Consider the following 57,671-nt stretch of genomic DNA (forward strand, 5'->3'; position numbering starts at 1 on the left):
TGCAGTAATGTCGAGAAACACAAGCTCGTCGGCACCAGCCTGGTCATATAGCCTCGCTATTTCGACCGGATCTCCGGCATCCCTTAAATTAAGAAAGTTTGTGCCTTTCACTACCCTTCCGCCATCAACATCCAAACATGGGATTATGCGCTTTGTAAGCATCTATTTCCTGTAACCCATTGTGTCGTCTATTGTGCAGTAAAACCACACCAATAGACGGTTGGGGTATTTGTATTCCGCCTTTTCAAGCTGCTCCGTCCCCAACAGGCGGTATTTGAAGCAGCCCGCTTCAAAGTCGTGCGAAATTTCTGAGCATCTTAAGCCCCTCTGCCCCGCTTTTCTCAGGATGAAACTGAAGTCCGTATATGTTGTCCTTGTTGACCGCCACCGTTATATCCATTCCATAAAAGGTAGTCCCTATAACGTGCTCGGAAACCCTTGGCTCAACATAGTAGGAGTGAACAAAATAGACGAAGCACGGGTCATCCAACCCTTCAAATATCGGGTTGGCTCTGTATCTCAGCTCATTCCAGCCCATGTGCGGTATCTTTATGTTAAGTTCCTCAGGAAGCCTTTTTACCTCCCCCGGTAACAACGCCAATCCCTTGAAGGCCCCTCCTTCATAGCTCCTCTCAAATAGCAGCTGGAGGCCCAGGCAAATACCCAAGAACGGCCTGCCGTCCTGCACAACCCTGTATATGCTGTCTATCAATCCAGCCTTCTCCAAATTTCGAATGGCATCGCCAAATGCTCCAACCCCCGGCAGCACCACATGGCTGGCATTTAAGATCACCTGTGGGTCCTGCGTGATCACCGCCTGGTAGCCCAAATATTCAAATGCTTTTTGAACGCTCCGCAAGTTACCCATGCCGTAATCTACAATGGCAATCATTATATTTCCTCCATAAAATTATCAAGCTGCCTTAACAATAAGTTCAAGCTGTATCACAATGTAATGCTTAGCATAACATTTAACACCATTTTATCTTACAATATTATGGCCCCACACACAAGAGCAAAATTGCTTCGTTTTACATGAAGTACTCAATGCCGGCCTCAAATATCTTCTGGTCTTTCTCACCCGGTATATTTTTGGCAACGTTTGTACCTATTCTCTCGGAATGCCCCATCTTGCCCAGCACGCGACCATCAGGGCTGGTTATACCTTCTATAGCCATGAGCGAACCGTTTGGATTAAAGCGTATATCATAGGTGGGCTTCCCCTCAAAATCCACATACTGAGTAGCCACCTGCCCGTTTCTAAACAGCTCGGCTACCTGCTGGAGCGAGGCAATAAACCTGCCCTCGCCGTGGGACACAGCAACGGCATGGATATCGCCGGGCTTAACTTTGGAAAACCATGGCGAAAGATTCGATACCACCTTAGTATAGACCATACGGGAGACATGGCGACCTATGGTGTTGAAGGTAAGAGTGGGACTGTGCTCGGTCATATCCCTTATCTCTCCATAGGGCACCAAACCCAGCTTTATGAGCGCCTGGAAACCATTGCATATGCCTAAAATAAGTCCGTCCCTTTCCTTCAAAAGCCTCATCACCGCTTCTTTTATATACAGGTTTCTAAATGTAGTGGCTATGAACTTGCCCGAACCGTCGGGCTCATCCCCTCCGCTGAATCCACCCGGTATGGCTATGATCTGCGAATTGTCTATACGTTTTACCATCTCCTCTATTGATTCTTCAATGTCCTGTGGAGTCAAATTCCTTATCACGAAGACGTCCACCACCCCGCCTGCCTTTTCAAACGCCCTGGCGGTGTCGTATTCGCAGTTTGTCCCGGGAAATACCGGTATAAACACCCTGGGCCTTGCGATCCTGACCTTAGGCTTCTGGCGTATGCCCCGCGTAAACAGCCCCATATCGGTATTATCTTTGGGCTCGGCCTCTTCATGAAGCCTGGTGGGGAATACATCCTCCAGCGGTTTTTCCCAGCTCTGCAAAGCCTCATCAAGGCTTATCCTTACGCCATTCACGCCTATCTCGGGTTTCTCATCGGTGTATCCCAGTAGCTTATATTCTATACCACCAAACAGGGCTGCCAGGTCCTCATCTCCACGGACTTCAAGTATGATAGAACCATAATCTGGCCTGAAAAGAACCTTCAAGTCATCAACCTTTTCAAACACAAACCCCAGCATATTGCCGAAGCACATCTTGGTTATGGCCTCGGCAATGCCACCCGCCTTGACGACAGCAGCGGCCAAAACCTTACCGGATTTTATGAGAGAGTAAATCCTCGTGTAATTGGCTTTAAGCTGTTCAAAATCCGGCAGCCCATTGCAGTCCCTCTTAAGCGGCACTAAAACGGCCTTGCTACCCGCCTTTTTAAACTCGGTTGAAATCACGCAGTTTACATCGACGGTATTTACCGCAAATGCCACCAGCGTGGGCGGAACGTCCATGTCCTTGAACGTTCCCGACATGCTGTCCTTGCCGCCAATTGAGGGCAAACCAAGCTTTATTTGAGCATAATAGGCTCCCAGCAAGGCCGCCAGAGGTTTTCCCCATTTCACCGGGTCATCCCCTGGTTTACCAAAATATTCTTGAAGGGTAAACCTTATGCGGCGCCAATCGCCGCCCAGAGCGCACACCTTTGAAACCGCTTCTACAATAGCAAAAACGGCACCGTGAAATGGGCTCCATTTGGCCAATACAGGATTATAGCCAAAGGTCATGATGGTGCCGGTGGTAGTATCCCCTTCAAGCACCGGTATCTTGGCCACCATGCCTTCGGCAGGGCTGAGCTGATATTTCCCGCCAAATGGCAGAAGCACCGTTCCGGCACCTATGGTGCTGTCAAACCTCTCAACAAGCCCCTTCTGGCTGCAAACGTTGAGCCTTTCAAGGTTGTTGAGCCATGCCTTCTTTATATCGACATCGCACATCAATACCTCTTCAGGCAGCTTCTCAAAGAAGTTGCCTTCCTCTTCGGGCGCTGACACCACAGCCCTGTTCTTCCTTTTGACCCCGTTGGTGTTCAAAAACTCCCTGCTTATGTCCACTATGAGCTTCCCGCGCCACCATATCCTGACCCGCGGCTCACTGGTCACACGCGCAACCGGTGTGGCCTCCAGGTTTTCCTGTGCAGCAGCTGAGATAAACTTCTCTACATCCCTAGGCGATACCAGCACCGCCATCCTTTCCTGCGACTCGGATATGGCAAGCTCGGTGCCGTCAAGCCCCTCATACTTTTTGGGTATGGCATCCAAATTTATCTCAAGGCCATCGGCCAGCTCACCTATGGCCACCACCACACCACCGGCGCCAAAGTCGTTGCACTTCTTGATAAGCCGGCTCACCGAAGGATTCCTGAAAAGCCTCTGGATCTTCCTTTCGGTGGGCGGATTCCCCTTCTGGACCTCGGCACCTGACTTTGCCAGCGACTGTTCATCGTGCTCCTTGGACGAACCGGTAGCGCCTCCGCACCCGTCACGGCCAGTTCTTCCGCCCAGGAGTATTACTACATCGCCTGGCTGCGGCTTGCCTCTCACTACATTCTGCCTCGGCGCGGCACCGATTACCGCACCCAGCTCCATCCTCTTTGCCACATATCCCTCATCGTAAACTTCTACCACCTGTCCGGTGGCAAGGCCAACCTGATTCCCGTATGAGCTGAATCCCTGGGCAGCCACCGTGGTTATCTTGCGCTGCGGCAGCTTCCCAGGAAGGGTCTTCTCAATCGGCGTCCTGGGGTCGCCGCTTCCCGTAATCCTCATTGCTTGGTACACATAAGCACGTCCCGACAGAGGATCCCTTATGGCCCCTCCAAGGCAGGTGGCCGCCCCGCCAAAGGGCTCTATCTCGGTAGGATGGTTGTGCGTTTCGTTTTTGAACATCACAAGCCACTGCTCTTTTTTGCCGTTTACATCCACATCAACCACAATGCTGCTGGCGTTTACCTCGTCGGATTCCTCCAAGTCATCCAGCATGCCCTTCTTTTTAAGCTCCTTCATGGCAATTGTGGCTATGTCCATAAGGCAAATATCTCTATCCTGTTCTTTATCCCCATAGACGAACTTTCTAGAATCCAGATAGCTTTCAAGTGCAGCTTTTATCGGACGGGTATACTTACCATCCTCAATCTCAATTTTTTCAAGCTCCGTTAAAAATGTGGTGTGGCGGCAATGGTCGGACCAGTAGGTGTCCAGCATGCGAAGCTCGGTTATAGTGGGGTCACGTTTCTCTATGTTTTTAAAGTAATCCTGACAAAACTCCATGTCCCCCAAAGACATGGCAAATCCCCTGTCTTCTATAAACTCGGCTAGCTTATCTTTACCCCACCCGGTAAATCCTTCTATCGTTTCCACGTCAGCCGGCGGCTCAACCTCAACTTCAAGCGATTCAGGCTTTTCGAAAGAGGCCTCTCTGCACTCAATGAGATTTATGCAGTAGCCCTTTATCCTATCAAACTCCTCTTTTGAAATATCGCCGCTTAAGACGATAACCTTAGCAGTACGGCACATAGGCCTCTCGCCTTTGGTCAAAAGCTGTATGCACTGGCTGGCCGAATCGGCCCTCTGGTCGTACTGCCCCGGCAGGTACTCTATGGCAAAGGCCTTTTCACCATCCCTCAAAGGGAGCTCTTCATCGTATACCACATCCACAGGTGGCTCAGAAAATATAGTATTCCTGCACGCCATGTATTCTTCATCAGAGAGCCCCTGCACATCATAGCGGTTTATGACCCTGACGTACTTTAACCCTTTTATCCCCAGGTTGTACTTTAAATCCCTGTAAAGCGCTTGTGCCTCGATATCAAAACCTCTCTTTTTCTCAACGAATATTCGCCTTACTTTGCTCATGGCTATCTTATCTCCTTGAAAACCAATAATTTATCTTGAAAAACAATAATTTATCCCCTTAATGTAAAAATATTCCATAATATATCAATATCTACAACAGGATGATAGCACCACACATTCTGAACAATACAGTTAAATAATAACATAAAAATTCGGAATTTTAAATACTTTTTTTATAATTTTTCTCATATTGTACGACATAGATGCTGCTTGGTAATTTTCGCAAAGCTTATATTTTTTAGAGCAAAACCCTTGAACTCTTTTTTAAGACCTTTGACCTCCAAAATAGGCGCCATACTATACCTCCTCATAAAGTATTCTCAACATCTCCTGCATTTCCTCGAGGGTCAATTCTATGGTTTTGGCAGCATCCACCGCCTCAGCCAGTTTTTCTTCCACAATTTTCAAGCGCATCTCTTTCAATAGCTCTTTATTTTGAGCCGCCACAAAAGAACCTTTTCCTTGAACCGTTACAATATATCCATCATTTTCTAATTCTTGATACGCCCTTTTCGTAGTGATAACGCTTATTTGCAGTTCCTTTGCCAGGCTTCTTATGGAGGGCAGCATATCCCCTTCTCTCAGTTCCCCTCGCATAATCATATTTTTAATCTGCCTTGCAATTTGCTCATAAATTGGCTCTTGTGAAGAATTTGAAATAACGATATTCATGCCCGGGCAATCACTCCTGTATATTAACATATTAGTGTTTATATACAATATATACACTAAGAACAGTTTTGTCAATACTATATTCCTCAACACTTTTTATACCAAAGTAATCCTAAATTTTGGTAACCGTTATATAATTTTTATTTTCCTTTGCCTTATAGAGGGCCTTATCCGCAGTTACAAAGAATTGCTCTATATCATCAATATCCGCTCTTTCGTCAATTGAGGCTATGCCAATGCTTACGGTTATGCTGCATGTAACCCCTTCACAGCAAAAACAATGCCCCTCTACCGCCTTCCTTATGGCATCCGCAATATTAAAGGCTTCATCTATATTGGTTTCAGGTAGAGCCATCACAAATTCCTCTCCGCCCCAGCGAGCGATAACATCATCTTCTCTTGCGTTATTTCGCAGAATATCGGCAAACTGCCGCAATACAAAATCCCCCACAACATGACCGTATGTATCGTTTACGCTTTTGAAGTCGTCAATATCAATGAGAAGCAGCGAAAAAGGCGGTTTTATCTTGTTGTTTGCTACCCTTTTGTAAAAATACCTTCTGCTGTACAGGCCGGTCAGCACGTCGGTATATGCCTCTTTATACAGATTATAAACCAAAACTCCTAAACACACTTTGCTCACTATCTGAACTGTCATAATGAACATCCATATCAGGCTGTAATTTAAGGCGTACCTTTTGCCCATGAAAAGTACTATAAACCATGACGATAAGTCGGCCGATATTAAAACAACAACCAACTCATTGATTTTTCTCTTCACTAAATCCACCTTTTAAACCCCCATATTCTATATAGTACTTTACAATGTACTGGTCTATCCTCTGGCTTATTTTAAAAATAATTTCCTTACTCATATTCATTTCAATGGCGTTATTCAGTATATTTCTGGCTATTTCGATGCTGGTCTTTGTATCCATGTGACCACCCCGCCAATAACCATCATGCATAATTTTACATTATATATGGGCTAATTGGCAATTATAAAAATATACAACTTGCAAATTCAGATAAGCCGCAGAATTCGGTAAAGTAAGAGTATATAAGCTTGGGAGTGAACAAAATGGCAAACAAAAAAGAAATAGATAACAAAGCAATTGGTCAAAGGATACGTGATGAAAGGAAAAAACTTGGGCTTTCAAGAGAGGAATTTGCAGAAATTATCGGGCTTTCTGACTATTATGTTGGTCAGTTGGAACGAGGCGAAAGGCAAATGAGCCTGCCGGTTTTGGTGAAAATAGCAAACTGTTTACATATTTCTTTGGATTACCTCATTTTCGGTAAAATTTCTAATGCCGAACCTTCTGTTAATGAGCCTTGCGATAATTACACAAGCCAAAGTGATGAAGAGCTAAATGAGCTGCTTGGCAAGTGTTCTTCTAAAGAGCTTGAGCTAATTAAAAAGCTTATAAAGGTGATTCTTCCATATGTTAACATAGAATGATTTGTCCTACACAACAATACTCATGCGTTCGGTGCTTCTATTTTACAAAAGAATATTTTGAAAGTATTTCTTTATTATAATCTGCCCTTGGGTAATGGTTCCCCCTACTAAGCCCACTGCGTACTTTCACTGCCAAGTGGTCATCCGTTATCGGAGGCATTAAAAAGCTAAAAAAACAGGTAGGCGTTTTACCCTACCTGTTTTGGCAATGATACTATAAATTCCGTCCCTTCATTTATCCTGCTATTTGCTCGTATTGTCCCCTTATGTGCCTCAATAATGGCTTTGGCTATCGTAAGCCCGATTCCTGCTCCCCCCGTTAGCCTGTTTCTCGATTTATCAGCACGATAAAAGCGTTCAAAGATATATGGTAAATCCTCTGGCGAGATGCCTTCCCCGGTATCCTTAACGATAATATTAATCACATCGCCGCTATCTTCTACTCTAACCTCAACCCTTCCTCCCTCGGGAGTATATTTCACTGCATTGGATAAAAGATTTATAATTACCTGAGTTATTTTATCCTTATCAGCAAAAACGATCTCTCTCTGCCCATAAAATCTGATATCCAATCGCTTGTTTATAAAGTCCATTTCAAAGTTCTTGATAATATGTCGAATAAGCTCTGAAACATCAAAGCGTGTTTTGTTAAGGATAAGATTTTCACTTTCATATTTTGCCAGCTTTTCAAGGTCGCCTACCAGCCTGCTTATTCTAACAATCTCCTCATGGCAACTTTTAAGCCTATCAATATCAGGTTCCCACACTCCATCAATCATTGCTTCCATATGGCTCTGGAGCGTAGCAAGAGGAGTTCTCAATTCATGTGCTACATCAGCTGTAAGCCTTTTCCTCAGCATCTCCTGCTTTTCTAGCGTTTCAGCTAGATCGTTTATCGTCTTGGTAAGCTGAGAAATCTCCTTTATACTTGACTTCTCGGTAATTCTGTCCTGATAATATCCTTTGGAAATCTTGTGGGCAGCTTCAATGACCCTTGAAATCGGCGTACTCAATCTTTTTGACATAAATGCAGCTATAAACAGCGATAAGAAGAGGGAAATTATTCCTACGCCGACAAACAACCGATTTAAAGTATTAATAAAAGCAAGATCATTGTCATTAAAATAATACGGGCCGTAATATCCGATTTCAACCCTTCCAACTTCACTCAAATTATATGTGACAGGATATTTATCCTCCACATAACCCCCCTCCCAGTTTGGATAGCGGCTGGCCATATTACGAGCCATATGCTCGAGCATCTGCTGGCACAACCCATTGTTATGCGTCATCGCATCCCATATTACTTTCCCGCCAGAATCAACAACCTTTATTATCATACCCTGCTCCAGGGCATTTATACCAATATTCTCTATGACATCTGTATTCCATCTCCCACCCGGCTTATACTGCTGGCTGATCAGAAAAACAATTTCCTTGTTTTTTCGCTCTTGATTTTCTATAACATATTCCTTGAACTGCTTTTCAAGGAACAAGTTAGTGAGCACACTAGTCAAAAATACACAAACTATGACTACTGAAACATAAGATAAAGACAATTTAGTCCTCAAACTGTATTTCATATTATTCACCACCAAACCGATAGCCTGTTCCATAAACTGTTAAAATGTACTTTGGATTTTTGGGGTCCGACTCAATTTTTTGCCTTATATTCTTTATATGAGCATCGATGGTCCTGTCATAACCATCAAAATCATCTCCAAATGCCATAGATATAAGTTCCTCCCTTGTAAAGGTCTTATCGGGATATTTAATCATCGTCATAAGCAGCTTGTATTCACTGGGGGTCAAATTAACAGTGTTTCCATTCTTCTTTACCTCATATTTCAAAGTATCGATCACCAGATCGCCGTTATTAAAGGATATGACGCTGGATAGAGGAACAGGATCATCGCTCACTCTCCTTAATACCGCTTCAACCCTTGCCACCAATTGCCTCAGGCTGAATGGCTTTGTAACATAATCATCGGCACCAATATTCAATCCTCTTAAAATATCCTCTTCATCAACCTTTGCGGTCAGCATGATGATAGGTACCCTTGATTTCCTCCTTATCATTTGGCAAATCTCCTCGCCGGGTATATCAGGGAGCATTAAATCCAAAATGATCAGACACGGATTTACTTTTTCAAATTTATCCAAAGCATCCTTGCCGTTATATGCCACATCGACGGAATACCCCCTGTTTTCCAAATAGGACTTGACAACTTCAACAATCTTGACCTCATCATCCACTACAAGGATCTTTTTCACACTAGCAATCATTTTTTCCTCCTTGCGAGTAAATTCGTTGATGGATATAAAATATTATATCACCTACACGGTGGTTGCCACAAAAGATTCTTATCTCAATCGTTAAACCTTAAACAAAAAAGCTCCTCCTACAGGAGCATTATAGATTTCATCACCAACCGCAACTACAATATCCATTTTTTCATATTCCGCAACAGCCACCAGCACCTCTTGCAGGTCTGTACCTTTCGATTTCTTTCTTTATAGCATCCATATCGATATTATTTATATCATCCACAACCTTAACATAACCATTTAACATCCCCATCCAGCAACTAAAGGTAAAATCGCTCTCGGGGACAAATTGAAGCTCATTTTTCCCCTCTTTCAACGACACTCTTGCGTTGTATGCAGGGAAGATCAGCATATTGTTGCAAGTGTTTAATTGTTCCCCGTTGATTGTCCATATTGTTTGGATTCCCTTTTGAACCACAATAACCGCCGGTGAAAACCCGTAATCATTTACATCCATGCTTACATATTGCACGCCATCTTTAATTTCTCCTATGGCTATTTCATCGGTGGGTATCCTTCCGCCGGCAAATTTAGTGGCTTTTGAACCAGCCGCACAACATCCTCCACCGACTGCCCCTGATGTTGAGCCATCAGAATCCTGTATATCTTTTTTGGATACTTTACTGATATCCGATACTACCTTTATATTGCTTCTAATCATCCCCATCCAGCAGGTATATACTATATTGCCTTCTTCCGTAGGAGTAAACTCGATAATATTATCCCCTGGAACCAGTTCTTTCTGTATATTATATTTGGGAATGATCAAGGGATTATTACATCCATTCAAGTCTTTCTCTTCAACCCGTATTGTCCACCTTACCGGAATGCCTTTCTGGACGACTATGGGCGAATAACTATATGAACCAATTTGAGAAGTGACCACCTGCACATCTCCTTCTATTTTAGCAATATTTCCTGATTCAGATGAAGCAAAGGCAATATTAACTCCAGATAAACTCAACCCCCTGTTTACCATAACCACACCAAGAATTATTACCAGCATAGCGCTTACTTTCATCATCTTGTGTGTAAATCTTCTGCTCAGCAGCGAGCTGATGGCACCAAAGCCAAATATCAATGGTACAGTCCCAAGGCTGAATAGAAACATGGATGCTGCCCCCGCCACAAAACTACCCGTACCTAAAGCATAGATCTGCATTGCCTGAAGTGGACCACATGGCATTAGACCGTTCAGCAATCCTATATAGAATGGACCATATTTGCCCGCACCTTTGTAGATTTTATTACCAAAAATCCTGGGCATTCTGGGATTTAATTTCCTAAGCCATGGAAATACATTCAGCATATTTAACCCCATAATGACCATAAACACACCGGAGAGGATTGCCACAATCCCCTTTGCAGCACCGGAAAAGCTTATAACCGAACCCAGTGCCCCCACGATACCCCCAACAATGGTATAGGATACAACTCTTCCAGAATTATACAACAAACTGGGTTTAAGCCTGGAAAACTTACTCGAATCGCCGTCCTCAGATTTATAGGAAACACACTGGGACAGGTTGATTCCACCGCACATTGCTATACAGTGTAGTGAAGTCAACAAACCCATTACAAAAAGTATTCCGTATCCCATTGACTGGTTGACCTCAGGTACAAAATTAAAGCCAATTGTGTTCTTTATAATAAAATAGAGAGCAAACAGGATAATTCCTATACCCAGAAACTGGTTTACAGTCATTTTATCTTCAGATGCTTTCTTTGCATCGGTTCCTGATACAATCTGTTCTCCTGCTTTATTTTTTACCTGGTAGTGCAGTTTTTCTATAGCCTCAATTATTTTATCCAGGCTTACCACATTTGCATCATAGGTAACATAAACGCTGGAACTGCTGAGGGTAGCCCTAACATCTACTACACCTTCGAGCTTCTTTAAAGCATTCTCTATTCTCATTTCACAGCTTGTACAGGTCATTCCTTCTATTTTTAGAATTTTACGTATCAACCCCTGCTTCATCGTTGCATACCTCCATACACAAAATTATCCAGAAAGCATTTTATACTTTTATTTTGCTTTTTATACAGTTTAATTGTACCACTTAAATATGAAAATTTTATGAAGATCGGCGATTCAATTAAATATTAAGAAGGCTTAAATGGAAGTCGCGGGGTTGCTTTTCACAAGATATTCACATTTACCTGATATAATAAACGATGTGGATAATACCGCCATATTATTGTCTTTGGTATGACCTATGTATATAGTTCAATACAATAGTTTTATGGAAAGGTGGTACCTCATATGCTTAAATGGATTAGAAAATTTCTTCAAAAACTAGCCAAAGAAAACAATGAGGTCTTCCATGGTCAAAGGCTGGACTGCTGTGATTTAAACCGACAAAATAATGCACAAAAGAAGTATAAGAAATAACAAAAACCATTTCAGACAAACTCTACCCAATCAAAAAGACGGCCCTTTCGGGCCGTCTTTTTATCTAATTGAGCACTCGTCTTGCGCCCACATACCGCCTGCTATAGGCAGAAGAGTTCAGGTTGCTTATACATATGGCTTTCTTGGCACTGGATGATGCGTGTATAAACTGTCCACCGCCTATATAAATTCCCACATGACTCGGGTTGGAAAACAGCACTAAATCTCCAGGGGCCAGATTTTGCCTGGACACCGGTACGCCCACGCTGCGCTGCCCGTAAGCCGTTCTGGGAAGGTAGATTCCAAAATGCCGGTAGACATAATAAGTGAATCCCGAACAATCAAAGGCATTGGGGCCTTCTGCACCGTACACATACGGCCTACCCAGATACTGCATGGCAAACGCCACCACATCGCCGCCCCGCGCTGACCCTCGGCCTGACTCCGACGAGGGCACAGCAGGCTGAGGATAAACCGGCGTGACAACCCTTGAACGTACCTTGGTGCCCTTCGCCACTATCCTCTTGACAGGCTCTTTTATGACCTTTTCCTCAAGCACCTCACGCTTGACCTCTTTACCGTTTTCCTTGGTGATCAGTAGATAAACCTCTTTTTGGCCCTTTTCTCCCTCTTTGATAACCTTGGTTTTACCCTTTTCCAGGTTATTATCCATCTGTATCTCGGTTTCAAAAGGAATCTCCTCAATATTCTTCTGCCTTTCCTTCGTTACCACCGTGACCAGTTGCCTTTCAAGCGTAAGCTTGATCTTATCCCCTGGGCGCAGATTATCTATATCCATCCCGGCATTGGCCTGCTCTAAAACCGAAAACGGTATGCCGTGTGCCCTGGCAATTGACCAAAGCGTATCCCCTTCTTTTACCTCATACTCCTTAATCTCTTCGGTACCCTGCTTGAGGATAGAGATAGCCTTATCCTTATCCACAATCTGATTAAATGGGACTATCTCTTCATGATAGGATATGTCTTCTTTAAAGAAAGCTTCCTGCAGCTGGCTATCCCCGCTCTGCTGTATGGCCTGCACATAAGCATTCTTAATCTCTTCAAGGACTTCTTGCGCAACATTCAAGTCCTTGACATAGCATACTTTTTGGCCATTGACAGCCACTGCATAGGCATTGGTCTTAACAACTATGGCCTGCTCTATGGCCTGGGCCAATTCATTTTCAGAACTAATTTTCACATTGCCCGTTTCAGCTTCTTTAAAACGCACGCTGGCATCTACGAATACTCCATCGCCATAGCCTTGAAGAAGCTTTTCTACCACATCGTCGTATATTGCCAATCCCTTGGCTGCAGATTTTACAGCCCCCACCTCTTTTCCGTCCACCATCATTATAAATGAAGGTGTTGGAATATAGCCTGCTACAGCAACCTCATCCCGCCCTACCCATACAAAACCGGTCAAGCAGACCACAACCCAAATGCCCAGCAGCATCACCGATGTAACTTTAAAATTTTTCATAAAAAATCCCTCATCTTTCAATAATACTCGTCCATTAAAAGTTTATCACAAATATTACAAAAATATTACAGAAATTTATATTCTATAAAAAATAAAAAATTCCTGCTTCCAAATGAAAATTTTAAAAAAAATTAAGCCCTTCACCTATCTTCCCTGCACAAAGCAAAAGAAGAAGGTGAAGGGCTTTTAAATTCTGATTGCAATAGCCTGAATAACCCTTACTTGATCATCTTAAACACCCCAGTTATACCAATCCTACAGACTGATTGGTGAGTAGTTCCCCCTTGACTATAATCGGTTCCAATTTGGGATTTTGCGGATGCTCTATATTGTAAATAAGCAATTTTGCTGCTTCCCTTCCTATTTTATCGGTATCCTGGCGAACGGTAGTCAATCTCGGAGAAATAAGGCGGGAATATACGACGCCATCATATCCGGCTATAGAGATATCGTCAGGGATTTTCAAGCCCGCCTCTTGAATGGCTTCTATAGCACCAAAGGCCGATACGTCGTCAGGAAGCAAAATACATGTAGGTCTGTCCTCCAGCTGTAATAGTTTTTCGGTAGCTTTTTTAGTGGTGTAAGGATTTGTATATAAGCTCTCCAGCATGTATTCCTGTCTCACTTCCAACCCCAGTTCCCTTAAAGTGCTTACATATCCTTCTATGCGCTGCTGCGTGACATAAGAATCTGTGCCATGAATAAAAGCAATCTTTCTGTGTCCCATAGAATACACGTAGCGAACTAGTTCGGCCATGTCATTCCTGTTGTCGGACAACACGCACCCGCATCCAGGAAATATATAATCTATGCTAACAACGGGCACATCGCTCTTGGCAAGCTCCTGCACTTCGTGGTCATTGGGATCAACACAGGCAATACAAACCCCCTCAATGCCTCTAAACTTACAGTTCTGTAGCAGGGTTATAGTCTGCTTACCCCATCGCTTGTGGATAAACGTAATGTTATAACCATTTTCCTCCGCTTCACTTTTAAAACTGTTGAGTACATGAGAAAAGTACAAATGAGTAAGCCCATTATTCTGGTCGTCCACAAACAAGATACCCAGAGTAAAAGTACGATTGGTTTTGAGTGCACGGGCATGGGCATTGGGAACATATCCCAGTTCCTTTGCAGTCTTTAACACTAAACGGCGAGTTTCTTCACCAACGTCTTTGTATCCATTCAACGCTTTGCTCACAGTGGATACAGACACGCCGCATTTTATAGATATATCGCGAATACTCACCATACTTAACCCATCCCCATCCCAGCATTATAAAACCATACAACAATTTTTACTGATACACTGCATTCTGCCAGTTTGCTACATATCTGTAGTTTTATCCCATAAAATAAACATAAAAATAAATTGTTCGAAAACGTTTTATAATTTTTATTAGCTATTTAAAGAGTAACATATAATTATTGTATTTGTCAATATATTTTTCAGAACGTTCCTCGAATAGGTGTATCTCAGATACTATGCATTGTCTTACTTTGGTTTTTGTCAAAGTTAAATTGTAAACTCTTGTTATCTTTATACGGGCATGTTAAAATTTAAGCAAATCGTAAAGAGTATTAAACACAGGCAGTAATTATTTCATTAAATTAAAATTTACATGAAATGAAGGCCAACGTATTTGTTGGAATCCACTGGGTAAAGTATGTAAATGTATTAGCCTACTATATAAAGAAATTCTAAAGAAGGGGTTGATTATGGCACTCAGACTGCCTCGACTGATAAGTGACGGCATGGTATTGCAGAGGGACAAAAAGATAAAGATTTGGGGCTGGGCTTTGCCGGATGAAACTGTAACGGTGAATTTTATGGGCAAATCGTATAGTACCGCGGCTGACGCCGAAGGAAAATGGGAGGTACTGCTGCCCAAATTACCAGCAGGTGGGCCCTATTCAATGGAAATAACAGCCTCCCAGCAACGTATTATCATAAAAAACGTATTGATTGGGGATGTTTGGATCTGTTCAGGGCAGTCAAACATGGTTATACCCATGGAGAGGGTAAAAGATGTTTATGAGGATGAGATAGCCAATTGCGATAATCCTTTTATAAGGCAGTTTACAGTTCCAGACAGATACGATTTTAAGGGCCCCAGAGAAGATCTGGATGGTGGCAGCTGGGAGCCGTTAAATGCGGATACCGTCCTGAGATTTTCGGCAGTGGGATATTTCTTTGCAAAAGCGTTGTTTGCAAAGTACGGCGTTCCTATAGGTTTGATAAAAGCCTGCGTTGGCGGAACGCCGATAGAAGCGTGGATGAGCGAGGAGGCTGTAAAACAGTTTCCCGGGAATATGGAAGTAGTTGAACAGCTCAGGGTTGATGGGTATATAGACAGCATAAAGAAAATGGAGGAAGCCAAAGTAAGTGTCTGGTTTGAAAACATAAACAAAAACGATAGGGGGATCCAAAAAGGCCAACTGCCATGGTTCGACCCAGGATATGATGCCTCGGATTGGCAAACGGTGAAACTGCCGGCTTCATGGAAAGAAATGGGACTGGATTCTGTGAAGGGAGCGGTATGGTTCAGAAAGGAAATCGATGTGCCTGCTTTTATGGCTGGCAAACCTGCAAAGCTTTATATGGGTACGATAGTGGACAGCGATTGGACATACATCAACGGCGTTTTAGTAGGTTCCACTTCATATCGTTATCCTCCAAGAAAATACGAGGTTCCCGCAGGTCTTCTCAAAGCAGGTAATAATGTAATTGCCTTAAGGGTTATAAGCAACGACGGTAACGGCGAATTCATAAAGGGCAAGATATACAGGCTTTTCAGCGATGGTCAGGAAATTAACCTGGAAGGAGAATGGCGGTGCAGGGTGGGAGCGGCAGTGAACGAACCGTTGCCGCCTGTAACCTTCTTTCAGTATAAGCCGACAGGTTTGTTTAACGGCATGATCGCGCCGCTTTTAAACTACGGCATCAAAGGCGTTATATGGTACCAGGGCGAATCCAACACCGATAATCCAAAAGGATACAGCAAGAAGTTTTCTGCCATGATAGCGGACTGGAGGAAGAAATGGGGACAGGGCGATTTTCCGTTTCTTTATGTGCAGCTGGCAAACTTTATGGAGGCAAAAGACCAGCCTTCTGAAAGCAAGTGGGCCGAGCTCAGGGAAGAACAGCGAAGGGCGCTGTGCCTTCCCAATACGGGCATGGCCGTTGCCATTGACCTTGGGGAATGGAATGACCTGCATCCGTTAAACAAAAAAGATGTGGGAGAAAGGCTTGCCCTACTTGCCCGAAAGCTGGCATACGGTGAAAAAGACCTTGTGGCTTCAGGCCCACTTTATAAATCAATGAAGGTGGAAGGAAACAAAGTGATAATTGAGTTTTCAAATACAGGCAGCGGATTGATTGCAAAAGGCGGCGGCGAGCTAAAGCACTTTGCAATAGCCGGCAGGGATAAAAAGTTTGTATGGGCAAAGGCGGTCATAGAAAATGACAGGGTCGTAGTTTGGCACGATGATATTCCAAATCCCGTTGCAGTACGGTATGCATGGGCCGATAACCCGGAGGGAGCCAATTTATACAACAAGGAAGGTTTGCCGGCGTCACCCTTTACCACCGAAGAATAAAATACGGTTTAAACTTTCTACCTAAGTTTTGTACTAACAAATGGAGAAAATAAGTAACATAACAAAAAAGGGCTGCGCTTAAATCTTTTGCGACAGCCCTTTATCTTTAATCCACTTGCTGCCTTAATATTTCGACAGGCATGACTTTTGCTATCTTTGCCCTTACTAAAAATCTTAAAAGCAGAAATACAACAAGGAGTATTATAAATGTTGATAGGACGCTATTTATGCTCAAATCAAGGCTCATGGCAAAATCAATGTCCTTTGTCGCTGTATTCATGAGGCTATCCATCGTTAATTTTGAAAGAGGAATCCCTGTTATAAATCCAGCCAAAAATGATATATAGTTAAAACCAAGGACCATTTTAAAGATGCTGTTTTCCTTATAGCCCAGCATTTTCAAAATCCCTATGTTCTTTTTGTTCTCATTGATAGTTAAAGTAGACAGAACATACACAATCAAAAGAGCAAGAATTGCCGCGATAAGCGCCATAACCCCTATAGTTTTCGACAGGTCTTCAGCCGACGCCTTTATTGTAGTGAGAAGCTCGGATTTTGTATAACTTTCGAAAACCGAACTTTCCGGGATGTCGATTTTTTCTTTTGAAAATATTCCAACGTATTCACCGCTGTCATACCCAAAAAGCCTGTTAAAATTTTCAAGCTCCATGTATCCATTATTACCAACAGGAAGATCAGCCACTTTGTATACTTTTAAAGTATATTCTTGGCCTGTAAACTTGTTCTTTATTTTAATCTCATCTCCCTCATTTACCCCAAGCTTATTTGCAAAAGGTTTTGATATAATAAGCTGATCTGAAACAGAAATTTCATTTCCTCTTTCATCATAGAGCTTTATCATATCCGAATTGCTTTTAATGCCGTAAATCATAATGCTTGCTTTTGTGCCTTCAACATCAAAAGCCAACAGGTTGTAAGGCTCTGCAAAGTCTTGCAGGTTAATTTCAGGATGTTCGGACGTAGAATTCAGCATATAAAGGTAGTTGTATCTGAAATTCTCATTATAAGCTTTTTCAATTGCTACGATAATAGAGTCTTTTGCTGTCATTCCATACATCATAAGTATTGTTGAAAAAAGTATACCCACTATTAAAATCAATTCTCTTGCAAAATGTCTCCATCCATACTTTAGCATTATCCTTGTTTTAAATTCAAACCTATCGAAAAACTTTATTGTGGGAAGCTTGCCAAATTTTATTTCATCAATTCCATGAAGCATCTGAACAATTGTCAGCCTGAAAAAGTTTCTAAGAGCAAAGTATCCTGAAAGAAATATGAATATTGCTGGAAGCAGTAATGCAACAAATACATGCTGCCATGGGAAGAAACTTGTCAGCTTTGGCAGAGTAAAGTATGACCTATAAAACTCTGCAAAGGGGTACGCCTCAACATATCCAAGCAAAATACCAATAACCGAACCAAAAAGCCAAATATAGAGTGGAAATCTCATGAAAACTTTAAAAACATCTTTTTGCGTATATCCCATTGAATAGAGTGTGCCGATCTCTGCGTGCATGGTGTTTATTACCCTCCGCATGACAATAAAAAGTATAAACGATGATACAATAATTATAAAAAGGCTGATAGGCAGAGTAATTCTCTTTGCGTTTTCTACCTTCATCTCTGTGTAGATTATCCTTGGATTTTGATCCCTTTCAACAAATTTTAAAAGTCCCCAGTTAGAGTTTATAAAACCCTTGAAATCCTCAATATTATCTACTTTTCCTTTGTAGCTATAATAATGTACATGAGGAGCAGGAAACAGCTTTTGCACATCGCTTTTTAGCATCATAACAACGCCAAAGTGCTCGGGGTCCGGGAGGAAATCCTGGTCGTTTTTGATAATGTAAATATAGTCAGGAAGATATCCAATTCCGCTCACTTTGAACTTTTGACCCGAAATGGTTATCTCGTCATTTGTTTGATACTGATGAGCTTTGAAAAAGCTCGGGTCGAGCAAGACTTCGCCCTCTTCTGGCATCTTTCCTACTCCTATATAGGGCTTGTTTATTTTGTCTGAAATTGAAAATATTCTCAAAGTAATACCATCTTGCTGAGTCTCATAAAAAAGCCTTTCTTCAAGGTCGATTTCAAACTTGTCTTTCAAAAGGCTTTCATCTACCTCTTTAGATGTAATAAAATACCCATCTTCCTGGACATAATCTCTTTTAAACATCTCATAATTTCTACCTATATCCTCCATTGATACAGCAAAGAGGGTATACGTCATTGATGCGATTGCCACAAGCAGTATAATAGAAAAAAATTGCAAAAAATCTCTTTTTATAGTCCTTAAGGGGATTTTTTTAATTACCATCACCAGGTCACCTCCTGGGCAGAGATTTTCTGAGAATTTTCCGAAAATTCAACAAGCCTGCCCGATCTTAATCTCAGTGTCGCATCAGCCATTCTTGAAATAGCAAGGTTGTGGGTAATGATTAAAATAGTTGTGCCAAACTGCCTGTTAACATCTTCCAGAAGCTTTAATACAAGTTTGCTGCTTTCATAGTCGAGTGCGCCTGTTGGTTCATCGCACAGAATCAGCACAGGGTTTTTAACAACAGCCCTTGCAATTGCTACTCTTTGCTGCTGGCCGCCAGATAGTTCAAATGGAAATTTGTCTCTTTCAGAATATACGTCCATCATCTTCAATACCATGTCAACATCCAAAGGATTTTTGCTCAAAGCCGCACTTGCCAGCACATTCTCGTATACCGTAAGCCCATTTATGAGATTATAAAACTGAAATACAAATCCAACATAATCCCGTCGGTAGTCAGCAAGTCTTCTTTGATCCATTGCTGTTATCTCTTTGTTATCCACAAAAATTTTACCCTCCTCTGCCCTATCAAGCCCTCCAAGAATGTTAAAGAGGGTTGTTTTGCCCGAACCTGAGGGACCGATCACAGTGTAGATTTTTCCTCTTTCAAGCTCAAAGCTGACCTCATTTAATGCCCTGGTTTCATTCTTGCCCAACCTATAGATTTTTGAAACCTTTTCGGCTTTTACAAACATGGATTTTCATCTCCCTTATTTAATCTTCATTATTCATATAATATATTATGACTAATCAGTCATATGACTGTCAAGTCATATCTTAATGCTCATCTTTTGCCAATTCCTTCTTTTAAAAGTTTTACAAACTGAGAAAGGGCATCCCTAAAATAACTTATATCAAGATCGAGAGTCGTTGATGATTTGCTCAGAGCCTGTTCGATTATAAACTTCTTCATATAAAAGCTCGCGCCTTCCAAAAATATTCCAATCAATAAGGGTTGTATATCGTCTCTTATATAACCTTTTTCTTGATTGTATTTAATGATTTCTAGCAGAAAATCTCTTGATTGTTTTAAAAATTTTTCGTTTATCTCACCTTTAAAAGGTGAGTCATGTGAAAAAAACGCCCTTTCAAGAAGCATGTATTCATTCCTCAATTCCTTCATTGCAAGCCATACGCCTTCGAGTGAGTTTTCGTAATAATCTAATATGTTGGTATGCGCCACGTCCAGCTTTTTAAGCAATTTCAAAAACCTATCATAGGCAACCTCCAGAGCATAAAAGTACATCTCCTTTTTGTTCTCAAAGTACTGGTACATGCTCCCCTTTGCGGCATTGCTTTCTCTGGCAATCTCAGACACATCAACATTATAATAGGGTTTTTGTGAAAAATGCTTTATAAGCGCCTCTGTGATACGCTGTCTTTTTTCATCTGGAAGATTGAAAAATGTCTGCTTTGGCATCGATATCACCTCAAGATTATTATGACTTATTGGTCATGAGATGTAAAGATCATACTTTTTATCAAAAAGTGTTGCATTTAACCGAGTCTCCGCATGTAAAAAATAGGCAATTTAATTACATATATTACCAAAAGGATTTTTGAATTTTTTGTCGAATATATATCCCCTGTAGAAAGATGCAGGGGTGATTGTGAATGGATATAAATGATGTTAAGAATATTGTGGCATACAATGCCTCCAGCATACCAGTATTGTTTGAGATGTGCCGTATTGCAAAAATAGCAGAAACTGTCAATGATATGGTAGAATGGAAAGTCGATAATTCCAAGGTTTCGCCAGGATTCTTAATAGAAGTATTGATAGTAACCATAATGCATAGGAGACAGCCTTTATGGAAAATTGAAGAATACTGGAGGAAACAAAAACTTGAATTCATGTTAGAGGGTAGCGGTATCACAGTAGAACAATTAAACGACGATGCATTTGCTCGTGCTTTAGACAAACTGCATACAGTAAACATGAAAGAGCTTGTCAGTCGTATATGTCTTAACATGTTAAAGGCTCATAATTTGACTATAGAGAGCCTATATTTGGATACAACATCTATTTCTGTAGAAGGGTTGTATGAAGGGGATGAGGAAGACGACTTTATAATCTGCTATGGTTACAGCAAAGATAATAGGCCTGACCTTAAGCAATTCAAGATAGGGGCAGCAGTACAGCAGAGTGGACTTCCTGTAATGGGTCAGCTTTTATCTGGCAACAAATCAGACCGTGAATGGAACCCAGAGGCGATAAAGGAGATGAAGGTATTTTTTGAGGGGCAACAATATAGAGATATTATATTTGTGGGGGATTCAGCGACTGTATCTTCATATGAATCGCTAAGGCAGTTAGAGGGAATAAAGTTTATATCACGTTTACCAGAGAATTTTTCATGTGTTTCGGAGTGGAAAGAGAAGGCATGGCAGGGAGTAAATTGGGAAGAAGTAGGAACATTAAGTGAGTCTTCACGTAAAGATGCAGCAGAATACAGGATTTATGAATTTGTGGAAACTATAGATGGGAAGCCATATCGATTTGTATTAGTACATACAAATTCGTTGAGGGAGCAGAAGATAAAGACATTGCAGAAGCGGTGGGAGAAAGAGAAGAGGGAGCTTGAGAAAGAGGCTAAGAGTATAGGCAAGAGAGCATTTGCATGTGTTGAAGATGCAATGCGAGAAAGTAAAGCTTTTATAGAGAAAGTTAAGTCAATGCATTACAATGTAGAAGCCCATATAGAAGAGGAGGTTAGTCGGAGGTATAGTAGAAGAGGGAGGCCTGGTACGGAAGACAGTTACGATGAGACGGTAAGCTACTACGTAAAGCATACTATAGGAGAGAGGGATGATATGGCATGTGAAAAAGACTTATTTATGGAATCGACATTTGTTCTTATTACTTCAGTTATGGATAGAGAGAAATATCCTGGAAGGAGGATACTGGCGGAATATAAAGGGCAAAGTTCAATAGAGCAGGCATTTAAGTTTTTAAAAAGTCCAGTGTACTTAGGGCCAGTATATTTGAAGAAACCTGAGCAAGTAGAAGCGCTGGGATATGTATTTATACTTGTTTTACTGATAGCGAGTTATTTAGAGTACAGAGTAAGGAAGGCATTGAGGGAGAGGGGAGAATATTATATTCAGCCTAATGGTCAAAAATCGACTCGACCATCGGTTAGGACTATACTTGAGGTATTGGAGACAGTATTGGTTATATATTTCAATGGTGATCTGTATTTGCCAAATGATACTTCACCAAAGATATTGAAGATGCTAGAATGGTTGGGATTTAGTCCTGACATTTACACGAAAAAGATAAATCCCATTTTTTAACATGCGAAATGTGGGATTTAATAACATTTATTCCTTATTTCTTGTAAGGATTTTTAAAATAAAGTTGGTTTCGAATAGGGGTAAGGTGAAAGGAAAAAGGTATAAGGTTGCATTTTCTATTGTCTTTTTTCAGTCTTATTTCAATCAATATATCGTTTTCAATCCCTTTAAAATTAATACCTTTAGCCTTATTACTTTCCCCTTAACCCTTCCTTCCAAAAAACAAACCCCGCAGCAAATGAAGATTTCTCCTGCATCTGCTACGGGATTTTGGAATGAACTTTATTTTTATAGAGCGAACTTTATTTTAATGGAGTCAACTTTATTTGAATTATACACAAACGGAATCACTTTTTTAGCATCTACTCAACCGTGACGCTCTTGGCAAGGTTCCTGGGCTTATCCACGTCACAGCCTTTGGCCACAGCCACATAGTACGCATACAGTTGAAGTGGTATGACCACCAAAACAGGCGCCAGAATATCATATACCCTGGGTATATATATTACCCTATCTGCTTCCTTTTCTATCTCGGTATCGCCTTCCATGGCCACGGCTATGACAAACGCACCCCTCGCCTTCACTTCCTTTATATTGCTCAATGTCTTTTCAAACAATCCCTTTTGGGTGGCCAGGGCAACCACAGGCGTACCTTCTTCTATTAACGCTATAGTACCGTGCTTCAATTCCCCTGCAGCGTAGGCTTCTGAATGGATATACGAGATTTCCTTCAGCTTGAGGGAACCTTCCATGGCCACAGCATAGTCCAGTCCCCTGCCCATATAGAATATGCTGCTGGCGTTGAATGTCTCATCCGCGCATCTCTGAATAATCTCTTTATCATCGAGTATCTCCTGAGCCAGCCCTGGCAATCTCTTTATCTCCTCAATTATCCGCTGGTATTCATCTGCTGATATTCTCCCCATCTTATCGGCAAAATCCAGCGCCATCATATACATGCATAAAAGCTGAGTGGTATATGCCTTTGTGGAAGCCACGGCAATCTCTGGCCCCGCCCAAGTATACACCACATGGTCAGCCTCCCTGGACACCGTGCTTCCCACCACGTTGGTGATAGCTATAACCTTGGCACCCACCTTTTTGCACATCCTCATGGCAGCCAGAGTATCGGCCGTCTCACCCGACTGGCTTATGATGATCACTATGTTATCCTCATTTATCAATGGATACTTGTATCTGAACTCCGAAGCGATTTCAACGTCCACCGGTATCCTTGCCAGCTTCTCAATTACATACTTGCCCACAACACCCGCGTGATATGCCGTTCCACAGGCGATGATTATAATCTTACCGGCCTTTTCAAGCTGCTCTCTCGTGATGTTCAAGTCGCTTAAGTTAACCTTCCCATCTACAATACGAGAAGTCATTGTATCCCTTAATGCCTTTGGTTCCTCATGTATCTCCTTTATCATAAAATGCTGGTATCCGCCTTTTTCAGCCGACTCCACATCCCATGTGACTTCAAACACTTCCTTTTGTACCTTTTTACCATACTGATCTATGATTTCTACTGCATCCCTGCGGACTAAAGCTATCTCCCTGTCTTCCAGCAGGTACACCCTTCTGGTATACTTCAATATAGCTGGTATATCCGAAGCTATATAGTTTTCACCATCCCCCAGGCCTATCACCAGCGGGCTGTCCTTGCGCGCAACCACCATACAATCGGGATGATCCTTAGCAATAACGCCCAGTGCATAAGAGCCCTCTATCTTGTCCAGCGTATTTCTAACCGCCTCTACAAGGTCTCCACGGTAATAATAATTGATGAGATGTGCAACCACTTCAGTATCGGTTTCCGATACAAAGACATATCCTTCCTTCTGAAGCCAATCTTTAAGCTTCATGTAATTCTCTATGATGCCGTTGTGGACTATTGCGATCTCCCCGGACTGATTGGTATGGGGATGTGAGTTGATATCGGAAGGTTCGCCATGGGTAGCCCATCTGGTATGGCCTATTCCCAGCGTCCCCTGAAGCTGGTTGGGGTCTATCCTTTGCTCCAGTACCGTCAGCCTTCCCTTTGCCTTGCTGATATTTATACAATGGCCGTTATGGACCGCCACTCCAGCCGAGTCATAACCTCTGTATTCCAATCTCTTTAATCCTTCAAGTAAAATAGGCAAAGCCTGTTTGTCTCCTATATACCCTACAATACCGCACACCGCATACTCCTCCCATCACTACAAGCTATCACTACAGGCTAAAGTTTACATAAACCCGTTCCCTTTCAAATTATAGCTGCAACTTTACTCACATAAGCCAATTTTAAGAATAACCAAATCAGCCCACATCACACATATATGTTATCACATCGAGCACTTGAATACAATTTCTGAATTCAGATTTCTGCTCATCCAAAAACTCAAATAACCTCTAATCCTCTTGCAACTATGGCTATATACAGATGATCTCGGCAAAGTGCTTGCCCAAAACACTCACCACATCGCCATCTATCCGGTTATTTTTTACCTGCTCCCACATTATATCCATGGTCTCCTTCTCACCGTAACCCGCCCTGTACGGCCTATCTTCAGTTATGGCTCCCACCATATCAGCTACAGCCATTACCCTGGCCCCCAGGTCCAGTTCACCAGCAGTAAGGTGAAAAGGATAACCGCTTCCGTCCAGACGCTCATGATGAAAGGCAGCCCAGTCCCGCACCTTGTCCATCACATTCAGCCGGTTAATCAGGCAATAAGTATAATATGAGTGCTGTTTGATTACTCGGTACTCGCCTTCGGTCAACCTTCCCTGCTTGTGCAGTATGGTATCGGGTACAGCCAGCTTGCCCAAATCATGCAGCAGACCTGCTATTTCCATAAAAAACAGGTCTTGTCCCCTCATGCCGCAAAACTCAGCCAATCTTACGGCTATTGACGCTATGCGTTGGGAATGCTGTGCCGTAAAGGGGCTCTTTCTATCTACAATCCTTGCACAAAGATGAGAAAACTGCCGTATATCGTTGGCATTCATCTTAATATCCATTGAGGGAAAGCTGATGTGCTCCACCACCGGTTGATATTCATTCACGATATCCAGCCAAAACGACTCCTTTACAGCTAGATCGGTAAAAGCCTCGACCAGTCCGGGATTAAACATAGAACCTTTATAGCTCAAGATTGTATTCACGATGTCATCCACCTGTTCCAACACGAGCCTGCCAGGCTTGATCAGCACCTCGATTCTGTCGGCCAAATGGATGATTTGAGCCTCCAAAGGGACATCTACCAAATTGCTTTGTGTCTCAGAATAGTCGGTGTGGTGATAAAGAATGAAAGGTTTGATGCCTTTAAGTAGGTTTACCGTTTCAACCAGCTCAGCGCCATCACGGCAATGGGACCATAAAATTTCTCTATCCAAGCGGAATTCCCTCGCCTTTTCCTTCACCCTGAAAGACTCAATGCCTATGTCGTGCAGGTATGACGCGATTACAAGGTCAGTGGGGTCATGACCCGGCTTTACCTTTTCAAACAGCCGGAAGGCGATATATGCCACCCTCTGCCCATGGTGATGTGAACCCCTCTCCATGAGGTCAACGGCGCAGGCAAGCATCTCGGCAAAATCCAGAAGGTTAGCTGTAAACTCCAAAAAACTCACCCCACCCATTTTTATCTAACGCTCTTTAACAGCGTATCAAGCTGCTCTTTGGCCTGTTCCGGAGTGGTAGGTACTGTTATATTATAGCCCTTTTCTTTAAGGTGCGTAAATATGTCAACCAGGATAGGCGGTTCAAGGTGTGCCGCCTCCAATACATCCCTCTGGATAAACACCTCATAAGGACTTCCCTTTGTGACTATCTTGCCATCGTATAGCACGTACACCGTATCGGCTATATAGGGCACCAGGTTTACATCGTGAGTGGTAACGATCAGCGTGGTGCCATTTTCCCGGTTCAGCTGATTCAGCAGGTCCATCATCTCCCTTTTGGAAGCAGGGGCCAAACCGTCAAACGGTTCATCGAGTATCAAAAGTTTTGGCGACATGGCTATAGCGCCTGCCAGGGCCACCTTTTTCTTCTGTCCACCACTCAGGTAATGGGGTATCTTGTGCAGTATATCCTGGATCCCGATCCTCGTTGCGACCGCCATCACGCGCCTTTCTACCTCTTCCCTGCTCAGCCTCTCATTCCTGGGCGTGAAGGCAATGTCATCGTACACCGTTGGCCCTATTATCTGCTCATCGACGTTTTGGAAAACCATGCCGATGTTCCGCCGCACCTGTCGGAAATGCTTATGCGGCTGCAGCCCCATCACCTTTACCGAGCCCTCAACCGGTGCGAGCAGCCCCAATATATGTGAAAGCAATGTGGTCTTGCCGGCACCGTTGGGCCCCAAGATGACCACCCTCTCGCCCGAATGCACCACAAAGTCCAGCCCGCACAATGTCACCTGCGTGTTATCTGGATATATATGCTTTATGCATCTTACTTCTACAAGAGCCTCCACGCTATCACCATCCCAATCACGATAAATGCAGAAAGAACGATAACCACCCCGTCAGGGTAGCCCAGTTTCCACCATCTTCGCACTATTGGAATGCCGCCGTCATATCCTCTGAGCAGGTATATTTTGTACATTCTTTGGCTAATCTCAAATGAATGCAACAGAATCAATCCAACTGCCGCTGCCATATTTTTAACGTTCACGATCACGTTAAAAGGGTGGTACCCACCCCTTATCTTTATGCTGCGCAGCAGGCTGTCCACTTGGTCAATCAAAATAAAAAAAGAACGGTATGTAAATAAAAATATATCCACCAGCAGGCCGGGCAAATACGCCGATAAAAAGGCAAAGACCTCCACCCAAGGCGTGGTGGCCAGCAAAAACAGGGTCACAAGGGCAGCCCCCGTACCTTTGAATATTACCAAAAGCCCGGATGCCCACGACTCCTGAAACTTCAGCAGAGCAAAAAGCAGGCTGAAAAAAAACGGATAAAATAGCAGGTGCACTAGCTCCTTAAATTGCACCCTGGCTATCAGATGCAAAATCAACAGAATCACTATCAGTAATCCCAGCGCAAGGACATCGCCGCTGCCAATGACCGCCCCCAGCAGGCACAGCGTCATCAACAGCTTGGAGGGCACGCCTGCACGGTGAAATAAGCTAGCGCCGCTGCTGGCCATCTGATCTATTGCCGCCAAATGCACTCCTGATCCCTCCCCTACCTATCCTTATCGGACGCATGGTTTACTATATCCGGCCGTACCTTCATAAAAAATCTTATGACCAAAGCAGTTACTACGCTTTCTAATATAATGCCTAAAAACAGCACAGCCAGCACAGCAGCCCATCCCGCTAAGGCTATCCCTCCAAAACGGTACGCCGTATCCTCCCGATGCAGTCCCTCCTCCTGCCCGCCAGTACCATCCTCGGCATGGTTCTCTCCATGTAAAACGCCTTCCCCTGACTGTATATTTACCACTCCGATTGAGCTCAAAAACAAAATCATAAGCGCAGTAGACAACAAGAGGGCCACTGCCGTCGATACGATGGCTGAAGGTACGGCACCAAATTTACCCCTCAGCAGTCTAAAAGCAGCGCCACCAGCAAGCGCTTCAATCCCTATAATCAAGGTATTTAATCCCACAACCGAGATGCCCCCATGTCCCAAAAGGGCCAGGATAAAATTGACCACAAAAACTACCACAAACCCCAGGCCTGGTCCTACTAGCATGCCAGCCAGGGCAGCAAAGTTCATATGAAAAGGTATAAACCCCAGAGGTACCGACATGGTGATCAACATAACCGCCGCCATCATGGCCATCTCAGGTATTCTGCCCCGCACCTTCTCCGCGTCCACCCTTTTCAACACGGCAAACACCACAATCAGGCTAATCAGGTACCCTACTGCCCACCAGATGGCGGGAACTACTCCGTCGGGCAAATGAATATGGCTCATGGAAAGCCCTCCCCAGTTTCAAATTCCTTCGTAGCCCCTATACTCTCTAAGAACTAATTGCAAATAGTTTGCATTTGCTTTACCATTATATGCCTCGTCTTTTAGTTTGTCAAGTGCAGTACAGATTATAACCAAAAAAGCTCAATCAGTACAAATTACACAAAAATTTCGCTTATTTTTATCAAATCTTGCAATATACGAAAATTCAGCAAAAAGTGTATAATTATATCATATAGTTTGTAACACATATAATAAACAACAATGAAATATTTCCAAGATATGATACTACTATTGGTGTTGGCTGAAAGGAGAGCTGTGGCAGTGCAAGTGTTGAATTACCAGGAAAGAGAAATATTAGATGACCTGGAAGAGGTATTGTCCATATTAAAGCGGAAAAACAGGTCGGTGCGTCCCCGTGCGTTTTTGTGGAACAATGTAAGCGACGAGGTACACCGGCAAATCCTCTACATGGTAGCGCAGGAGCTCAATCTGCCCAGTCCCCGTTTCATCGCTTCAAAGGACCTAGAAAAGCATAAATTTAAATTTTTGGACAATCAGCCATTAAACGGCTTGTATTCATATTATAAAAACAGAGTACCCAGAAAAGAGGGCATTCATGTCATCACTAACATATGTGACCAGCTGGGCATTCCGCCGGTATCCGAGGACGAATGGATTCGTTATATCAGCACGCACAACATCTTCTCCTGGGGCAACATCCCGAAAGAGGCAAAGAGGAAAATATTGCTTATGGCCTGCCAGGAGCTGGGGTATCCCCATCCCATTTACATCAAAAACGATGATTTTTCACACAAGTTCAAGTTTTTAAACGGCAAAACCCTCACCGGGTTTTATAACTACTTCAAGAGCATCTCGCAGGATATAAGGGGCAGCGTTATAAAAAACATGTGCGACATGCTGGACATCGAGATCACCGAGCAGGACTGGATAACCTACATCACTGACCAGTCAATAAGCGTGTTCTGGGACGTCATCCCCCACAAAGTAATAAGGGATTTGCTGTTTAAGGCGGCACGAAAACTCGGCTACTCCAATCCCCGGATGATGTCGTCTGATGATTTGAAGGTGGGTCTAGACTTCCTAAACGGCATGTCGCTGTACAGCTTTGCCTCCAGATTTTTCGGCTTAAACAGGGGCGGTATGCGCAGCATCGATTTCATATGCGACGTCTACGGAGTGCCCGAGCTGACCTTCGAAGAATGGCTGAACTTTATCTCCCATCAAAAGAACTTCAAATGGGAAGCGGTGCCCAAGCCCTACCTGGCAGAGATACTGTTTATGAAAGCCAGGGAGGAAGGCAAATCCAATCCACGGATGCTGAAGGCTGAAGATTTTTCCAAGCCTACCTCGTTTTTGAACAACAAAACCTTGACCAGCCTGTACACCTACTACAGCATTCTCGCTTTCAACAGCGGGAAAGACACTATAACCTTTATGTGCGATGACCTGAATATTCCGCCGCTGAACATCCAAGAGTGGGTATCCCAGATCGGTGAGCCAAACTCCAAAGTTACATGGGAATCGGTCCCAAAGGAAATCGCCAGGGAAATACTGTACAGATGTGCGCAGGAACTTGGACTTAAAAACCCTCGGCTTATGGGCTACAGGGACTTTTGTCTCACAAAATTTGAGTGCCTGAACGGCAAGACGCTGTCAGGGCTTTATTCATATTACAGCTTGAGGGCGCCTTCCGACGAAACCCCGGTTGTACAGTATATATGCGATTCGCTGGGGGTAGAAAAGTTAACAGTAAACGAGTGGATCAACATGATAGCCAACTGCAATATGTGCAGATGGGAAAGCGTTCCCTTAAGGGTACAGAGGGAAATAGTGATGCGGGCAGCCATTGAAATGCAGGTATTTCATCCCCGGCTCATGGGCACAAAGGAGTTTGACTCGGTGGAGCTCAAGTTTCTAAACAACAAAACATTGAGTGGCCTATATTACCACTATGCCGCCAAGCTCAATGACCCTGAGCAGCAGGTCACCGAGTTTATATTCAATACCCTGAATATACCAAGGATTGACATCAACCCCAAGACCGGAAGGCTAGCTACCACCGATAACATGTCCCACCGAAAGTATTTTGATAGCCTGGCCAACATAAAGGCGGTGGTCAACGAATACTTAAAGAGGTTTGACCTTAAAAGCCTTTGCAGGAAACACACCTTTATTAAAAATGCCAAAAAGGCCGGGATATACAAAAAAGGACTGGTCACCGTGCTGGCACCCATGAACCGAAAGCAATACCTGGATTTTCTTTATGAGATATTGAAGGCCGTACCCAGGGACTGGCTGGGCCTCAGAAAACCTCGAAAAGGGGACTACAGGCTGCTGAAATCCGATCTTTACAAACTGGCAGGCATCGAAGGGCCTACAGAGGAACCGGTCAACAAGATAAACTTTGCAAAACCCGAGCTGGTACAGCTTAAAGACAAAAAAACCGTCATTGAGGAGCTGAACGTCTACAAGAGGATCCTGGATATAAAAATAAGGAAATTTCACGACATGAAGTGTATCTTCCTGGTTGAATTTGGGGACTCGTTCATATTCCAAATAGAAACAGCACTTTTCCCCGGCGAGGTCCTCACCTCAAATACTGGATACGAGTTCGAGGTGGTTGAATGCCGTGAGCACAAGACCAACGAGGGCTACATCATAGAGCTAAAGCCTTTAGAGCCCATCACCGAAGAGGAAGTAGCACAAATCAGGACGTTCACCAGAAGCTCCAATGACGCCATACTATTGAACTACCTTGAAAATTTAACGCGTCAGATAGAGGATGATACCCTATCTCCCCTTATGGCGGTGGTGCTGGGGCTTAAGAAGGAAGCGCCCCTGTCATTTGAAGATATAGACATGCTTCCCGACCACGCCTATCACAACAAAAACCTGCTGGCCAATCAGGCCCAAAAACAGGCGGTGGCTCTAGCGTGCGCTTTGGACGGCGTCAACCACGTGCTTGAAATAGTGCAGGGGCCACCAGGTACCGGCAAGACCACACTGATAAAGGAGATCGCTTTGCAGTATTACTACGCCGGCAAAAACGTGCTCATACTGGCCAAGACCAACGTGGCCGTGGATAACATACTTGAAAAGTTGATAGAGGACAAAGTGCGGGTCTTGCGAACCGGAAACAACATAGAGTTCAAATCCACCCTGCCGTATGCCCCCACCGTCTCAACTTCCAACCCTGCTTATATGGCCAGGCTCAAGGGCACCAACAAGATTGTATTGGGTACTCCTTTGGGCTTTTATTTGGACAGAAATATGGAACCTGAAAATTACGATATAGTGATTATAGATGAGGCTTCGCAGATGGATGTACCTGAGACGCTGTTCAGCCTGGGATTTGCAGGCAAGGGCATAATAATTGGAGACCATATGCAAATACCTCCCTTCCCTATCCAAAACGAAGTTCTGCTGGAGTACGATCCCCATATGGATCTTCATACCAGCGAGGAGCTGCAGAAAAGCCTTTTTGAAAAGCTTATAACCGACAAAAAGAGGTTTAACTCGGTATTTCTCGACATAAACTACCGGACCGAAAACCCAAAAATGGTGTCCTTTATCTCGGAGCTGATATACGATGGAAAGCTCTATCCCAATACCGACTCGCTGTATTACAAAATACCCCAGCAGAAAAGAGACCAGCTATTCCCCGACAACCCCATAGAAATCATCGATACCTCTGAGTTTTTGGATCCTCAAACCCGGGCTGAAACTGAAGAAAACTCAACTTATTACAACATAAGCGAGGCCATGCTATCGGTCAAAAAAGTGCTGGACCTGCTAAAATCCGGGGAAAGGTTGGAGGACATATGCATCATTACGCCCTATAAGGCCCAAACCCAAAAGCTGAAGGAGGTATTTAAAGCAAATTCAAAGTATTTTTCTAACTTTAACTGCTCGCTGGAGGATTTCATTGAGCACAACATTTACACCATCGACTCCTTTCAGGGCCGCGAACAGGAAAACATCATAATCAACTGGGTCAGGAGCAATTACAGCAGACCGGGTACATATACACGTACCGGATTTTTGAGAGATTACCGCAGGATAAATGTCGCACTATCCCGTGCAAAAAAGCGGCTTATACTTATAGGCGACTTTGCTACGCTGACTAAATCCGAGAACATGAAGGTCCAGTATATATTTTCCAAAATAAAGAGCATAAATAGAGAGGAAAAAATAGTTTTATAATTCCGACTTTCGGGGAATACTAAGGAAGAGATTTCGATGCCAAAGGAGTTGATGTAATGGATCGCTTAGCCCTTATCCTGGTCATAATAGGGGCCCTGAACTGGGGACTTATAGGTCTCTTCCGGTTCGATCTGGTGGCAACCCTATTTGGTGGGCGCGACGCTTTGCTCAGCAGAATCGTATACACCATAGTAGGCGTTGCAGGGGCGTATTGCATAAGCTTTCTTTTCCGCGAAAGAGAAAAAGCAGCACAGAGATAATACACACACAAAAAGCAGGGCAAAGAGCTTGCCCTGCTTCCTAATTTATGGCTCGTTATTGTTGACCGGCCATCTGTCTCTGCTGCTGCTCAATCATCTTCTTTACCATATTACCGCCGATTCTGCCTGCATCTTTGGCCGAAATGTTGCCATTGTAACCCTGTTGGAGATTTATGCCCAACTGACCGGCTATTTCGAACTTCATCTGGTCCAAAGCCTGCTTGGCTTCAGGAACCAGTTTTTTGTTTCTGCTGGTACCAGTATTGTTGTTGCGGTTCTGGAATTGCTGTATCATCTAATTTCACCTCCCGTCTACCCTTAGTATTCCACGGGACCATTAAAAATAAACGGCTCTCTCTTTATTGCATTATATTTACTGGCCTGGAAGGTTCAGAGATCTCGCTTAGGGCCTCGCCAGCTTTTTCTACAAGACGGTATCTGGTGGCAAGATCTCCTATTGAAACCATGCCCACCAGCTTATCGTTTTGCACAACCGGCAGCCTTCGAATCTTGTGCTGGGCCATCAACTCTGCTGCCTCTTCCACTTCCATAGAGGGACTTGCATAAATGACCTCCCTGGTCATCACTGTCCTTACCGGAGTGGTCTTTGGATCTCCACCGCTGGCAATATTTCTAACCACAATGTCCCTATCTGTCAAAATGCCCACAACCTTGCCATCATGCTGGCAAACAGGAAGAGCACCTACATTATGAATCTGCATAAGCTTACAGGCATCCATTACCGTATTGTCCGGCCCCACAACCGCAACCCGTGTAGTCATTATATCCCGCAGCTCCATAATTCTACCTCCTATTTTCCTAAAATTAATTTATTCCTATCCATCTTTTTTAGTTTCCCACGCGCCCATACAATTATTCTGCTCAAATTTTCAAAATAGCTGAATTTGTGATCAAAGCTTTGAATCCATGACATATTACACACCTTTGTATTTAAGTAGCTGCAAATCCTTTCACGCTAAAAATCAAAATATCGACAATAAAGAATATAATGATTTTTCTGAAATATTCACATTATCCACAGAGTTATCAACAGCCCTTGTCCACCTGTTTTAGCCGTTTCCACAGGATGTTCACATTATCCACACACTTCTTGGCCACATTATCCACATTGGGTACGGCTGCTCACAATGTTAGAAAAGCTGGGCTCCACAGTCAGCAATAGGTCATGTATTTTCCCCTTCATGAGGCTGTAATAAGCCGCGCAGGCTATCATAGCGGCGTTATCGGTACACAGCACCGGTGAAGGATAATAAAGTTCAAAGCCACATTCCTCGGCTTTCTGCTTCATACACTCCCTCAATGAAGAATTGGCAGCCACGCCACCCGCCAGGGCTATCCTGGTCACCCCTATTTTTTGAGCAGCTTTGATGGTCTTGTCCACCAAAACATCCACCACGGCCTGCTGAAAGCTGGCTGCGATATCGACAATGCTGTAGCTTTCGTTGCGCTGCTCCAGGCTATTGAGATAGTTGAGCACTGCCGTCTTAAGCCCGCTGAAGCTAAAATCGAAATTGTCCTCCTCCATGTAGGCCCGCGGAAACTGCACCGCCTCTGGGTTTCCCTGCTTTGCTATAGAATCAATGGCCGGCCCGCCGGGATAACTCAATCCCAAAGCCCTTGCCACCTTATCGTAAGCCTCTCCTGCCGCATCATCACGGGTTTGCCCTATAAGGCTGTACTCCCCGTAATCCTTAACCCACACCAGGTGCGTATGCCCCCCCGACACCACCAGGCAAAGGAAAGGCGGCTCAAGTTCGGGATGCGCAATATAATTTGCGCTTATGTGCCCCTCGATGTGGTCCACTCCCACAAGAGGTAGGCGAAGGGCGTAGGCCAGCGCTTTGGCAACGGACATCCCCACCAGCAAGGCTCCTACCAGGCCCGGCCCGAATGTGACGGCAATGCAATCCAGCTGCTCAAACCCTATCCCCGCTTCCTCCAGCGCTTCGTCAATTATGGGGCTTATCATTTCCACGTGTTTTCGCGACGCTATCTCGGGCACCACGCCCCCATATCGCCTGTGGAGTTCAATCTGGGATGAAATCTTGTTACTAAGCACGGTACGGCCGTTTTTTACAACCGCTGCCGAGGTCTCATCGCAGGAAGTCTCTATGGCTAGAATGATAATCTCATCTTTATGTTTTAATACTTCAACCCTTTTTCTCATATCATCAAAATACGACATAATCGTATCCTCCTTAAAAATTAAAACTTCCGTTTTTTATTCTAAATTAATGTAACACTCTAACGAATCATACATAACATGATATTGAAGTTAATAAAAGGAGTGATGATAGGTGGCCAATCTCTTAAGTTTCTTTGGCGGCGATAACAATATACTTCTACTTATTTTACTGTTATTGATCTTTAGCGACGGGGGGAAATTCTTCCACGATGATGACTCACTCTTCTTAATCATTATACTAATCATTCTATTTTGCTTCTGCGGGGGTTTTAAGATTTTCAGCAATGAAGGTTAATAATCCCTAAAACCACTATCAAACAAGCCCTCCCTACAAAAAGGGATGAATTCCCTACTTATACGACCAAGGGATAGGACATGAACTTAGCCCTATCCCTGCTTCCATTTTAACCTTTCCAACCATACACAAATGCCACCAAGTAAGACACCCACAGCCAGCATCCCTAAAATAAAATGCGTTATTATTCTGATAACAATGTCATAGAAAAATTGTTCCGGCACTATCTGTATAAGAATGTCAGTCTGCGGATTAAGCAGCCAAAGGTCGTTATCAAAGAAAATATAATGGAAATAATTCCAGTAAGGCGTAAAATCTTCATTTATCAATACCAGCAAAGCTCCACCTATCAAAACTAAAAACATAAGTAAAAGCAAATAGGCTTTAAACAGCCATCTTATCATATCTGCTTTTTTGATCAATATATAAAGTATAATCAGAAAAAAAATAAATCCAATGATTAAAACTCTCCGCAATTGATATCCCTTCATGAACAATTCCCTGACATCGATCATATGGGCTATCTCTCGTTCATTAAAAACATGCCTTTCCTGTCCGTTGATGACGGCTCTTATATTCAAATCGGGCCTTTTGCCTCGTATATAATCCAAAAGGGCTTGAGTGACCTCCATGAGCTCCTGCTCGGAGATACCGATGGCCTCAGGGCGCTTCAGCTTCTCATACTCGGCGCTGTAAAAATCAAGGTCAAAGGCAGAAATCTCTATGCAGGTAAGCAGAAGTATAAAGGCCAGTAAAAATATCACCGCCAAAGAGACGAAAAATATCACTGTCCTCGATTTGCTCAACTCATTCATCATCGCCTATTCCCCCTGTATCAAACCCAGCGTACGGCTTATGCTAAAATTCCACATTATGATGGCATCCTCGTTTTTATCGCTGTAATATCCCTTTCGCACGCCCACCTCAACAAATCCCAGCTTTTTATACAGGCTTTGAGCGGCTATATTGGAAGCCCTGACCTCCAACGTCATCCTGTCTATCCCCATTCGATGGGCTTCCGTCATCAAAGCCTTAAGGATGGCCTCGCCTATTCCCTTCCTTCGAAAAAGGGGATGCACCGCTATGTTGGTTATATGGGCTTCGTCAACAATGAGCCACATCCCGCCGTACCCGACCACAGTCCCCGAATGTTCAGCCACCACATACCTGGCACATCTATTTTTTTCCACCTCGAGCACGAAGGATTGCCTGGACCATGGAACCGAAAAGCACATCTTCTCTATATCCCATACCGCATCGATATCATCAGATGTAATTAGGCGAATGATATACTCCACTAGCAACCGGCCTCCTTACTGCGCTTTTCAAACCTCTGCTCGGCCTGCGATTTGCGCAGGTAAAACGGCTGCAGCTCCCAGTAGTTTTGTGTATCCCCTGCCAGCGCCCTTTCAAGAGCCAGCCATGCGATGGAGGAAGCCCTCTGCAGAGCATGGGTGGGGGGCGCAAACACCGCCCGGCTACCCATTCTCTCCTCTATAACGCTTCTGTAAGCAAATATCCCATCGCCGCAAAAGTGGACAGGCTCATCCCACCTGTTGAGTACCTCTATCAATTTTTCAACAGATACAGCCAAATACTCTTCCAGGCGTTCCAGCCCACCTCTACTCCATCTGTACACCGATGTATAAACTTGTGCACGCCTGGCATCCATTATGGGACAAATCAGCCCCTGAGCGCAGGTCAAATTAAACGCCAACCCATCAAGGGTTGGAACCCCCACCACCGGTTTCTTTAATGCTTGGGCCAACCCTTTGACGGTGGCCACCCCAATGCGCAGCCCTGTAAAGGAGCCGGGGCCGTACGCCACCGCAAAGACGTCTATCTCTCCGAGCACCAGTGAAGCGTCCTCTAAAACCTGTTCCACTGCCGGCATCAATTTTTGGGAATGGTTTCGCTCCTGATTCAATATGTATTCTGCCAGCAACCTCTGCTCATCCACTACGGCCACCGAAATCACAGCAGAAGAAGTCTCCACCGCCAGCACCTTCATATGTTTTTCAGCTCCTTTTCAAACCTCGAGTATCGGCCTCCCACCGCATCCACCGTTATCCTCCTTTTTTTACCATCTCCAGCAACTTCTATCCTCACCCTCACGTACTCCTCTGGACAAAGGTATTCCAGGCGCTCAGGCCATTCCACTATGGACACGCCATCGCCGTAAAAAAACTCCTCATATCCCAGGTCCAGAACCTCATCCGGCCCGCACAACCGGTACAGGTCAAAGTGAAAAACAGGCACCCTGCCCTCATACCTGTGCATCAGGGTATAAGTGGGGCTGGTTACCACATCCTTGGCACCCAGTCCCTGAACAAGCCCTCTGGTCAGCACGGTCTTGCCGGCTCCCAAATCCCCGTACAAAAGCACAATATCCCCTGCTTCAAGCAGCTTGCCCATCTTTATGCCAAGTTCCATCGTTTCCTGCTCTGAATGCGTTACAAACACTGCCATAAGACACCATTCCTTGCAAAAATATTATCATGTCTTTATATTATAACCTTAAAAGGGCTGCATAACAAGAACAGGCCAAAACAAAAAATAATCCCCCGCTTCATAGAGACGAGGGATCATTACGTTTATGGCAGGCCTACCTGTGAAGAATTGGCGATACTTTTTTATATATGAACAGGGTAATTATGGATACCACCACGGCCTTTAGGACATTAAAGGGTATAACAGCGTACACTATATACGTCTTTAAGTCAACTATTGCCTTATTCGCCTGTGACATCATGTTCAATATGGCGTCCATGGAATACACCTTTGCATAGAGGGGGATTAACACATAGTAGTTGGCCAGTGAAGCCAGCAGGGTCATGGTCACGGTCCCCACTGCCATACCTATGACTGCTCCCTTTTTGGTCTTATTCGTCGAATACACCACAGCGGCCGGAACCACAAATCCAATTCCCACGATGAAGTTGGCCAGGTTGCCAACACCACCGGTCTCGCTCTTAAAAAAGAAGTGAAGCAGGTTTTTGATGAACTCGATTATAATTCCTGTCACCGGTCCCATGGCAAACCCACCTACGAGGGCAGGTAGATCGCTCAAATCAAGCTTGAGAAACGATGGAAAAAGCGGCAGGGGAAACTCGGCAAACACCATAAGCAAAAAGGCAATGGCTGAAAGCAATGAGATTTTGGTGATATCTCGAACTTTGAAATTTATCTTTGCACCGCTGTTACATTTTGTGTTGATCATAAGCCATTCTCCTCCCGTAATTTAAATTTAAACTAAAAAAGCTCCCGAAACTATCATCGGGAGCTTTTTGTATGCGCAGGCACAACAACACTATCTTCTCCCATCCAGACTGTAACTGTCGGCTCCGGAGTTTCACCGGATCGATCCCTCGCCGAGGGACTCGCGGGCTTTACCGCCGGTCGGGAATTTCACCCTGCCCCGAAGATAGTCGACCACTTCACAGCATATATTCAACTTTAATAATCATTATAGTATATAAAAATGTATTTCGCAAGCACTTTTTAAGGCACGGTTTTGCCAATCATTCCAAGTGTTCAATCTCCGAAAATTCCACCATTCTTTTCTCTCTATACGATATATATGCCGCTTCCATAAGTTCAGTCAGCTGCACCCCATCCTCGACTCCGAAGTGAATCTCTGAACCCCTTAAGATGCCATTTACCCACTGCTGTATAGGACTGGGCAAAGGCTCGGGAAGCTTGAATGGCGACACCCACCCCGAAATTTTGGCTGTAAGATCATCGGATATAACCTTAACCCCGTTTTCTGGCCCTCCTATAAAAAGGCTTCCTTTTGTGCCGTAAAGCTCCAACGAAAAAGGACTGCTCTTAGACACAAAACTCGTCTCAGCAACAGCTATTGCACCGTTTTCGAATTCTATAACGCACACCGCGTTGTCCTCTACCGGCTTATCGGTAAAGCTGTTAAACATGGACGTTATGCGCGAAGGTTTCCCTAATATCCATCTGCAAAGATACATGGGGTGAGCACCCAAATCGATCATTGCCCCTCCACCACATTGCACGGGGTCATAGAAATGCTGCGGCAACCAATTACTCGAAGCGCCATCATGGGCGTTGCGCACCCTCATCAGCGTAATGTCGCCCAGAAGCTTTTCATCTACCACTTTTTTGGCAAAAAGGTTGGCAGGCCTCGTCCTGTGAGGAAATGATATACAGAATTTGACCCCCGATTCCTTTACGGCCTTTGCAATGCTTTCAGCTTCTTTTGTCGTAATAGCCATGACTTTTTCGGTAAAGATGTGTTTTCCCGCCCTGGCAGCCGCGATCATAATTTCCGGGTGCATGTTTGTGGGGGCATTTACGCATACCGCATCCACATCCTCCCTTGTAAGAAGGGTATCAAGGTCTGATACAAATTCTACCCCCAATTCCTCTGCCCATTGTTTTCCCCTGCTTTGGTCCTCATCCCACACCGCAGTGATAACCACATCGGGCAACGACCTTAATTCATTGGCATACCCAGTTGCATGCACATGCCAACGGCTGAGCATCGCCACCCTCAACATTGCTTTATACCCCCCATATAATTAATTGTTCAATACTGGCATAATAGCCTTATTCATAACAGCCTTATTATGCTTCCTGTCTTACTCTCTCTTGAACACCAGATTGCCATCGATGAATACCCACTGCGTCCTGGAACGCACATCCAGGGGATGGCCGTCAAATATCACCATGTCGGCATCCTTGCCTTCCTCCAGGCTTCCCACCCTGTCATCCAAACCGGTTATCTGGGCAGGATATATGGTTATGGCCTTCAAGGCCTCCATCTCATCCATCCCTTCCCGCACAGCTATGGAAGCGCAAACCGGCAGATACTGTATAGGGATTACCGGGTGATCGGTCATAATGGCCACTTTAAGCCCCGCTTTGGATAGAATAGCAGGCGCTTTAAAGGTAAGGTTTCTGAGCTCCACCTTGCTGCGCTCTGTAAGCAATGGCCCCACAATGACCTTTGCCTTCTCTTCCAGCAAGAAATCGACTATCCTGTGGCCTTCAGTACAGTGATCCAGCGTAAAATCCACATTGAACTCTTTGGCGATCCTTATGGCCGTCAATATATCGTCGGCTCGGTGGGCATGGATCTTAAGCGGTATCTCTCGGTTCAAAACCTTAACCAGTATCTCCATCTTAAGGTCTCTATCTGGCATTTTATCAGGATTTTTCTGCCCCAGCTCCAGTTTGCGCTTGTATTCCTGCGCTTGAATCAATGCCTGCCGCAATATGGCGGCGGTAGCCATTCTGGTAGAAGGAGCTTTATGCTGCCCACCGTATACCCGTTTAGGATTCTCGCCAAAGGCTACCTTCAGCGCCAGAGGCGCCTTGATGACCATGTCATCCACCCTGCGCCCGTAAGTCTTGAGAGCCGCAAACTGTCCGCCTATGACATTAGCGCTTCCCGGCCCGGTAACCACAGTAGTAATCCCATGCTCTCTGGCCTCACGAAAGCTGTTATCTTCCGGGTTTATGCCGTCGATGGCTCTAAGATGCGGAGTGACGGGATCTGTCATCTCGTTCCCGTCGGCACCTTCAAATCCTATCCCATCCTCCCACATTCCTATATGGCAGTGGGCATCCACGATTCCCGGCATGACCCACATTTCCTGCGCATCGATTACCTCGAAGTTTTCGGGCGGATCTATATGTTCTGCTACTTTCTTGATCTTGGTCCCCTCAATCAATATATCCCCTCTATCGTAGTTTTTGCCAGCCATAGTAAGTATCCTGCCATTTTTGATAAGCACATTCATTTTATCTCCTCCCCCAAATTTATAACCTGGCAACTATCTGCCACGCTGAAATTTGTCCTCTAAATTCAATATATTTTTCACAAATTTACGTCTGCTCAACTTTATCAGCAAAACGCATAGACTAGCCCTTCAGTCAGAGGTTTAGAGCACAAAACCGTTCAGGCAAATACAGCTAGCTTAAACGCCGCCTTCCTCCAAAAATTTAAACTCTATATAAGCCCGTGGTCAGCGAAGCTAAAGTATTTGCCATCGGCCACGATGATGTGATCCAATACCTTTATGGATATGGTTTCAAGGGCAGCGGCTATCTTACGCGTAACATTTAAGTCCGCTTGCGAAGGCTCCAGCGACCCACCGGGATGATTATGTGCCAGGATGACGCTGTGCGCCTGATGCCGCAGTGCAGCCTCAACAATCAACCTGGGATATACCGGCGCCTGGTCAATTGTCCCCTCATGAACCAGGCAAGGGTGATTGACCCTGTTTTGGGCATCCAGGCACACCACATAGAAGGCCTCATACAGCCTGCCAGAAAACAGCGCAACCAAATACTCTCCCGCCTTGGCCGTGCTATTTAGTTGAGGCTTTTTGCCCCATTTATCTTTAAAATAAATCCTGGCCAGGGATGGTATAAGCGTCAACAGCACAGCGGAATTCTTGCCAATACCAGGAACGGACATCAAATCAGCTGGATCGGCTTCAAACACCGCCGATAAAGAACCATACCTTTTCAGCAAAGCATGAGCCAGTTCGTTGGTATCTTTCCTGGGCACCGAATAAAACAGCAGAAGTTCCAAAATTTGATGAGGCTCAAAGCTGTCCAGCCCCTCGCTCAAGAATCTATTCCTAACCCTCTCCCTGTGTCCCTCATGCACCGGTACCACCCGTCCAAAAAATAGTCGTGTAAAACGCCTGTCAACAGCCCTTTGCAGGCAAAAACTCAAGCAGCGCCAATCTAGACGGCATTAAGAAAGTCGTTTATAAACCCGGGCAACACAAAGCATGCATGAAACAGATCTTTAGTAAAATATCGCGTGTTCAATCCCTGTGCCCGGCTTAAATCAGCTGCTGAATAATGATACGCATTAGAAGCCATTGTAAAGCTCCACAGCCCGCTTGGATAAGTAGGAATACACGCCAAATACGGATTGACGCATTTAAATAGGCTGCTCAATAGGTCTTTTACTCTTTTCATGACGTCCTTATTGTAAAAAGGCGATTCTGACTGGACATTTAAAATCCCATCTGGTTTCAAAGCCTTCAAGCAATCGCTGTAAAATTGATATTCAAACAGCTGTACCGCCGGCCCTACGGGATCTGAAGAATCCACTATTATCACATCGTATTCCTGTTTTTTAGATTTAATAAACTCAAGGCCGTCCTGTATAAACAATTTAAACCGCGGATCGTCAAAAGCAGAAGCGTTCTCCGGGAAAAACTTGCGTACGGCATCAATCACTTCTCCATCGATCTCAACCATGTGCACCTCTTCAACCTCTTTGTGTTTGAGCACCTCTCGCGCCGCTCCCCCATCTCCCCCTCCTATTATGAGCACCCGCTTGGGAGAAGGATGGGTCAGCAATGGAACATGGGCAATCATCTCATTATAGATGAATTCATCCTTCTCTGTAATCTGAATGGCGTTGTCTAGAATAAGGGCACGTCCATAATCCTCCAGTTCCAGCACCTGCAACCTTTGATACCTGGTTTGTCGTTCATGCAGTACCTTCTTTACCTTCCAATGGAGCTTGTATCCTGGCGTCTCCTTTTCAACATACCAAATACTCACTCCCTCTCTCTCCTCCTTTCGTCATCCAACAATTTGGTCCGTACGCATTCCTCGCAAAATCCAAATATCTCAAAGCTGTGGTCGATTGGGACAAACCCCTCCTTCATTGGCATGTCCCCAAGGGGACAATATTCCACACACTGTACTTTACCACAGCCCTTGCAAATCAAATGGTGATGATGTCCACCATCAATCAGTTCGTAATAAGCAGCGCCCTGATCAAATGTTATCTTGCGCACTATGCCCTCCTGCACAAGCATATCGAGGTTCCTGTACACGGTAGAAAAGTTGATACCAGGATTTATCTCCACGACCTTCTCGAAGATATGCTGCGCTGTAGCCAAGGGCCTTTCCAGCTCCATGAATACATCCAGTATGGCCTGGCGCTGCTTGGTAAGCTTATATCCCCGCTGCTTAAGCTGCTCGACAAATTCATTTTTGTTTTGCATCCACAAAACCCCTTTGCCCAATTTCCAAGCCGTCATAAATACAAAAGCCCTTTTATATGCCTATATGTGCGACACCTCCACACCGCTTCTGCAAAAGTCAACCATCCGTATCTCCCATCTTTCTTGAAAAGCCGAAACCGCTTCCTTCATTTTATCGATAAAAGTTACATTCCCTTCATCCAAAATGGCGACAATAGTGGGACCTGCCCCGCTTAAAAATACGCCCTTTGCACCCCATTTGCCGGCATAAAAAAATATGTCGTCCCAATGAGGAATCAGGGCTTTTCTGTAAGGCTGATGCAACCTGTCCTGCGTAGCAACCGCAAGCATCTCCGACCTCCCGGTCAAAAATGATGCAACCAAAATGGCCGTACGGCTTATGTTAAACACAACATCCTTGAGCGGTATGGCGTCGGGGAGTACCTGCCTGGCTTTGGCAGTGCTCAACTCAAAATCGGGTATCATAACCGCCAGCTTTATCCCTGGCGGGGGATCCATTTTTACATATAAAACCTCATCGCCTTCCAAACAGGCTGCCGCCATCCCGCCCACCAGAGCAGGGACCACGTTGTCAGGGTGCCCATCAACCTGAACAGCCAGCTTCATCAGTTCGTGCAAGCCCAGCCTAAATCCACTCAGAGCATTGGCGGCAACCATACCACCTACAATACATGCAGCGCTGCTCCCCAATCCCCGGGCAACAGGGATATCGTTGGTCAGGGTCATCCGTATGCCTTTAGGGCGGTAGCACACCTCATCGAAAACCTTCTGCATAGAGGAATACACCAGGTTGGTATGGTCGCGGGGCACCTCATGGCAGCCTTGCCCCACCACCTCTATGTATAATCCTTCATCGCATTCTTCCACTTCTATAGTGTTGTATATATCAATCGCTATCCCCAAACAATCAAAACCCGGTCCAATATTGGCTGTAGTAGCTGGTACTTTAACCCTTACCACATACTTTTCCTCCTGTTTGAATGCTTTCCCTTTCTTTAGGAAATTGTACCACAATTTTAACTGCGCTACAACCTTTATCGCCCCTTTGTACATTGCAAAATATTCAAAATAAAGAAAAAGGGGAGGGGGCCAGAATATAGCCGGCCTCATCCCCTTCTATCATTTTGGAAACTATCAAGCACGCACGCTATGCAAAACATTCCCATTTTATCAAGCACCTTGATGCTTACCAGCAGCAGGCAGCTGCTTTACAAATTCATAAAAATCCTCATATGACCCTTTATAGGTACACTCAATAGGCTCATCGGTCCTGTGTATCAGGTAATCGGTAATCAAAAAGGTCTTCATGCCAAGGGAAGCGGCCACAAGGTCCTCCTGCACATCATTCCCAACCATTATGCACTGATGAGGGTGTTTGCCGATATCCCTTAAAACCTCCTGATAAAAGCCTACATTGGGCTTGCAAAATCGGTTATTTTCATAACATGAGATATATATAAAATCCCCCGGCTTAAATCCTGCCCATTGAATTCGATGGACAATAGCCTTTTTGGGAAAAAGGGGGTTTGTGGCTATGGCCACGTCATACCCCTTTTCTTTCAATATGCGCACGCTCTCCCTCATGAAAGGCACATCCCTCACGCACTGTCGAGTGTTTAAAAAACCCTCATCATAAAAAGCATCAAACCTGTCTTTATATATGTGAATCTTGTCCTCTCCCACCAGCTTGGCAAAGCTCTCTACAAACACCTCTCCATTGGTCCGCTGCCCGGTGTTGTTGATCATGTCCTTTGTAGCTGCCCATACATATTTGACCAGGCGTTCGGGCTCTATCAAATCGCTGAATACCTTTGACATTTCCTTAAAATACAGCTCGGTAAACTCATCTATATCCATGGGAAGCAGGGTCCCATCAAGGTCAAACAGAAAAGTGTCGACCCCCCTCAAATTCATCCCTCCTTACCCCACCCTGGCCATCACTCCATACACCAGCCTGTTCATCTTGTCTTCAGCATCTTTCAGGCTTTTGCCTACAGTGGAAAAATAAAACTTTATCTTGGGCTCGGTGCCAGAAGGCCTGACAGCAAACCACGAGCCATCGGCCAGGGTATAGCGCAACACGTCAGAGGGTTGAGACATGGCTATGGGCAAAATCTTACCCTCATCTACGTGATAAGCCTTTAAATCCTTGTAATCCTTAATAACAGTAACCTTTACTCCTCCCACATCGAAGGGCGGGTTTGCACGGAAGTCCTCCATGATGGCCTTTATCCTTTCCATACCTTCCTTGCCCTCAAGATATACGGATTTCTGCGTCTCATGATAATATCCAAACCTTTCCCACAGCTCTACCAAACCATCATACAGCGTCATACCCCTCGATTTATAATAAGCGGCCATCTCACAAGCCAGCATAGAGGCTATAACGCCGTCCTTGTCCCTCACAAAATCGCCTGCCAGGTAACCATAGCTCTCCTCATATCCAAATAAAAACACCTTATCGCCCGTCTCCTCGAATTCCTTGATCTTCTCGCCTATAAATTTAAAGCCGGTATAAGTATCCACCGTCTCAATCCCATATGACTTGGCAATCTCTCGGCCCATCTCGCTGGTCACAATGGTCTTGATTATGGCTCCGTTGTGCGGCAGCCTACCTGCCCTTTGTAGTGACCCAAGCACGTAGTTGACCAATAATGCCCCCAGCTGATTGCCGGTCAGCACCACATATTTGCCCTCTCCATCCTTCACCACAACCCCCAATCTATCGCTATCGGGGTCAGTACCTATTATTATGTCAGCATCGTGTTTTTTGGCAAGCTCTATAGCCAAAGCAAAAGCTTCCGGTTCCTCGGGGTTAGGATATTTTACGGTGCGAAATTCAGGGTCAGGCAACTCCTGCTCTGGAACCACTATGACGTTTTTAAACCCCAGCTCCCCAAGCACACGCCTTACCGGCTTGTTGCCGGTTCCATGCAGTGGGGTATAAACGATCTTGAGCTCCTTACCAACCTCTTTAACCAGCTCCTTATTTATGCAGAGCTGCTTTACCCTCTCGATATAGCGGCTTAGCACATCTTCTCCTATGATGTGGAAAAGCCCCCGGGCCTCAGCCTCTTCCCTGGTGATGGTTTTGATGTCCTCAAAGCGCTCTACGGCATAAACTTCTTTTATGATTTCCTCAGAACGGCTGGGAGGCACCTGTCCCCCATCCTCCCAGTACACCTTGTAGCCATTGTAAGCGGGGGGGTTATGGCTGGCCGTTATGACCACCCCAGCAATTGCACCCAGCTCCCTTACGCTAAACGACAGCACCGGAGTAGGCTGCAGCTCATCATATAGATAAGTTTTAATCCCGTTGGCGTTCAAGACCAGCGCCGTCTCCAGCGCAAACTCCTTTGACATCCTCCTGGAGTCATAGGCAATCACGACGCCTCTGTTCATGGCTTGTGGCCCTTGTTTCTTTATATAATTGGCCAGACCCTGGGTGGCCCTGCCGACGGTATACTTGTTCATCCGGTTGGACCCCGCACCTATAATCCCACGGAGCCCGCCAGTGCCAAACTCCAAATCCTTGTAAAATCGATCCTCCAGCTCCTTTTCATCGTGGGCTATGGCCGCCAATTCTTCCTTGGTTGCTTTATCTATTACAGGGCTTTCCATCCACAGCCTATACCTCTCTCTGTAATCCATCCAAACTCCCTCCCTTTCTTCTAGCGTATTTCATAAGTTACCGGTTTTATTGTTCAACAAGCAAGAAAGTTTTATTTATGTAAGCCATGCACATGGTTTAAATATCGCTTAACTCCTTTTCTACCAGACTCTTTAAATACCTTCCAAACTCTTCTTTGAGGTCCTCTCTGCGGAGGGCAAACTCCACTGTGGCCTGCAAATAGCCCAGCTTGTGACCAACGTCATACCTTTTACCCTCAAACTCATAGGCATATATGGCCTCTTCCGAAGCCAGAGCCTGAAGCGCGTCAGTGAGCTGTATCTCCCCTCCGATCCCGGGCGGGGTATTGGCCAAATGATAAAATATCCTGGGCGTGATGATATACCGTCCCAGAATCGCAAGGGTGGACGGTGCCTTATCGGGATCGGGCTTTTCAACCAGCCCCTTAACCTTATAAACCCTGTCTTCAATCGGTATGCCGTTGACGATTCCGTACTTGCTGACATCTTCCTTAGGCACATGCTGACATCCAAGAACGGTGGTCTTATATTCATTGTAAACCTCGATGAGCTGCTTTAAACATGGTGTCTTAGAATATACGATATCGTCGCCCAGCAGCACAGCAAAGGGCTCGTCCCCTATAAAAGAACGGGCACAGTATATGGCATGTCCTAAACCTTTGGGCTCCTTCTGGCGTATGTAATGAATATCCACCATGTTTGAAATATCATCCACCAACTTGAGAAGGTCTTCTCTATTGCTCTTGCGAAGGGCCTCTTCCAGCTCCAGTGAACGATCAAAGTGGTCCTCAATAGACCTCTTGTTTCTGCCGGTAACAATGAGAAACTCCTCTATTCCCGACTCAATAGCCTCTTCTATTATATACTGTATGGTAGGCTTGTCAACGATGGGCAACATCTCTTTGGGCTGGGCCTTTGTGGCCGGTAAAAACCTGGTTCCTAACCCGGCCGCCGGAATGATGGCTTTTCTTATCTTCATCCTATATCCCCCATTTCTCTGCTGCTTTAATCCGTTCTTGTCTTTCGTCCTTTCTGAAAATCATACCAAAGATGATCATCCATAAATAATATTTTACATCTTATGTTAATTTTTCTCAATAACCAGCCTGTATCCAGTATAAGACTCAAACTCCTTTTTAACGTCATCAAAGGCCTCACGATCCCAATCATCCACAGGTACAATCCTAACCTCCTTTTCCAGCTGAAAAAAGCCAGGGTTCTTTTTTAAACGCAATCCCTTTTGCTCCAGCAACCGTCTTGCCAGCTTGATGATCTCGTTCTGGTTGGGATTGGGATTGATCCTCATAGGCCATCCAGTCTTCTCCTCAAGCTGCAATATGATGTCCCGGTATCGCTCGCCTATCTCCGGAGATATAAAAGTCAGCTCTATATAGGGCCCCTTTTCATCCCGCTTCAGCCCCTTTTTATAAAGCCTGTGAGGCTTTCCCGCAAAGGTTTCTTCTATAAGCCTGAAAGCCCTGTTCTGTTCCATCTGGCCGGGCTGTGCTGCCACCGGCTCAGGCGTTTTGGGCTCTGTGTGCCCTTCAATGACCAAATCAAGGCCGGTAGCCTCGCTGAACCGTTTTCTTATATCCTCAACATCCACATCCCCTTCAATGGAGGCTTTAAAATACCCCTGAGCACGGTAATACGATAAACTTCCCGACAGATAAGCACCCTCAGGCAAAAGGCTTACAAGCAGGTCCTCTGCAGCCTCCAGATTGCACTCCCGGTTAAGCTCAACCCGCCAGCCGGTTAACTTCTCGAACTGCTCGATTTCGTCCCTGTACTTCTGGACCGCAACCTTGGGAAATTTGAAGTAAAGCAGTGCAACCTTTTCATCAAACCTGGCCCCCTTTTTATACAATCCCGTCTCGGGCGGGAAAAACTCATCCACCAGCGCAAGCATACGGTTAACCTCCATAGGCCCTTGAAGCTCTTGCAACCGCTGGGCAACTTGCTCTTCAGACAGCGGCCGGTACAAAAAAGGTCGCCAGCTATCGGGCTCAAAGTAGTCGGAATGGAGCAGTACATCCGCCAGCTTGCTTATCTGTTCCTGTGTCGGCTCCTTTCCTGACCAGATCTTGAGCAGCTCTTCGAGGCTGTAGGCCCTCTTTTGCCCGCCATGATCCATTATATGCTTCCACAGGGTCTCTATATCTCCCTCACCAGGAAGAGCCTCTCTATTGAGCGAAGGGATTAAAGCCCTTTCAAGCTGCTTTCTGGGGTGCCCGATGCGGAAATCATACGCCTCGCCGTTCCTTGGCACATAAACCCTGCCCCAGAAATCGGCCTGTATCTCCTGGCCCAGGTGCTGTATGACCTCTTCCTGCCCGTGGACCAGGAAAATCTGGCGCGGAGACAGGGCATGCACTAGACCTATGAGCTCGGTCTTATCGGCATGGGCAGATAAGTTGTACCTGTCAACCTGGCACTTGACAGGGATCCGCCTTTCACCCAGTGCGAGAAACCTCTCCTCGCAAGGAGCGTTTACCAGAGCGAGCAGCTGGCGGCCAGGGGCCTCCTCATCTTGATAGCCCGTTATGGCGATGAAGTTCTTCTCATCTCCCACCAGCTTTTCGGCATACCACTGGCTTGGCCCACCGGTCAACATGCCGGAACTGGATATTATGCAGCAGGGTTCCGAAAGCCCCACTATCACTTCACGCTCTCTGGGGTCGGCTACGGGTTGTATCCAGTCATCAAAAAACACCTCTTTATCTTTCCACACCCTCTTAGCCAAACTGCTGTGGAGATAATTTGGGTTCAAGCGGTACATCCTGCACACTTCCCGCACCATGCCGTCAACAAAGACCTTAAACCTAGGCAACTTTCCTCTGTTCATGGCCCGCTTCAGCATGAGTATAACCTCTTGAGCGCGCCCTATAGCAAAGGCGGGTATCAGCACCTTTCCTCCTCTATCTATGACCTCTCCCACCATCTGGATGAGGCGTTCCTCTTCCATCTGGCGGTTAGCGTGGAGCTTGTCCCCGTAGGTACCTTCCAATATGGCCACGTCGGGCCGAAGCTTAGGTATTGCAGCCCCGCTTACCGTATACTGATTGACCAGCGAAATGTCCCCTGAATAGAATACATTCCCTTCTTTCCCCTGTATATATATACTGCTTGCACCGACTATGTGACCAGCATAATAGAAGGTAACTTTCAGATCAGCATCCTTAAAAGGCTGTATGGCATATTCTGGCGAAAAACACAGTATCCTGTCCATCATCTGCTTTACGTGGACCTCTGCGTAAATGGGTATTTCGCCTTCCTGTTGTTCCATAATCTTCAGACTGTCGTAAAGCAGGACGCGCACCAAGTCCTTGGTTGCATGGGTCATATATATGGGAGCACTGGGGTACTCCCTGCTTATTACAGGGAGGGCTCCGGTGTGGTCCAGATGGGCATGGGTAACAAATACCGCATCCACACCACCCTTTTCTTGAATAATACGAAGATCAGGAAGGCTATCTTTCGCTGAATCCATCCTGACTCCCGCGTCCAGAAGGATATTCTTATTGTCTATGCGCAACAGATAGCAGCTGGCCCCCACTTCGGCAGCTCCACCACAAAAGATCAATTCCATCCATCAACATCCTTCCGTAAAATAATATAAATAATCTCCTAATCTATTTGAACCTTTTCTCCTCTTCCTTGCTCCATAACCTCATCATACATTCACTTTCTCTTTTTACTTCAACGAAGTCCATTTTCTTATGTGAATTATAACATAACCAAAAATAAAAGACAAACCGCTGTTCTTCCAAACTGTTCGGTACATAATACACTTAGCATCAATTGCAAATACAGCAAATAACTGGTATAATATACTTAACTTTAAGCAAGGGGGCACATCTATGCTCAAGATAAACAACCTATCCAAGAGCTACAACAGAGGAGCAATTAAAGCTGTTGACCATCTCAACCTCCACGTAAAACCGGGGGAGATATTCGGCTTCTTGGGGCCCAACGGCGCAGGAAAGACCACCACCATAAAGATGATAGTGGGCCTTTTGAACCCTGATGAAGGCAGCATAATCGTCAACGGCTATGATAACCAGAAAAATCCTATAGAGGCTAAAAGAAGCATTGGATACGTACCCGACACTCCAACGGTATACGACCGTTTGACGGGAATAGAGTACTTGAACTTCATGGCTGATGTATACCAGGTACCGCCCAATCAGAGAAAAGAGAGGATCAATTATTTCTTGGAAATGTTTGACCTTACCGATGCCGCAGAGGACCTCATTAAGAGCTACTCCCATGGCATGAAGCAAAAGATAGCGTTGGCAGGCGCCCTTCTTCACAATCCGGCCCTTTGGATAATGGATGAGCCCATGGTGGGCTTGGATCCCAAGTCCTCCCACTTGCTTAAAGAGCTCATGAGGCAGCACTGTCAAAATGGCAACACCGTCTTTTTCTCCACCCACATACTGGAAGTGGCAGAAAGGCTGTGCGACAGGATAGGCATAATCCACAGAGGTAAATTGATAGCCGTGGGCACTCTTGATGAGCTGCGCGGCGGAGAGCAGGCCGAAACCTTGGAAAACATATTCCTGGAGTTGACGGAACAATGAGTCAGTTTATCAGCTTACTAAAAACAATCCTCAATGTCAACTTTGGCATTTCAGCTCTGCGCTACAGGTTTACAAAGGAAAAAAGCCGCCTGTGGGAACCGGTCTTAATAGGTTTGTCAATAATACTGGGTGGGGGATCTGTAATATCCCTTTATACCTGGTTTTTACAGGGCGTATACAAAGGGGGCCAGATACTCAACAGCCCCGAGTTGGTGCTGATCTTGGCTCTATTAGCGTGTCAGCTCATGGTATTCATATTTGGCATATTTTACGTAATATCGGCATTCTATTTTTCAAATGATATGGATATCCTGGTTCCCCTGCCGCTAAAGCCTTACCATATACTGGCCAGCAAATTCCTAATAATCGTGATAAACGAATATCTTGTAACCTGGCCCATGCTGCTCCCTGCAATAATCATTTACGGTATAGGGATGCGACCAGGAATTGCATACTGGTTTAAAAGCTTTTTTATATTGCTGTTTGCACCGGGTATACCACTGGTGGTGGTATCAACATTCGTTCTTATACTCATGCGAGTTGTGAGCATACGCAAAAGCAAAGACCTGATGGTAGTGATAGGCAGCCTGCTAGGATTGTTGCTGGGCCTAACAGTGAACTATTTTGTACAAAAAGTTCCTGAAGACAATCCCCAACAGTTTATACAGGACCTGATAGTTTCCCGGGCCGATGTCATACAGTCCATAGGCCAAAGGTTCCCTCCCAGCCTATGGGCCACTTACGGACTGGCTAGACAAGGCTCAGAAGGTTGGATGTATTTTACGCTGTACTGTCTGATATCTTTAGTGCTGTTCGTTTTCCTCCTATGGCTGGGTAACCTGATATTTTACAGGGGGCTTCTGGCAGAGCAGGAGGTAACTCGCAGAAGGAAGCGGCTGTCGACTGAAAAGATAAATACAGAGGTCGAAAAGGCCTCAACTCCTGTAAAAGCGCTATTCTGGAAGGAATGGAAGCTGTTTTTAAGAACGCCCGTCTATGCCATGAACGGGCTGGCAGGCATGATTATGGTGCCTTTTTTAATGCTTATGCCTTTCATAGCCCAAGAAGGAAAAATTAAGGCTCTACTGATGCAGGCAAGACAGCCCAACTTTCTCATGTGGACTACCTTAAGCGGTGCTGGACTCGTTTTGTTTACATCCAGCATCAATATCGTAGCGTGTACCTCCATCTCAAGGGAAGGCCAAACGTTTTGGATATCCAAGGTGATCCCCGTACCGGCAAAGCAACAGGTTACCGCCAAGCTGTTGCACAGCATGGCCATATCATGCCTGGGCATACTGGTCACCACCACGGTACTGGGGATAGTGCTAAGACTGTCCCTCCTGAGGCTGTTTATAATATTTACACTGTGCTTGCTGGGAAATCTGCTCCTCAACGCGCTCAACCTGCTCATCGACCTTTTGCGCCCAAAGCTTGAATGGAACGACCCTCAGGAAGCCGTAAAGCAAAACCTAAACGGTTTGTTCAGCATCCTGTTCACCTTTGCTGCTCTGGCGGTATTTGCCGTTTTAACAGTTCTTCTCGTCAAAGCAGGAATTTCAGAGTGGATTATATATGCCGTTCTGGGGCTTGTAATGGGTTTGCTAACCATCCCCAGCACAGCAGCCCTGTACGCCCTGGCAGAAACCCAATACAAAAAAATAGAGGTGTAGCTTACACGATGGTCTTTTTGCGGAGATAGCGGTGTATTTCCAGCAGAAATTCGTCGGCAAACAGCTCAATGTTGCGCTGTTCTATTCCGGCATCAATTTTAAGCAGCTGTTTCCTGGTGACCGGTTTGAGGGCTGCCATCCGTTCAAGGGTGCTGTCGTCAAAGACCGCCTGGCGCGGCACCCCCGCTTTTTTGGCAATCCTCTCCCTCACCTTTTTTAGGATATCAAGAAGCGCCTCGTCTGCCTTGTCATCTTCTCCGGCGTCAGAAACATCCCCTTGAGCATTCAGTATGTCCTTTAGCAGGTCATCTATGAACTTTCTCTTGGTCCCATCGGCAGCTGAACCGCATACGCTGCAGTTACCGCACTTGGTAAAAGTAGGCTCCTCGTTGAAATACTCGAGAATGTTGTACCGTAGGCACCTTTTGCTCAAGCAGTATTCCACCATCTTGTCCAGCTTTTCAAGCTCCACCTTTTTGTGCTGATCTATCTCTTCCTGGGTAAGCTCAAACTTCCTGCCATTCAAGAATGGGTAGACCACGCCACTTTTCAGCTTTATGTAATTGTACTCGATTAATTTTCGCAGTGCGCTGTGCAGAACTTGCTTTGATATATTGCCTTTAAGGAGCGCGTCAAGGGTGATCCCTTTGTCGCCTGACTCAAGCACCCTGTTATAGACACTTTCCACCAGGGTTACAGAGGGATAGTTTATATTTATAAGAGCCCGGTTGAGATGGTAATCGTCCTCCGAATAGAGCAGTATACAGCAGGCCATCTTGCCATCCCTTCCGGCCCGTCCTACTTCCTGATAATAATACTCCAAAGACCTGGGCATGTTGTAATGTATTATATATCTTATGTCACTCTTGTCTATGCCCATTCCGAAGGCATTGGTAGCCACCATAACCGATGTCTTACCCTGGGCGAAGTCCTCCTGAGCCATAATCCTGTCCCGGCTGCTCAGCCCTGCGTGATACATCCCAGCCGGTATGCCCTTGCTGATAAGCAGACTATAGAGGTCCTCAACGGTCTTCCTGGTAGCGGCATAAATGATGCCCGCCTTGCCTAAATTTTTCTTGACATACCTTAGAACAAACCCCTGCTTATCCCGAGGCCTCTCTACCCTAAACTCCAAATTGGGCCTGTCAAAGCCGCTCACAAACAGCTTATACTTCTTTAAATTGAGCAACCGGATTATATCCTGCTGCACGCGCCAGTTGGCGGTAGCCGTAAAGGCAGCCACCACAGGGCTGCCCACTTGCTCTATCAAATCCTTTACCTTTAAATAGGCGGGACGGAAATTATGCCCCCACTGGGATATGCAGTGCGCCTCATCCACAGCTACAAACGGCACCTTCAAGCCCTTCAAGGCGTCAATAAACCCTTCTGAATAAAAGCGTTCGGGGGCAATGTATACGATCTTGTACTTCCCCTGGCTTAGGTTGCACATGCGCCTGGCAAGCTCTTCTTCCGAGAGGATGCTGCTTATAAAGGTAGAAGGGATACCCCGTTGGCTCAGCTGATCCACCTGATCTTTCATCAACGATATAAGGGGTGATATAACCAAGGTGGTACCTGAGAACATGACAGCAGGAAGCTGATAGCACAGCGATTTCCCACTTCCGGTTGGAAATACTGTGACGGCATTTTCTCCTCGAAGTATGCTCTCTACCACCTGCCGCTGGCCGGGACGAAAATCATCATGCCCAAAGTATTCCCGCAAATATTTGTATAACAATTCTGACTGGCTCATCAGAGACTACACCCTTTTGCTCATTCATTAACTTGATGGCGTTTGGCTCTCATCCCCTCGCCGAAAGTAAAACTTCTACTGCTGTGGCCAATCGCTGTGCCGTTGCCCCATCACCCAGCGCAGGGGACCGCTATTTATAGTTTATATATAAACATTTACAAAATCAATAAGTTATCATAAAAATTGCCAATTTGCTGCTTCCTTCGCCAAAAATTTATTAAAATGTTACAAAAACCGGTGAATCAAACGCCAATGAGAACCCTGCCCTTAAGGGGCAATATATCTATAAACAGGTATCCCTCTCTGGTCAAAAATTCCATGCCAAAATTCATTACATCTATCAGCTTGCTTATACCCCATCTTTGCATATCAAGTTTTACGGTATAGGCCTTGTACTGGCTGCGGTTTATGATTACAAGCGCAAAGCCGTCGCTGCGCTCCCGTCCAAACACATCCTTGCCCCCTCTGATGCAGCGGACAAAGGCGTACACATCTCCTTCATAATAAACCGGTATAAATTCCCCCGTCCTCAGGGCATCCATGCCGTTCCTCAAGGCAGCAACCCTTTTGTACCACTCCAGCAGCTCCTTATCCTCACGGCCCCAAGGATAAGTGCGCCTGTTGAATGGATCGCTATAGCCCGACAGTCCGGCCTCATCTCCATAGTATATGCAGGGCACCCCGGGAAATGTCATCTGAAGCAGGGATACCAGCTTGAGCCTTTGGATGGCCAGCCTTTCCTGCTCCTCAGTTAAAGCATAATGGGCCTGCTGGTCCCGCGACAGAGCATGCTGGGGCGGCGCTTCCCCCAAAATCGTCTTTATCCTGGGCACGTCGTGCGACCCCACCAGGTTCATAAGCGAATAAAAACATTCAACCGGATAGTTCTCATATAGGCTCATGATAGCCCTGTTGAAACAGGCAGCATCCCACTCACCCAAGAAAAATTTCAAAACCATATCCCTGAAAGGATAGTTCATTACCGAGTCCAGCTCCTCGCCCAGCAGATATTCCCTTCTCTTGCCATAGCTCACCTTTCTGGAGGCATCTTCCCATACTTCTCCGATTATAACAGCCTCCTCATCCATCTCTTTTACAGCCTTCCTGAATTCCTTCAAAAACTCATCGGGCACTTCATCCACCACGTCCAGGCGCCAGCCTTTTGCGCCCTTCTTAAGCCAATACTTGGCCACAGCATCCTCATCATGAATAATGTATTTTTGATACGAGGGCTCCATCTCGTTTACGTTGGGCAGGGTGTCTATTCCCCACCAGCACTCATACACATCAGGATAGCGTATAAATCGGTACCATGGGTAATAGGGTGAATCCTTAGACTGATAAGCCCCCAGCGTGGGATACCTGCCGTTCTTATTGAAATACATGCTATCGCTGCCAGTGTGGCTGAACACCCCATCCAGGATGATGTATATGTCTAACTCCCTGGCTTTTTGGCAAAGTTCCTGGAAGATTTCCTCATCTCCAAACATGGGGTCTATCTTCTTATAGTTCCCCACATCGTATTTATGGTTGGAATAGGCCTCGAAAATGGGGTTTAGGTACAGAGCGCTGACCCCCAGCTCCTTAAGGTAGGACAATTTCTTTTTTATGCCCAGCAGGTTTCCCCCAAAGAAATCGTTGCACAATACCTTCCCGGTAACCGGATCCGGCTTGTAGTTGGGCACCTCGTACCAGTCCTGGTGTATTATGCAGTCGTCCCCGTAAACGAGCGGTCGTCCATCCTCGTTTCCGTTGTAGAACCGGTCCACAAATATCTGATACATGATGCTGTCTTTAAACCAGTCAGGAGTTTTAAAGCTCCGCTTATACACCGTCACCTGATATGAATGGGGCGGGTAATCGGTGATTTGCCCTACCCCGCCCAACCCATCGGGTTTGCAGCCATAATAATACATGCCCCTGTCAGTCTCAATTATGAAATAATACCATAGAAGCCCCGGAACTCCAGGGCTTCTGAAACGGCCTTCATACATGTATTGGTCTTCATATCGCGATGTAAGAAACATAGGAATCCTGGTCTCTCCAAGGCCATCCTGCCATAGCCTTAAGATGACAGATCTTATATCATTTTGCGTATACACCTTTACCCGCAAAGTGACTGTCTCCTGACAGGGCACCGCTCCAAACGGCTGCCTGTAAGCGCTGTCGTGGGAATTATGATAAATCCATATATATTCCATATCGGACCATCCTTTCGGTCACCTTTTCGTTTTTACCACATTCTTATAAAGTTAAACCCATCTAAAACGCACATATAGAGACAGCTGCCTGCCTTTACCGTGCTGTCTGTTTTTCCCACACCAAAGTATCTTGTAATTTGCCACTCGCTCTTATCTACTCCACTGCCTGTTTTCACCACACCAAAGTATCTTACCGTGATTTGGCTGCTTCCCCTTATCCACCGTGCTGTCTGTTTTAAGCATACCAAAGTTTACATCCCTTTAACCCGGTTTACTACAACCAATTTCATTGCTCTGACTTCAACCGTCGATACAGCTTTATATACTCTTTGGCAGAACGATTCCAGCTGTAGTCGCATTGCATGGCCCTCCTCATCAGAGCATGCCACACCTCTTTATTGTGATAAAAATTCACAGCCCTCTTTATGGTGTACAGCATGTCATGCGCATTGTAGTTAGTAAAGCTGAAGCCGTTCCCCTCGCCGGTAAA

The 57,671-nt window shown here is 45.1% G+C and carries 48 protein-coding genes and 1 riboswitch (2 of these 49 cut by a window edge); of the genes, 8 read left to right on the plus strand and 40 right to left on the minus strand.

Annotation, left to right across the window (positions count from 1 at the left end):
- The 6 genes from hisF to KVG29_RS03550 all read right to left on the minus strand — a co-directional run.
- A protein-coding gene (gene hisF, locus KVG29_RS03525; protein ID WP_252226579.1) for an imidazole glycerol phosphate synthase subunit HisF crosses the window boundary here: on the minus strand, positions 1–162 show its 5' end (the start). 600 nt of this gene lie to the left of the window's left edge; 162 of the gene's 762 nt are visible here — the first part of the coding sequence; it begins with the start codon at positions 160–162; its stop codon lies off the left edge, out of view.
- Between the two features lie 127 nt (positions 163–289).
- The gene (hisH, locus tag KVG29_RS03530) at positions 290–892 is read right to left on the minus strand and encodes an imidazole glycerol phosphate synthase subunit HisH (protein WP_252226585.1); all 603 of its coding nucleotides are present in this window, start codon (positions 890–892) and stop codon (positions 290–292) included.
- Between the two features lie 139 nt (positions 893–1,031).
- Complete coding sequence (locus KVG29_RS03535; protein WP_252226586.1) at positions 1,032–4,823, minus strand: phosphoribosylformylglycinamidine synthase; 3,792 nt, start codon at positions 4,821–4,823, stop codon at positions 1,032–1,034.
- A gap of 297 nt (positions 4,824–5,120) precedes the next feature.
- Positions 5,121–5,495 (minus strand): GntR family transcriptional regulator, encoded by a 375-nt coding sequence (locus tag KVG29_RS03540; RefSeq protein WP_252226587.1) that lies wholly within the window; start codon positions 5,493–5,495, stop codon positions 5,121–5,123.
- A 112-nt stretch (positions 5,496–5,607) separates the two neighbouring features.
- Positions 5,608–6,285 carry a GGDEF domain-containing protein gene (locus KVG29_RS03545; protein ID WP_252226588.1) on the minus strand — a complete coding sequence of 226 codons (678 nt, stop codon included), beginning with the start codon at positions 6,283–6,285 and terminating at the stop codon, positions 5,608–5,610.
- Positions 6,257–6,433, minus strand: a complete 177-nt coding sequence (locus tag KVG29_RS03550) for an aspartyl-phosphate phosphatase Spo0E family protein (RefSeq protein ID WP_252226589.1) — start codon at positions 6,431–6,433, stop codon at positions 6,257–6,259. Before KVG29_RS03550 ends, KVG29_RS03545 begins: the two co-directional genes overlap by 29 nt.
- A 143-nt stretch (positions 6,434–6,576) precedes the next feature.
- Between KVG29_RS03550 and KVG29_RS03555 the strand changes: the two genes are divergently transcribed.
- The gene (locus KVG29_RS03555) at positions 6,577–6,957 is read left to right on the plus strand and encodes a helix-turn-helix domain-containing protein (protein ID WP_252226590.1); all 381 of its coding nucleotides are present in this window, start codon (positions 6,577–6,579) and stop codon (positions 6,955–6,957) included.
- A gap of 188 nt (positions 6,958–7,145) precedes the next feature.
- Here the strand turns inward: KVG29_RS03555 and KVG29_RS03560 are convergent, their stop codons facing one another.
- The 3 genes from KVG29_RS03560 to KVG29_RS03570 form a co-directional block, all read right to left on the minus strand.
- Positions 7,146–8,540 (minus strand): sensor histidine kinase, encoded by a 1,395-nt coding sequence (locus tag KVG29_RS03560; protein WP_252226591.1) that lies wholly within the window; start codon positions 8,538–8,540, stop codon positions 7,146–7,148.
- A 1-nt stretch (position 8,541) separates the two neighbouring features.
- Positions 8,542–9,243 carry a response regulator transcription factor gene (locus KVG29_RS03565; protein ID WP_252226593.1) on the minus strand — a complete coding sequence of 234 codons (702 nt, stop codon included), beginning with the start codon at positions 9,241–9,243 and terminating at the stop codon, positions 8,542–8,544.
- Positions 9,244–9,412: 169 nt separating this feature from the next.
- On the minus strand, positions 9,413–11,266 hold the full coding sequence (locus KVG29_RS03570) for an urease accessory protein UreH domain-containing protein (protein ID WP_252226595.1): 1,854 nt from the start codon (positions 11,264–11,266) through the stop codon (positions 9,413–9,415).
- A gap of 285 nt (positions 11,267–11,551) precedes the next feature.
- Here KVG29_RS03570 and KVG29_RS12585 point away from each other — a divergent pair, with 285 nt between their 5' ends.
- Positions 11,552–11,680 (plus strand): LDCC motif putative metal-binding protein, encoded by a 129-nt coding sequence (locus tag KVG29_RS12585; protein ID WP_420840520.1) that lies wholly within the window; start codon positions 11,552–11,554, stop codon positions 11,678–11,680.
- 64 nt (positions 11,681–11,744) lie between these two features.
- Here the strand turns inward: KVG29_RS12585 and KVG29_RS03575 are convergent, their stop codons facing one another.
- Entirely contained in the window at positions 11,745–13,163 is a 1,419-nt protein-coding gene (locus KVG29_RS03575) for a C40 family peptidase (RefSeq protein WP_252226597.1), read from the minus strand.
- 244 nt (positions 13,164–13,407) lie between these two features.
- Positions 13,408–14,415: a LacI family DNA-binding transcriptional regulator gene (locus KVG29_RS03580; protein WP_252226598.1), complete on the minus strand. Its 1,008-nt coding sequence runs from the start codon at positions 14,413–14,415 to the stop codon at positions 13,408–13,410.
- Between the two features lie 467 nt (positions 14,416–14,882).
- Between KVG29_RS03580 and KVG29_RS03585 the strand changes: the two genes are divergently transcribed.
- Positions 14,883–16,763, plus strand: coding sequence for a sialate O-acetylesterase (locus KVG29_RS03585; protein WP_252226600.1), 1,881 nt, complete (start codon positions 14,883–14,885; stop codon positions 16,761–16,763).
- Positions 16,764–16,869: 106 nt separating this feature from the next.
- On the opposite strand, the gene KVG29_RS03590 is transcribed toward KVG29_RS03585, so the two are convergent.
- From KVG29_RS03590 to KVG29_RS03600, 3 genes are all read right to left on the minus strand, one after another.
- Complete coding sequence (locus KVG29_RS03590) at positions 16,870–19,101, minus strand: ABC transporter permease (RefSeq protein ID WP_252226790.1); 2,232 nt, start codon at positions 19,099–19,101, stop codon at positions 16,870–16,872.
- Positions 19,101–19,799 (minus strand): ABC transporter ATP-binding protein, encoded by a 699-nt coding sequence (locus KVG29_RS03595; RefSeq protein WP_252226602.1) that lies wholly within the window; start codon positions 19,797–19,799, stop codon positions 19,101–19,103. The genes KVG29_RS03590 and KVG29_RS03595 overlap by 1 nt, the downstream gene beginning before the upstream one ends.
- A gap of 89 nt (positions 19,800–19,888) precedes the next feature.
- A complete protein-coding gene (locus KVG29_RS03600; RefSeq protein ID WP_276576370.1) occupies positions 19,889–20,524 on the minus strand; it encodes a TetR/AcrR family transcriptional regulator in 636 nt (211 codons plus the stop codon).
- A gap of 194 nt (positions 20,525–20,718) precedes the next feature.
- On the opposite strand from KVG29_RS03600, the gene KVG29_RS03605 reads away from it, so the two are divergent.
- Positions 20,719–22,401 carry an IS1634 family transposase gene (locus tag KVG29_RS03605; protein ID WP_252226606.1) on the plus strand — a complete coding sequence of 561 codons (1,683 nt, stop codon included), beginning with the start codon at positions 20,719–20,721 and terminating at the stop codon, positions 22,399–22,401.
- A 362-nt stretch (positions 22,402–22,763) separates the two neighbouring features.
- Here KVG29_RS03605 and glmS read toward each other — a convergent pair whose 3' ends face one another.
- From glmS to KVG29_RS03630, 5 genes are all read right to left on the minus strand, one after another.
- On the minus strand, positions 22,764–24,587 hold the full coding sequence (gene glmS, locus KVG29_RS03610) for a glutamine--fructose-6-phosphate transaminase (isomerizing) (RefSeq protein WP_252226608.1): 1,824 nt from the start codon (positions 24,585–24,587) through the stop codon (positions 22,764–22,766).
- Positions 24,588–24,819: 232 nt separating this feature from the next.
- Positions 24,820–26,031 (minus strand): HD-GYP domain-containing protein, encoded by a 1,212-nt coding sequence (locus KVG29_RS03615; RefSeq protein WP_252226609.1) that lies wholly within the window; start codon positions 26,029–26,031, stop codon positions 24,820–24,822.
- 2 nt (positions 26,032–26,033) lie between these two features.
- Entirely contained in the window at positions 26,034–26,870 is an 837-nt protein-coding gene (locus KVG29_RS03620) for an energy-coupling factor ABC transporter ATP-binding protein (RefSeq protein ID WP_252226611.1), read from the minus strand.
- Positions 26,855–27,571: an energy-coupling factor transporter transmembrane component T family protein gene (locus KVG29_RS03625; protein WP_252226612.1), complete on the minus strand. Its 717-nt coding sequence runs from the start codon at positions 27,569–27,571 to the stop codon at positions 26,855–26,857. Before KVG29_RS03625 ends, KVG29_RS03620 begins: the two co-directional genes overlap by 16 nt.
- 14 nt (positions 27,572–27,585) lie before the next feature.
- Positions 27,586–28,323: an energy-coupling factor ABC transporter permease gene (locus KVG29_RS03630; protein ID WP_252226614.1), complete on the minus strand. Its 738-nt coding sequence runs from the start codon at positions 28,321–28,323 to the stop codon at positions 27,586–27,588.
- Positions 28,324–28,584: 261 nt separating this feature from the next.
- Between KVG29_RS03630 and KVG29_RS03635 the strand changes: the two genes are divergently transcribed.
- Together KVG29_RS03635 and KVG29_RS03640 are read left to right on the plus strand one after the other, a co-directional pair.
- On the plus strand, positions 28,585–32,547 hold the full coding sequence (locus KVG29_RS03635) for a DEAD/DEAH box helicase (RefSeq protein WP_252226616.1): 3,963 nt from the start codon (positions 28,585–28,587) through the stop codon (positions 32,545–32,547).
- Positions 32,548–32,603: 56 nt separating this feature from the next.
- The gene (locus KVG29_RS03640; protein WP_252226618.1) at positions 32,604–32,807 is read left to right on the plus strand and encodes a DUF378 domain-containing protein; all 204 of its coding nucleotides are present in this window, start codon (positions 32,604–32,606) and stop codon (positions 32,805–32,807) included.
- 55 nt (positions 32,808–32,862) lie between these two features.
- Here KVG29_RS03640 and KVG29_RS03645 read toward each other — a convergent pair whose 3' ends face one another.
- From KVG29_RS03645 to KVG29_RS03730, 18 genes are all read right to left on the minus strand, one after another.
- Positions 32,863–33,102 (minus strand): alpha/beta-type small acid-soluble spore protein, encoded by a 240-nt coding sequence (locus KVG29_RS03645; RefSeq protein ID WP_252226620.1) that lies wholly within the window; start codon positions 33,100–33,102, stop codon positions 32,863–32,865.
- 64 nt (positions 33,103–33,166) lie between these two features.
- Positions 33,167–33,607: a CBS domain-containing protein gene (locus tag KVG29_RS03650; RefSeq protein ID WP_252226622.1), complete on the minus strand. Its 441-nt coding sequence runs from the start codon at positions 33,605–33,607 to the stop codon at positions 33,167–33,169.
- A gap of 320 nt (positions 33,608–33,927) precedes the next feature.
- Positions 33,928–35,013: a tRNA (adenosine(37)-N6)-threonylcarbamoyltransferase complex transferase subunit TsaD gene (gene tsaD, locus KVG29_RS03655; RefSeq protein WP_252226623.1), complete on the minus strand. Its 1,086-nt coding sequence runs from the start codon at positions 35,011–35,013 to the stop codon at positions 33,928–33,930.
- A gap of 387 nt (positions 35,014–35,400) precedes the next feature.
- Complete coding sequence (locus KVG29_RS03660) at positions 35,401–36,126, minus strand: TIGR01906 family membrane protein (protein ID WP_252226625.1); 726 nt, start codon at positions 36,124–36,126, stop codon at positions 35,401–35,403.
- Positions 36,127–36,129: 3 nt separating this feature from the next.
- Complete coding sequence (gene rimI / locus KVG29_RS03665; RefSeq protein ID WP_420840521.1) at positions 36,130–36,606, minus strand: ribosomal protein S18-alanine N-acetyltransferase; 477 nt, start codon at positions 36,604–36,606, stop codon at positions 36,130–36,132.
- Positions 36,606–37,319 carry a tRNA (adenosine(37)-N6)-threonylcarbamoyltransferase complex dimerization subunit type 1 TsaB gene (gene tsaB / locus KVG29_RS03670; protein WP_252226634.1) on the minus strand — a complete coding sequence of 238 codons (714 nt, stop codon included), beginning with the start codon at positions 37,317–37,319 and terminating at the stop codon, positions 36,606–36,608. The genes rimI and tsaB overlap by 1 nt, the downstream gene beginning before the upstream one ends.
- Complete coding sequence (tsaE, locus tag KVG29_RS03675) at positions 37,316–37,777, minus strand: tRNA (adenosine(37)-N6)-threonylcarbamoyltransferase complex ATPase subunit type 1 TsaE (protein ID WP_252226640.1); 462 nt, start codon at positions 37,775–37,777, stop codon at positions 37,316–37,318. The genes tsaB and tsaE overlap by 4 nt, the downstream gene beginning before the upstream one ends.
- A 136-nt stretch (positions 37,778–37,913) precedes the next feature.
- Entirely contained in the window at positions 37,914–38,528 is a 615-nt protein-coding gene (locus tag KVG29_RS03680; protein WP_252226642.1) for an ECF transporter S component, read from the minus strand.
- 88 nt (positions 38,529–38,616) lie between these two features.
- Positions 38,617–38,738, minus strand: a riboswitch (FMN riboswitch).
- A 91-nt stretch (positions 38,739–38,829) separates the two neighbouring features.
- Complete coding sequence (locus KVG29_RS03685; protein WP_252226644.1) at positions 38,830–39,837, minus strand: Gfo/Idh/MocA family protein; 1,008 nt, start codon at positions 39,835–39,837, stop codon at positions 38,830–38,832.
- A gap of 81 nt (positions 39,838–39,918) precedes the next feature.
- Positions 39,919–41,082, minus strand: a complete 1,164-nt coding sequence (locus tag KVG29_RS03690; protein ID WP_252226645.1) for an amidohydrolase — start codon at positions 41,080–41,082, stop codon at positions 39,919–39,921.
- 209 nt (positions 41,083–41,291) lie between these two features.
- Positions 41,292–41,957, minus strand: coding sequence for a RadC family protein (gene radC, locus KVG29_RS03695; protein ID WP_252226647.1), 666 nt, complete (start codon positions 41,955–41,957; stop codon positions 41,292–41,294).
- A gap of 80 nt (positions 41,958–42,037) precedes the next feature.
- A complete protein-coding gene (gene speE, locus KVG29_RS03700; RefSeq protein WP_252226648.1) occupies positions 42,038–42,871 on the minus strand; it encodes a polyamine aminopropyltransferase in 834 nt (277 codons plus the stop codon).
- Positions 42,868–43,320: a Fur family transcriptional regulator gene (locus tag KVG29_RS03705; RefSeq protein WP_252226649.1), complete on the minus strand. Its 453-nt coding sequence runs from the start codon at positions 43,318–43,320 to the stop codon at positions 42,868–42,870. Before KVG29_RS03705 ends, speE begins: the two co-directional genes overlap by 4 nt.
- 60 nt (positions 43,321–43,380) lie before the next feature.
- Positions 43,381–44,280, minus strand: coding sequence for a homoserine kinase (gene thrB / locus KVG29_RS03710; RefSeq protein ID WP_252226650.1), 900 nt, complete (start codon positions 44,278–44,280; stop codon positions 43,381–43,383).
- A gap of 210 nt (positions 44,281–44,490) precedes the next feature.
- Positions 44,491–45,228, minus strand: a complete 738-nt coding sequence (locus KVG29_RS03715; protein ID WP_252226651.1) for an HAD family hydrolase — start codon at positions 45,226–45,228, stop codon at positions 44,491–44,493.
- A 12-nt stretch (positions 45,229–45,240) separates the two neighbouring features.
- Entirely contained in the window at positions 45,241–46,971 is a 1,731-nt protein-coding gene (locus KVG29_RS03720) for a phospho-sugar mutase (RefSeq protein ID WP_252226652.1), read from the minus strand.
- Between the two features lie 97 nt (positions 46,972–47,068).
- On the minus strand, positions 47,069–47,950 hold the full coding sequence (gene galU, locus KVG29_RS03725; RefSeq protein ID WP_252226654.1) for a UTP--glucose-1-phosphate uridylyltransferase GalU: 882 nt from the start codon (positions 47,948–47,950) through the stop codon (positions 47,069–47,071).
- A 105-nt stretch (positions 47,951–48,055) separates the two neighbouring features.
- Positions 48,056–50,560, minus strand: coding sequence for an MBL fold metallo-hydrolase (locus KVG29_RS03730; RefSeq protein ID WP_252226656.1), 2,505 nt, complete (start codon positions 50,558–50,560; stop codon positions 48,056–48,058).
- A 271-nt stretch (positions 50,561–50,831) separates the two neighbouring features.
- Between KVG29_RS03730 and KVG29_RS03735 the strand changes: the two genes are divergently transcribed.
- A complete protein-coding gene (locus KVG29_RS03735; protein ID WP_252226657.1) occupies positions 50,832–51,554 on the plus strand; it encodes an ABC transporter ATP-binding protein in 723 nt (240 codons plus the stop codon).
- Positions 51,551–53,227: a putative ABC transporter permease subunit gene (locus tag KVG29_RS03740; RefSeq protein ID WP_252226659.1), complete on the plus strand. Its 1,677-nt coding sequence runs from the start codon at positions 51,551–51,553 to the stop codon at positions 53,225–53,227. The genes KVG29_RS03735 and KVG29_RS03740 overlap by 4 nt, the downstream gene beginning before the upstream one ends.
- A gap of 1 nt (position 53,228) precedes the next feature.
- Here KVG29_RS03740 and KVG29_RS03745 read toward each other — a convergent pair whose 3' ends face one another.
- From KVG29_RS03745 to glgA, 3 genes are all read right to left on the minus strand, one after another.
- Positions 53,229–54,980, minus strand: coding sequence for a RecQ family ATP-dependent DNA helicase (locus KVG29_RS03745; RefSeq protein ID WP_252226660.1), 1,752 nt, complete (start codon positions 54,978–54,980; stop codon positions 53,229–53,231).
- Positions 54,981–55,222: 242 nt separating this feature from the next.
- Entirely contained in the window at positions 55,223–57,181 is a 1,959-nt protein-coding gene (locus tag KVG29_RS03750; RefSeq protein ID WP_252226661.1) for a glycoside hydrolase family 13 protein, read from the minus strand.
- Between the two features lie 286 nt (positions 57,182–57,467).
- Positions 57,468–57,671, minus strand: partial view of a glycogen synthase GlgA gene (gene glgA / locus KVG29_RS03755; protein ID WP_252226791.1) — the end only. 1,236 nt of this gene lie beyond the right edge of the window; the window shows 204 of its 1,440 coding nt (coding positions 1,237–1,440); its start codon lies off the right edge, out of view; it ends in the stop codon at positions 57,468–57,470.

Origin of the sequence: Caldicoprobacter algeriensis (genome assembly GCF_023838525.1) — a bacterium.
Lineage (GTDB): Bacteria > Bacillota > Clostridia > Caldicoprobacterales > Caldicoprobacteraceae > Caldicoprobacter > Caldicoprobacter algeriensis.

Coding starts and splice junctions, on each gene's coding strand:
- hisH (WP_252226585.1), bottom strand. CDS start 892: ATGATTGCCATTGTAGATTACGGCATGGGTAACTTGCGGAGCGTTCAA.
- KVG29_RS03535 (WP_252226586.1), bottom strand. CDS start 4,823: ATGAGCAAAGTAAGGCGAATATTCGTTGAGAAAAAGAGAGGTTTTGAT.
- KVG29_RS03540 (WP_252226587.1), bottom strand. CDS start 5,495: ATGAATATCGTTATTTCAAATTCTTCACAAGAGCCAATTTATGAGCAA.
- KVG29_RS03550 (WP_252226589.1), bottom strand. CDS start 6,433: ATGGATACAAAGACCAGCATCGAAATAGCCAGAAATATACTGAATAAC.
- KVG29_RS03555 (WP_252226590.1), top strand. CDS start 6,577: ATGGCAAACAAAAAAGAAATAGATAACAAAGCAATTGGTCAAAGGATA.
- KVG29_RS03560 (WP_252226591.1), bottom strand. CDS start 8,540: ATGAAATACAGTTTGAGGACTAAATTGTCTTTATCTTATGTTTCAGTA.
- KVG29_RS03565 (WP_252226593.1), bottom strand. CDS start 9,243: ATGATTGCTAGTGTGAAAAAGATCCTTGTAGTGGATGATGAGGTCAAG.
- KVG29_RS03570 (WP_252226595.1), bottom strand. CDS start 11,266: ATGAAGCAGGGGTTGATACGTAAAATTCTAAAAATAGAAGGAATGACC.
- KVG29_RS12585 (WP_420840520.1), top strand. CDS start 11,552: ATGCTTAAATGGATTAGAAAATTTCTTCAAAAACTAGCCAAAGAAAAC.
- KVG29_RS03575 (WP_252226597.1), bottom strand. CDS start 13,163: ATGAAAAATTTTAAAGTTACATCGGTGATGCTGCTGGGCATTTGGGTT.
- KVG29_RS03580 (WP_252226598.1), bottom strand. CDS start 14,415: ATGGTGAGTATTCGCGATATATCTATAAAATGCGGCGTGTCTGTATCC.
- KVG29_RS03585 (WP_252226600.1), top strand. CDS start 14,883: ATGGCACTCAGACTGCCTCGACTGATAAGTGACGGCATGGTATTGCAG.
- KVG29_RS03590 (WP_252226790.1), bottom strand. CDS start 19,101: ATGGTAATTAAAAAAATCCCCTTAAGGACTATAAAAAGAGATTTTTTG.
- KVG29_RS03595 (WP_252226602.1), bottom strand. CDS start 19,799: ATGTTTGTAAAAGCCGAAAAGGTTTCAAAAATCTATAGGTTGGGCAAG.
- KVG29_RS03600 (WP_276576370.1), bottom strand. CDS start 20,524: ATGCCAAAGCAGACATTTTTCAATCTTCCAGATGAAAAAAGACAGCGT.
- KVG29_RS03605 (WP_252226606.1), top strand. CDS start 20,719: ATGGATATAAATGATGTTAAGAATATTGTGGCATACAATGCCTCCAGC.
- KVG29_RS03615 (WP_252226609.1), bottom strand. CDS start 26,031: ATGGGTGGGGTGAGTTTTTTGGAGTTTACAGCTAACCTTCTGGATTTT.
- KVG29_RS03630 (WP_252226614.1), bottom strand. CDS start 28,323: ATGAGCCATATTCATTTGCCCGACGGAGTAGTTCCCGCCATCTGGTGG.
- KVG29_RS03635 (WP_252226616.1), top strand. CDS start 28,585: ATGAAATATTTCCAAGATATGATACTACTATTGGTGTTGGCTGAAAGG.
- KVG29_RS03640 (WP_252226618.1), top strand. CDS start 32,604: ATGGATCGCTTAGCCCTTATCCTGGTCATAATAGGGGCCCTGAACTGG.
- KVG29_RS03645 (WP_252226620.1), bottom strand. CDS start 33,102: ATGATACAGCAATTCCAGAACCGCAACAACAATACTGGTACCAGCAGA.
- KVG29_RS03650 (WP_252226622.1), bottom strand. CDS start 33,607: ATGGAGCTGCGGGATATAATGACTACACGGGTTGCGGTTGTGGGGCCG.
- tsaD (WP_252226623.1), bottom strand. CDS start 35,013: ATGTCGTATTTTGATGATATGAGAAAAAGGGTTGAAGTATTAAAACAT.
- KVG29_RS03660 (WP_252226625.1), bottom strand. CDS start 36,126: ATGATGAATGAGTTGAGCAAATCGAGGACAGTGATATTTTTCGTCTCT.
- tsaB (WP_252226634.1), bottom strand. CDS start 37,319: ATGAAGGTGCTGGCGGTGGAGACTTCTTCTGCTGTGATTTCGGTGGCC.
- tsaE (WP_252226640.1), bottom strand. CDS start 37,777: ATGGCAGTGTTTGTAACGCATTCAGAGCAGGAAACGATGGAACTTGGC.
- KVG29_RS03680 (WP_252226642.1), bottom strand. CDS start 38,528: ATGATCAACACAAAATGTAACAGCGGTGCAAAGATAAATTTCAAAGTT.
- KVG29_RS03685 (WP_252226644.1), bottom strand. CDS start 39,837: ATGTTGAGGGTGGCGATGCTCAGCCGTTGGCATGTGCATGCAACTGGG.
- KVG29_RS03690 (WP_252226645.1), bottom strand. CDS start 41,082: ATGAATGTGCTTATCAAAAATGGCAGGATACTTACTATGGCTGGCAAA.
- KVG29_RS03705 (WP_252226649.1), bottom strand. CDS start 43,320: ATGCAAAACAAAAATGAATTTGTCGAGCAGCTTAAGCAGCGGGGATAT.
- KVG29_RS03720 (WP_252226652.1), bottom strand. CDS start 46,971: ATGGATTACAGAGAGAGGTATAGGCTGTGGATGGAAAGCCCTGTAATA.
- galU (WP_252226654.1), bottom strand. CDS start 47,950: ATGAAGATAAGAAAAGCCATCATTCCGGCGGCCGGGTTAGGAACCAGG.
- KVG29_RS03730 (WP_252226656.1), bottom strand. CDS start 50,560: ATGGAATTGATCTTTTGTGGTGGAGCTGCCGAAGTGGGGGCCAGCTGC.
- KVG29_RS03735 (WP_252226657.1), top strand. CDS start 50,832: ATGCTCAAGATAAACAACCTATCCAAGAGCTACAACAGAGGAGCAATT.
- KVG29_RS03740 (WP_252226659.1), top strand. CDS start 51,551: ATGAGTCAGTTTATCAGCTTACTAAAAACAATCCTCAATGTCAACTTT.
- KVG29_RS03745 (WP_252226660.1), bottom strand. CDS start 54,980: ATGAGCCAGTCAGAATTGTTATACAAATATTTGCGGGAATACTTTGGG.
- KVG29_RS03750 (WP_252226661.1), bottom strand. CDS start 57,181: ATGGAATATATATGGATTTATCATAATTCCCACGACAGCGCTTACAGG.